General features: G+C 63.7%; 51 protein-coding genes and 3 pseudogenes (2 of these 54 only partly in view). 29 read left to right on the top strand and 25 right to left on the bottom strand.

All coding sequences use genetic code 11. The features are described from left to right. Window positions 1-472, bottom strand: the beginning of a protein-coding gene (locus RR51_RS13355; RefSeq protein WP_039613786.1) for an alkene reductase. The gene continues 578 nt to the left of window position 1, outside the view; only the first 472 of its 1,050 coding nucleotides appear in the window; the start codon lies at window positions 470-472; its stop codon lies beyond the left edge, outside the window. A gap of 17 nt (window positions 473-489) precedes the next feature. Next, window positions 490-792 carry an ArsR/SmtB family transcription factor gene (locus RR51_RS13350; protein WP_003258229.1) on the bottom strand — a complete coding sequence of 101 codons (303 nt, stop codon included), beginning with the start codon at window positions 790-792 and terminating at the stop codon, window positions 490-492. 150 nt (window positions 793-942) lie between these two features. On the opposite strand from RR51_RS13350, the gene RR51_RS13345 reads away from it, so the two are divergent. After that, window positions 943-1,527: an acyl carrier protein phosphodiesterase gene (locus tag RR51_RS13345; protein WP_039613785.1), complete on the top strand. Its 585-nt coding sequence runs from the start codon at window positions 943-945 to the stop codon at window positions 1,525-1,527. A 132-nt stretch (window positions 1,528-1,659) separates the two neighbouring features. Here the strand turns inward: RR51_RS13345 and RR51_RS13340 are convergent, their stop codons facing one another. Together RR51_RS13340 and olsB are read right to left on the bottom strand one after the other, a co-directional pair. Further along, window positions 1,660-2,448, bottom strand: coding sequence for a lysophospholipid acyltransferase family protein (locus RR51_RS13340; RefSeq protein WP_039613784.1), 789 nt, complete (start codon window positions 2,446-2,448; stop codon window positions 1,660-1,662). After that, window positions 2,448-3,203 (bottom strand): L-ornithine N(alpha)-acyltransferase, encoded by a 756-nt coding sequence (olsB, locus tag RR51_RS13335; protein ID WP_013974069.1) that lies wholly within the window; start codon window positions 3,201-3,203, stop codon window positions 2,448-2,450. Before olsB ends, RR51_RS13340 begins: the two co-directional genes overlap by 1 nt. Window positions 3,204-3,363: 160 nt before the next feature. Here olsB and RR51_RS13330 point away from each other — a divergent pair, with 160 nt between their 5' ends. The 6 genes from RR51_RS13330 (at window position 3,364) to RR51_RS13305 (ending at window position 8,218) form a co-directional block, all read left to right on the top strand. Continuing rightward, window positions 3,364-4,251 (top strand): acyl-CoA dehydrogenase, encoded by an 888-nt coding sequence (locus tag RR51_RS13330; protein WP_025340513.1) that lies wholly within the window; start codon window positions 3,364-3,366, stop codon window positions 4,249-4,251. Window positions 4,252-4,457: 206 nt separating this feature from the next. Beyond that, a complete protein-coding gene (locus RR51_RS13325; RefSeq protein ID WP_039613783.1) occupies window positions 4,458-5,510 on the top strand; it encodes a serine hydrolase domain-containing protein in 1,053 nt (350 codons plus the stop codon). Next, window positions 5,507-5,803: a hypothetical protein gene (locus tag RR51_RS13320; RefSeq protein WP_039613782.1), complete on the top strand. Its 297-nt coding sequence runs from the start codon at window positions 5,507-5,509 to the stop codon at window positions 5,801-5,803. The genes RR51_RS13325 and RR51_RS13320 overlap by 4 nt, the downstream gene beginning before the upstream one ends. Before the next feature lie 44 nt (window positions 5,804-5,847). Further along, on the top strand, window positions 5,848-6,429 hold the full coding sequence (locus RR51_RS13315) for a YceI family protein (RefSeq protein WP_039613781.1): 582 nt from the start codon (window positions 5,848-5,850) through the stop codon (window positions 6,427-6,429). A 1-nt stretch (window position 6,430) separates the two neighbouring features. Next, on the top strand, window positions 6,431-7,588 hold the full coding sequence (locus RR51_RS13310; RefSeq protein WP_039613780.1) for a phospholipase D-like domain-containing protein: 1,158 nt from the start codon (window positions 6,431-6,433) through the stop codon (window positions 7,586-7,588). Between the two features lie 51 nt (window positions 7,589-7,639). Then, the gene (locus tag RR51_RS13305) at window positions 7,640-8,218 is read left to right on the top strand and encodes a DJ-1/PfpI family protein (RefSeq protein ID WP_039613779.1); all 579 of its coding nucleotides are present in this window, start codon (window positions 7,640-7,642) and stop codon (window positions 8,216-8,218) included. A gap of 118 nt (window positions 8,219-8,336) precedes the next feature. Here the strand turns inward: RR51_RS13305 and RR51_RS13300 are convergent, their stop codons facing one another. Further along, window positions 8,337-8,735 carry a nuclear transport factor 2 family protein gene (locus tag RR51_RS13300; RefSeq protein WP_003258223.1) on the bottom strand — a complete coding sequence of 133 codons (399 nt, stop codon included), beginning with the start codon at window positions 8,733-8,735 and terminating at the stop codon, window positions 8,337-8,339. Between the two features lie 115 nt (window positions 8,736-8,850). Between RR51_RS13300 and RR51_RS13295 the strand changes: the two genes are divergently transcribed. Next, window positions 8,851-9,441: a GNAT family N-acetyltransferase gene (locus RR51_RS13295; protein WP_013974061.1), complete on the top strand. Its 591-nt coding sequence runs from the start codon at window positions 8,851-8,853 to the stop codon at window positions 9,439-9,441. Continuing rightward, complete coding sequence (locus RR51_RS13290; RefSeq protein ID WP_039613778.1) at window positions 9,438-10,310, top strand: carbon-nitrogen hydrolase family protein; 873 nt, start codon at window positions 9,438-9,440, stop codon at window positions 10,308-10,310. The genes RR51_RS13295 and RR51_RS13290 overlap by 4 nt, the downstream gene beginning before the upstream one ends. A 120-nt stretch (window positions 10,311-10,430) precedes the next feature. Here RR51_RS13290 and RR51_RS13285 read toward each other — a convergent pair whose 3' ends face one another. After that, complete coding sequence (locus RR51_RS13285; RefSeq protein ID WP_013974059.1) at window positions 10,431-11,954, bottom strand: fumarate hydratase; 1,524 nt, start codon at window positions 11,952-11,954, stop codon at window positions 10,431-10,433. A gap of 248 nt (window positions 11,955-12,202) precedes the next feature. Here RR51_RS13285 and RR51_RS13280 point away from each other — a divergent pair, with 248 nt between their 5' ends. Then, entirely contained in the window at window positions 12,203-13,123 is a 921-nt protein-coding gene (locus RR51_RS13280) for an iron-sulfur-binding ferredoxin reductase (protein WP_039613777.1), read from the top strand. A 138-nt stretch (window positions 13,124-13,261) separates the two neighbouring features. Here RR51_RS13280 and pyk read toward each other — a convergent pair whose 3' ends face one another. Further along, on the bottom strand, window positions 13,262-14,716 hold the full coding sequence (gene pyk, locus RR51_RS13275) for a pyruvate kinase (RefSeq protein WP_013974057.1): 1,455 nt from the start codon (window positions 14,714-14,716) through the stop codon (window positions 13,262-13,264). Window positions 14,717-14,895: 179 nt separating this feature from the next. Here pyk and RR51_RS13270 point away from each other — a divergent pair, with 179 nt between their 5' ends. From RR51_RS13270 to sbcB, 3 genes are all read left to right on the top strand, one after another. After that, window positions 14,896-15,282, top strand: a complete 387-nt coding sequence (locus RR51_RS13270) for a hypothetical protein (protein WP_003259593.1) — start codon at window positions 14,896-14,898, stop codon at window positions 15,280-15,282. A 123-nt stretch (window positions 15,283-15,405) separates the two neighbouring features. Beyond that, window positions 15,406-15,765, top strand: a complete 360-nt coding sequence (locus RR51_RS13265; RefSeq protein ID WP_003259592.1) for a PilZ domain-containing protein — start codon at window positions 15,406-15,408, stop codon at window positions 15,763-15,765. Window positions 15,766-15,836: 71 nt separating this feature from the next. After that, window positions 15,837-17,270 carry an exodeoxyribonuclease I gene (gene sbcB, locus RR51_RS13260; protein ID WP_039613776.1) on the top strand — a complete coding sequence of 478 codons (1,434 nt, stop codon included), beginning with the start codon at window positions 15,837-15,839 and terminating at the stop codon, window positions 17,268-17,270. An 85-nt stretch (window positions 17,271-17,355) separates the two neighbouring features. Here sbcB and mvaT read toward each other — a convergent pair whose 3' ends face one another. Further along, on the bottom strand, window positions 17,356-17,733 hold the full coding sequence (gene mvaT / locus RR51_RS13255; RefSeq protein ID WP_003259590.1) for a histone-like nucleoid-structuring protein MvaT: 378 nt from the start codon (window positions 17,731-17,733) through the stop codon (window positions 17,356-17,358). Window positions 17,734-18,018: 285 nt separating this feature from the next. Here mvaT and purU point away from each other — a divergent pair, with 285 nt between their 5' ends. Beyond that, window positions 18,019-18,870 (top strand): formyltetrahydrofolate deformylase, encoded by an 852-nt coding sequence (gene purU, locus RR51_RS13250; RefSeq protein ID WP_023662871.1) that lies wholly within the window; start codon window positions 18,019-18,021, stop codon window positions 18,868-18,870. A 285-nt stretch (window positions 18,871-19,155) separates the two neighbouring features. On the opposite strand, the gene RR51_RS13245 is transcribed toward purU, so the two are convergent. The 5 genes and pseudogenes from RR51_RS13245 to RR51_RS31925 all read right to left on the bottom strand — a co-directional run. Next, complete coding sequence (locus tag RR51_RS13245) at window positions 19,156-20,148, bottom strand: lysylphosphatidylglycerol synthase transmembrane domain-containing protein (RefSeq protein ID WP_039613775.1); 993 nt, start codon at window positions 20,146-20,148, stop codon at window positions 19,156-19,158. Beyond that, complete coding sequence (locus tag RR51_RS13240; protein WP_039613774.1) at window positions 20,145-20,909, bottom strand: DUF2334 domain-containing protein; 765 nt, start codon at window positions 20,907-20,909, stop codon at window positions 20,145-20,147. Before RR51_RS13240 ends, RR51_RS13245 begins: the two co-directional genes overlap by 4 nt. Then, window positions 20,902-22,023 (bottom strand): glycosyltransferase family 4 protein, encoded by a 1,122-nt coding sequence (locus RR51_RS13235; protein WP_039613773.1) that lies wholly within the window; start codon window positions 22,021-22,023, stop codon window positions 20,902-20,904. The genes RR51_RS13240 and RR51_RS13235 overlap by 8 nt, the downstream gene beginning before the upstream one ends. A 233-nt stretch (window positions 22,024-22,256) precedes the next feature. After that, window positions 22,257-22,853: pseudogene (locus RR51_RS31930) on the bottom strand (methyl-accepting chemotaxis protein); the annotation flags it as partial. A gap of 261 nt (window positions 22,854-23,114) precedes the next feature. Next, window positions 23,115-24,131, bottom strand: a pseudogene (locus RR51_RS31925) (HAMP domain-containing protein); the annotation flags it as partial. 169 nt (window positions 24,132-24,300) lie between these two features. On the opposite strand from RR51_RS31925, the gene RR51_RS13225 reads away from it, so the two are divergent. Then, a complete protein-coding gene (locus RR51_RS13225) occupies window positions 24,301-25,776 on the top strand; it encodes a helicase HerA-like domain-containing protein (RefSeq protein WP_039613771.1) in 1,476 nt (491 codons plus the stop codon). A gap of 156 nt (window positions 25,777-25,932) precedes the next feature. Here RR51_RS13225 and RR51_RS13220 read toward each other — a convergent pair whose 3' ends face one another. Both RR51_RS13220 and RR51_RS31210 read right to left on the bottom strand, forming a co-directional pair. Next, window positions 25,933-27,405 carry an inorganic phosphate transporter gene (locus RR51_RS13220; RefSeq protein WP_013974049.1) on the bottom strand — a complete coding sequence of 491 codons (1,473 nt, stop codon included), beginning with the start codon at window positions 27,403-27,405 and terminating at the stop codon, window positions 25,933-25,935. A 311-nt stretch (window positions 27,406-27,716) separates the two neighbouring features. Beyond that, the gene (locus tag RR51_RS31210) at window positions 27,717-27,917 is read right to left on the bottom strand and encodes a hypothetical protein (RefSeq protein WP_003259583.1); all 201 of its coding nucleotides are present in this window, start codon (window positions 27,915-27,917) and stop codon (window positions 27,717-27,719) included. Between the two features lie 488 nt (window positions 27,918-28,405). Here RR51_RS31210 and pcaR point away from each other — a divergent pair, with 488 nt between their 5' ends. From pcaR to pcaC, 9 genes are all read left to right on the top strand, one after another. Next, entirely contained in the window at window positions 28,406-29,296 is an 891-nt protein-coding gene (pcaR, locus tag RR51_RS13210; protein WP_013974048.1) for a pca regulon transcriptional regulator PcaR, read from the top strand. Window positions 29,297-29,623: 327 nt separating this feature from the next. Continuing rightward, the gene (locus RR51_RS13205; RefSeq protein WP_023660978.1) at window positions 29,624-30,970 is read left to right on the top strand and encodes an MFS transporter; all 1,347 of its coding nucleotides are present in this window, start codon (window positions 29,624-29,626) and stop codon (window positions 30,968-30,970) included. Between the two features lie 230 nt (window positions 30,971-31,200). After that, window positions 31,201-32,061 carry a CoA transferase subunit A gene (locus RR51_RS13200; protein WP_015271654.1) on the top strand — a complete coding sequence of 287 codons (861 nt, stop codon included), beginning with the start codon at window positions 31,201-31,203 and terminating at the stop codon, window positions 32,059-32,061. Continuing rightward, window positions 32,058-32,837, top strand: coding sequence for a CoA-transferase subunit beta (locus RR51_RS13195; RefSeq protein WP_015271653.1), 780 nt, complete (start codon window positions 32,058-32,060; stop codon window positions 32,835-32,837). The genes RR51_RS13200 and RR51_RS13195 overlap by 4 nt, the downstream gene beginning before the upstream one ends. Continuing rightward, window positions 32,834-34,039, top strand: coding sequence for a 3-oxoadipyl-CoA thiolase (pcaF, locus tag RR51_RS13190; protein ID WP_169774743.1), 1,206 nt, complete (start codon window positions 32,834-32,836; stop codon window positions 34,037-34,039). Before RR51_RS13195 ends, pcaF begins: the two co-directional genes overlap by 4 nt. A 189-nt stretch (window positions 34,040-34,228) precedes the next feature. Continuing rightward, window positions 34,229-35,518 carry an MFS family transporter gene (locus tag RR51_RS13185; RefSeq protein WP_013974043.1) on the top strand — a complete coding sequence of 430 codons (1,290 nt, stop codon included), beginning with the start codon at window positions 34,229-34,231 and terminating at the stop codon, window positions 35,516-35,518. A gap of 9 nt (window positions 35,519-35,527) precedes the next feature. Next, entirely contained in the window at window positions 35,528-36,880 is a 1,353-nt protein-coding gene (locus RR51_RS13180; RefSeq protein ID WP_039613770.1) for a 3-carboxy-cis,cis-muconate cycloisomerase, read from the top strand. Between the two features lie 11 nt (window positions 36,881-36,891). Continuing rightward, window positions 36,892-37,683, top strand: coding sequence for a 3-oxoadipate enol-lactonase (gene pcaD / locus RR51_RS13175; RefSeq protein ID WP_039613769.1), 792 nt, complete (start codon window positions 36,892-36,894; stop codon window positions 37,681-37,683). Window positions 37,684-37,693: 10 nt separating this feature from the next. Beyond that, window positions 37,694-38,086: a 4-carboxymuconolactone decarboxylase gene (pcaC, locus tag RR51_RS13170; RefSeq protein ID WP_013974040.1), complete on the top strand. Its 393-nt coding sequence runs from the start codon at window positions 37,694-37,696 to the stop codon at window positions 38,084-38,086. 127 nt (window positions 38,087-38,213) lie between these two features. On the opposite strand, the gene RR51_RS13165 is transcribed toward pcaC, so the two are convergent. The 6 genes and pseudogenes from RR51_RS13165 to ttgA form a co-directional block, all read right to left on the bottom strand. Continuing rightward, a complete protein-coding gene (locus RR51_RS13165) occupies window positions 38,214-38,726 on the bottom strand; it encodes an Mpo1 family 2-hydroxy fatty acid dioxygenase (RefSeq protein ID WP_013974039.1) in 513 nt (170 codons plus the stop codon). 226 nt (window positions 38,727-38,952) lie between these two features. Continuing rightward, window positions 38,953-39,099: pseudogene (locus RR51_RS29205) on the bottom strand (LysR family transcriptional regulator); the annotation flags it as partial. 86 nt (window positions 39,100-39,185) lie between these two features. Continuing rightward, entirely contained in the window at window positions 39,186-40,442 is a 1,257-nt protein-coding gene (locus RR51_RS13160) for an OprD family porin (protein WP_024087690.1), read from the bottom strand. 363 nt (window positions 40,443-40,805) lie between these two features. Continuing rightward, window positions 40,806-42,263, bottom strand: a complete 1,458-nt coding sequence (locus RR51_RS13155; RefSeq protein WP_039613768.1) for an AdeC/AdeK/OprM family multidrug efflux complex outer membrane factor — start codon at window positions 42,261-42,263, stop codon at window positions 40,806-40,808. Further along, window positions 42,260-45,412 (bottom strand): multidrug efflux RND transporter permease subunit TtgB, encoded by a 3,153-nt coding sequence (gene ttgB / locus RR51_RS13150; RefSeq protein WP_013974036.1) that lies wholly within the window; start codon window positions 45,410-45,412, stop codon window positions 42,260-42,262. Before ttgB ends, RR51_RS13155 begins: the two co-directional genes overlap by 4 nt. Before the next feature lie 3 nt (window positions 45,413-45,415). Continuing rightward, window positions 45,416-46,570, bottom strand: coding sequence for a toluene efflux RND transporter periplasmic adaptor subunit TtgA (gene ttgA, locus RR51_RS13145; RefSeq protein ID WP_013974035.1), 1,155 nt, complete (start codon window positions 46,568-46,570; stop codon window positions 45,416-45,418). 258 nt (window positions 46,571-46,828) lie between these two features. On the opposite strand from ttgA, the gene ttgR reads away from it, so the two are divergent. Beyond that, window positions 46,829-47,461 (top strand): efflux transport transcriptional regulator TtgR, encoded by a 633-nt coding sequence (ttgR, locus tag RR51_RS13140; protein WP_013974034.1) that lies wholly within the window; start codon window positions 46,829-46,831, stop codon window positions 47,459-47,461. A 253-nt stretch (window positions 47,462-47,714) separates the two neighbouring features. Here ttgR and RR51_RS13135 read toward each other — a convergent pair whose 3' ends face one another. Beyond that, window positions 47,715-49,166, bottom strand: a complete 1,452-nt coding sequence (locus tag RR51_RS13135; RefSeq protein WP_039613767.1) for an MDR family MFS transporter — start codon at window positions 49,164-49,166, stop codon at window positions 47,715-47,717. Window positions 49,167-49,618: 452 nt separating this feature from the next. Between RR51_RS13135 and RR51_RS13130 the strand changes: the two genes are divergently transcribed. Then, a complete protein-coding gene (locus RR51_RS13130) occupies window positions 49,619-50,488 on the top strand; it encodes an isocitrate lyase/PEP mutase family protein (protein WP_003259571.1) in 870 nt (289 codons plus the stop codon). A 25-nt stretch (window positions 50,489-50,513) separates the two neighbouring features. Here the strand turns inward: RR51_RS13130 and RR51_RS13125 are convergent, their stop codons facing one another. Then, complete coding sequence (locus RR51_RS13125) at window positions 50,514-51,419, bottom strand: LysR family transcriptional regulator (RefSeq protein WP_025340479.1); 906 nt, start codon at window positions 51,417-51,419, stop codon at window positions 50,514-50,516. Between the two features lie 103 nt (window positions 51,420-51,522). Here RR51_RS13125 and RR51_RS13120 point away from each other — a divergent pair, with 103 nt between their 5' ends. Continuing rightward, the gene (locus RR51_RS13120; protein WP_039613766.1) at window positions 51,523-52,398 is read left to right on the top strand and encodes an MBL fold metallo-hydrolase; all 876 of its coding nucleotides are present in this window, start codon (window positions 51,523-51,525) and stop codon (window positions 52,396-52,398) included. 27 nt (window positions 52,399-52,425) lie between these two features. After that, window positions 52,426-53,040, top strand: a complete 615-nt coding sequence (locus tag RR51_RS13115; RefSeq protein ID WP_039613765.1) for an NAD(P)-dependent oxidoreductase — start codon at window positions 52,426-52,428, stop codon at window positions 53,038-53,040. 80 nt (window positions 53,041-53,120) lie between these two features. Here RR51_RS13115 and RR51_RS13110 read toward each other — a convergent pair whose 3' ends face one another. Continuing rightward, window positions 53,121-54,014: a LysR substrate-binding domain-containing protein gene (locus RR51_RS13110; RefSeq protein ID WP_039613764.1), complete on the bottom strand. Its 894-nt coding sequence runs from the start codon at window positions 54,012-54,014 to the stop codon at window positions 53,121-53,123. A 114-nt stretch (window positions 54,015-54,128) separates the two neighbouring features. Between RR51_RS13110 and RR51_RS13105 the strand changes: the two genes are divergently transcribed. Next, the gene (locus RR51_RS13105) at window positions 54,129-55,766 is read left to right on the top strand and encodes a 5-guanidino-2-oxopentanoate decarboxylase (RefSeq protein ID WP_039613763.1); all 1,638 of its coding nucleotides are present in this window, start codon (window positions 54,129-54,131) and stop codon (window positions 55,764-55,766) included. Between the two features lie 134 nt (window positions 55,767-55,900). Here the strand turns inward: RR51_RS13105 and RR51_RS13100 are convergent, their stop codons facing one another. After that, window positions 55,901-56,123 carry the 3' end of an AraC family transcriptional regulator gene (locus RR51_RS13100; RefSeq protein ID WP_003258430.1) on the bottom strand. Its footprint extends 698 nt past the window's final position, so the window shows 223 of its 921 coding nt (coding positions 699-921); its start codon lies beyond the right edge, outside the window; it ends in the stop codon at window positions 55,901-55,903.

Genomic DNA, 56,123 nt, shown 5'->3' with positions numbered 1-56,123 from the left:
CGCTGCGGTAGGCCTCGACGATGTCGATGATTTCTTCGGTTTCCAGCGCGCGTGGGGTGGGGTAGTCACTGAGCGGGCGCACCAGGCTTACATGGCCCTTGGGCTGGATCGCGCTGGGGGCCACCGGCAGCTCGCCGTTCAGGTAGCTGGGGTGGGAGATGCGGCCAACATGCCACAGCTGCAGGAAGATGCGCCCGCCGGCGGCATGCACGGCCTTGGTCACGTTGTTCCAGCCACGCACCTGTTCGTCGTTCCAGATACCGGGGGTATCCGGGTAGCCGACGCCCATGGCGCTGACCGAGGTCGCCTCGCTGAGGATTAGCCCGGCGCTGGCGCGCTGCACGTAATACTCGGCCATCAGCGCGTTGGGCACGCGGCCTTCGTCGGCCCGGCAGCGGGTAAGCGGGGCCATGATGATGCGGTTGGGCAGTTGCAGGTCGCCCAGGGTGATCGGATCGAAAAGCGTGGTCATGACGGTTACCTGCCTGTTTAGAGTGCTTGGCGCAGTTGTTCGAGAAACGCCTGGATGGTGGCTTCGTTGCGTTTGAAGAAATGCCATTGGCCGATCTTCTGGCTGCTGATCAGCCCGGCGCGCTGCAAGGTGGCCAGGTGGGCGGAGACGGTCGACTGCGACAGGCCGCAGCGTTGGTCGATCTGCCCGGCACACACACCGTTCTCGGTGCTGTGGTACTGGTCGGGGAATTGCGTAGCCGGGTCCTTCAGCCAGCTGAGGATTTCTCGCCTGACCGGGTGGGCCAGCGCTTTTATGATTTCGTCGAGATCGAGAGGCATGGGTTGAGGCTCGTTGTAGCGGTATATCGCGATAGGACGAAATGTAAATCGTGGTTTTCCGATATACAAATATGAAGAAGTTCTGAGCTGAGCACGAATCGCTATATCGCGTTATAACGATATATGGGCCGGCGGTGCTAGACTGCGCTCATGAACTACCTCGCACACCTGCACCTTGGCGGCCCGGCACCGCAACAACTGCTTGGCAGCCTGTATGGCGACTTCGTCAAAGGCTCGCTGGAAGGGCGCTTCCCACCAGCGCTGGAGGCGGCCATCCGGCTGCACCGGCATATCGATAGCTTCACCGACCAGCACCCGTTGGTGTTGGCGGCACTTGCGCGTTTTCCGCGTGAGCGGCGGCGCTTTGCCGGCATCGTTCTGGATGTGTTTTTCGACCATTGCCTGGCCCGGCATTGGCAGGATTATGCCGAGCAGCCGCTGGAGCAGTTCACCGGGGATTTTTATCGGGTATTGCTTGCGGAGCCCGAGTTGCCGGGGCGGCTGGCGCGGATAGCGCCGTTCATGGCGGCGGATGACTGGCTGGGTGCGTATGGCGACTTTGCCACGCTGGAGCAGGTGTTCAACGGTATTGCCCGGCGCTTGTCGCGGCCGGAGGGGATGGTTGGGGTGATGGGGGAGCTGGAGCGGCTGTATGAGCCATTGCTGGCGGACTTCAGGGAGTTTTATCCACAGTTGCAGGCGTTTGCAGCAGCGGGGCGGATGTCTGACAGTTAGTGCTGGGTTGGCATTGCCGGCCTCTTCGCGGGTAAACCCGCTCCCACAGGTACACCACAGAACTCAGGATGAGTGCCATCCCTGTGGGAGCGGGTTCACCCGCGAAGGGCCAGAACAGGCAGTGCATAAAACTCAGGCAGCCCGCGCTTGCCGCCGTGGCGCCAGTTCAACTTCCTCAACCCCGAACAACGCCAGGTGAATCGCCTGCTGCGCCTGCAACGCCAGCACCGCTCGCTCCTTGCCCACGCTGCCGATCGGCTGCAGCAGGTGAATGCAAACCTCGCCCCGCGGCAGGGCAAACAGGCGCATCAGGTGCGACACCAGGTCATCGTCACCAATGAACGGTGCAATCGGGTCGATCTGGCCATCGCGCAGGTACTGGATGGCGACCGGCTGCACCGCCACGCCACGGTCGATGGCACCTGCCAGCAGGCGACCATGGAAGGTGCGCAGGGTACGGCCACTGGTGGTGGTGCCCTCCGGGAAGATCAGTAGCGGCCGGGAAAGACCCAGTTGCCCGGCGATCTGCTCACGCAGGCGCTGGCTGTCGCCCCCGCCACGGCGGATGAACAAGGTGCCGGCCTTTTCCGCCAGCCAGCCGGCCACCGGCCAGTGCCGCACTTCGGCCTTGGACAGGAACGACAGCGGCAGCAGCATGCCAAGCAACGGGATATCGGTCCAGGACACGTGGTTGCTGACCCACAGCATTGGCCGTTGGGGCAGCTCTCCGATCACCCGCACATCGAAGGGCAGGGCCGCGACCAGGCGCTTCATGAACAGGCAGGTCCAGCGCTGGCGGCGCTCGATGGGCGTCTTGAACCCCAGGCGTTCGCCCAGGGCGATCACGCTGGCCATCAGCATGCCCAGCAGCAGTACCAGCAGCAGTCGAGTCAGGCGGGCCATTACCCGCAGCTTCGGCATCAGACCGCTGCCTTGAAGTGGCGGGCGTAGCGTGGGCACAGTTCGTCGCGCTTGAGCAGGATGAACACGTCGGCCACCTGGAAGTCTTCGTCCCAGCACGGCTCGCCGCAGATCTTCGCGCCCAGGCGCATGTACGCCTTTAGCAGCGGTGGCATCTCGGCGATGACGTTGTTCGGCAGTGCCAGGTTGGGCAATGGGTTCTTCGGCTCGGCGCGCAGGTGCTCGGTGCACAGGTAGCGGTCACGCAGGCGCTGCATCACCGCATGGGCCTGTACCCCGCCATCCTGCATGGGGATGCTGGCGCAGCCCATCAGGTAGCTGTAGCGGCCTTCGTTGAGCACTTCGGCCAGTTCGCCCCAGAGCACGGCGATGGTGCCGCCGTTGCGGTAGTCGGGAGCTACGCAGGTTCGGCCCAGCTCCAGGATCGGGCCCTGCAGCTGCAACAGGCCATGCAGGCTGAATTCTTCTTCGCTATAGAAGCGGCCCAGGCTGCTGGCGGCCTGATGGTCGAGCAGGCGGGTGGTGGCCACCAGCTCGCCGGTGCTCAGGTCGCGTACGCCAATGTGGCGGCAGTGCACGTCGTAGTCGTCCATGTCCAGGCCTTGCTCGGCTCCTTTGAGCTTGGCCTTGAATTCGGCGCTGAACACTTTGTAGCGCAGGGCCTGGGCTTCCTGCAGGGCCGTGGCGCCAACCAGGCGTTCGGCTTGCAGACGGCGTTCGGTGCTGTTGTCGCCAGCGTGAGCGATCCGAGTCATTACGAGTCTCCATAAGCCAGCCATGAAGGGTTGCGGCCGGTCGGCTTTGTTGTGCAAAGTCAGCCTAGGTAGATGGGGTGTCACCCCTGTGAATCTTTGGTGATGCTTGCGTGACACCCCCTGAGCCACAACTGAAAGCCCTTCAGCAAGGAGCCGACCGATGGCCTGGTTGCAACGACTCAACGACCCGCTTCGCCAAGCGCTGGCGGGCACTCTGGGCGAAACCTATGCCGCGCTGCTCGAGCGCCTTGGCCCGGTTGCCCCGTTTGAACTGGCGGTGCTCGGTGGGCGCGCGATGGCCACCCCGGGCCTGGCCTTCCTGGTCGGCTACCAGGCCGCCTTGCGCGTGCTGTGGCCCAGTGCTCCACCCAGCCTCGGCGCCCTGTGCGCCACCGAACGGCGCAGCGTGCGGCCGGCGGACATGCGCACGCGCCTTGACGGCTTGCGGCTGACCGGTAGCAAGGACTTCGTCACTGCCGGCCTGGAGGCGGAATGGCTGCTGGTGGCGGCGCGCTGCGAGGCGACGGGCGCGGCGCCGCAGTTGAACCTGGCGGTGGTCTACCCCGGGGAGCCAGGTGTGACGCTGGAAGCGCTGCCGACGCTGCCGCTGATGCCGGAGGTGGGCCATGGGCGACTGGTGCTGGAGCAGGCGGCGTGCGAGCTACTGGCCGGTGATGGTTGGGATGCGTATGTGAAGCCGTTCCGTTCGCTGGAGGACTTGTATGTGCTTACGGCGTTGACGGCCTGGCTGTATGGCGTGGGGCAGGAGTGCGCCTGGCCGCAGGCCCTGCGCCTACAGTTGCTTGGGCTGCTGGCCGGGTGTGCCGAAGGTAGCCGGCAGTGCGCCGATAGCGTTGGTTGCCATTTGTTGCTGGGGGGATTGTTTGCACAGTTCCAGGCGCTGCGAGGGGAGATCGATGCTGCGTTGGCGGCGGGGCCGGCGCAGTGGGCGCAGATCTGGCAGCGTGACCAGGGGGTGATGGCGCTGGCGGCGGCGGCGCGGGAGAAGCGGCTGAACAAGGCTTGGGCCGCTGCGGGATTGTCATGAATGCCTGATAGGTTTGTGTGATCCGATGAGTCCTGGGGCCGCTTTGCGGCCCTTCGCGGGCTTGCCCGCTCCCACAGGTATATCGCTTACCCCATGAATGGTGCGATCCCTGTGGGAGCGGGCGGGCCCGCGAAGGGCTGCAAGGCAGCCCCATAAAACGCGAGCCTCTACTGGGATGCTGAAAGGTCTGCTGCTGCTTTTTTTGCATGGCCATGGCCCCTGCCAAGGCTGAGGTCTGGCCTGACCCTGACTGGCACAACGACCCTGCCTCCATCGACTGGCAAGCCGTCGACGCCTACGCCTTCCCCGCACGCACAACCCCCGAACGCAGCGGCATCCGCACCGACGCCCTGCTGATCATCCGCGACGGCCGCATCCTCCACGAACGCTACGCCGCCCCCAGTACCGCCGCCACCGCCCACCTCACCTGGTCGATCAGCAAGAGCGTACTCGCCACGCTATTGGGCGTAGCCCAGGGTGAAGGCCGCTTCCAGCTGCAGGACCCGGTGACCCGTTTCTACCCGGCCATGCACGCCCATCCCGGCGTGCGCATGGCCGATCTGCTGCATTGGGCCAGCGGCCTGGACTGGCAGGAAGACTACGAGTACGCCCCGCTCAAGTCCTCGGTGGTGGCCATGCTGTATACCCGTGGCCGCGAGGACATGGCGGCCTATACGGCGGCGCGGGAAGCGGTGGCCAGCCCGGGCCAGCGGTTTCTCTATTCCAGTGGCGACAGCAACCTGCTGGCCGCCGCGCTACGCGGCATGCTCGATGCCGGTCAGTACGCCGACTACCCCTGGCATGCGCTGTTCACCCCGTTGGGGATCGACAGCGCGGTATGGGAACGGGACCGCGCGGGTACCTATGTGGGTTCGTCCTACCTGTACCTCAGCGCTCGCGACCTGGCGCGCATCGGCCTGCTGATGCAGCGCGACGGGCGTTGGCAGGATCGGCAATTGCTGCCCAAGCCCTGGGTGGCTTTCAACCGCACGCCGTTTGCCGATGCCGAAGCACTGCCCGGCGAGGCCAACCCCGGTGGCCACTGGTGGCTCAACCAGCCGCTGCCCGGCGCTGCCCGGCCTTGGCCGAGTGCTCCCGCGGACACCTACGCAGCCCTTGGCCACTGGGGCCAGGCGCTGTACGTGCTGCCCGCGCAAAAGCTGGTGATCGTGCGTTACGCCGATGACCGCGACGGCAGCTATCAGCACGATGAACTGCTCAAGCGGATACTCGCGGCGCTGGCTGGGGAGGGGGCATGAAGCGGGTGCTGCTGGTGGTGCTGCTGGGGGTGGTGTACTGGGCCTGGCACGAGCGCCAGGCCCTGACGGACTTCCCCGGTATCCTTTCGGCCTACTCGGCCAAGGAATATTGCTCGTGCCGCTTCGTCATGGGGTTTGAGCCGGCGTATTGCCAAGGCTACGTGAAGCAATGGCTGCCGCTGAGCCTGCTGGAGGAAGACAGCCAACAGCGGCAGGTCACCGCCGAAGGCCTGGGCCGTCGCAATCAGGCTGCCTGGCAAGGCCCGCGCGAGGGCTGCCGCTTGCTGCCGTGAAGGCGGGCGGGTAAGGTTGGCGGCCTGGTTTCACGAGATCTGTCATGTTCAAGCTGCCCCGCCTGCTGCCCGCCTTGTTGCTGGCTTTTTGCCTGCCCGCCCACGCCAACTGGCACCTCGATGGCGAGTCTTCGCGCCTTTCGTTCATTACCGGCAAGAACGGTAACACCGCCGAAGTGCACCGCTTCCTGGTGCTGCATGGCACGGTCGACCGCAAGGGAGTGGCCGGGTTGAGCATCGAGATGGACTCGGTGAGCAGCGGTATTCCGCTGCGTGATGAACGCATGCGCGAGGACCTGTTCGAGGTCGAGCGCTTTGCCGAAGCCAAGGTGCAGGCGCAACTGGACCTACGGCCGATCAACGACCTGGCCAACGGTGCCCAGATCGAACTGCGCCTGCCATTGACCGTGACCCTGCATGGCCAGTCACACAGCTACAACGTCCTGCTGCTGGCCACCCGCCTGGACGAGCGACGCTTCCAGGTGGTGACCCTGGAGCCCCTGGTGCTGCGCGCCGAGGATTTCGGCCTGCTGCCGGGGCTGCAACGCCTGCGCAAGTTCGCCGGGCTCAAGTCCATCAACCCGTCGGTGCCGGTTAGCGCGGTGCTGATCTTCACCGCCCGCTGACATGCCGGGGCCGGTCTTTCCCTGGCGGGATGGCAACCAGTTCGAACTGCTGATCGACGGCCCCGAGTTTTTTCCGCGCATGCTCCTGGCGATCATGCGCGCCGAATTCCAGGTCGACCTGGAACTGTACCTGGTCGAGGCCGGTGACTGCGCGGATGCGGTGGTCGAAGCGCTGGAGCAGGCTGCCCGACGTGGCGTGCGGGTGCGCTGCCTGTTCGACGACTATGGCTCGCTGGCCTTCAACAGCAAGTTGCGTCAGCGCCTGCTGGACGCAGGTGTGTACCTGCGCTGGTACAACCGCCTGCGCTGGAAGCGTGGCTTGCGCAATCTGTACCGCGATCACCGCAAGTTGCTGCTGGTGGACGAACGCTGGGCGGTGGTGGGCGGCACGGGCGTCACCGACGAGTTCTGGACGCCCGGCGGGGCGACCAGTGAATGGCACGAGGTGATGGTGCAGATGCAGGGGCCGGTGGTAAGCGACTGGCAGTTACTGTTCGACCGCCAGTGGCACGCCAACAACCGTCGCACCGCCTGGCGCCCCGCCGAGGGCTTTGGCCTGCCGCGCCTGCCCAAGGTGCCTGCACAGGGGCAGGGCATGGGCCGGGTGGCCTATGCCGACGCCCGCCAGCACCAGGACATCCTGCATTCGCTGGTGCGCGCGATCAACAGCGGCAAGCAGCGAGTGTGGCTGGCCACGCCTTACTTCCTGCCGACCTGGAGCGTGCGCCGGTCGCTGCGCCGGGCTGCCGGGAAGGGGGTCGATGTGCGGCTGCTGCTGACCGGGCCGCGCACCGATCACCCCTCGGTACGTTACGCCGGGCACCGCTATTACCCGCGTCTGCTGCGCGCCGGGGTGCGTATCTACGAGTACCAGCCGTGTTTCCTGCACCTGAAGATGGTGTTGATCGACGACTGGGTCAGTATCGGCTCATGCAACTTCGATCACTGGAACCTGCGCTTCAACCTCGAGGCCAATATCGAGGCACTCGACCCGCCGCTGACGGCTGCCGTGCAGGCCAGTTTCGAGCGTGATTTCGCCTTGAGCGAGGTGGTCGACCTGGGCCACTGGAATGCCCGGCCGCTGTGGCGCCGGGTGAAGCAGCGGTTGTGGGGGTGGCTGGACCGGTTGGTGGTCAACTTGCTCGACCGTCGCGACTGAGACCAGCTATCGTGCAGTGATTGGCTCAAGGCAATCGAAGGAGTGGGTGCGATGACGGCAAAGAAAATTCTCATGTTGGTCGGCGACTACGTCGAAGATTACGAAGTCATGGTGCCGTTCCAGGCGCTGAGCATGGTCGGGCACACGGTACATGCGGTATGCCCGGAAAAGGTCGCGGGGCAGACGGTGCGTACCGCGATTCATGATTTCGAGGGCGAACAGACCTACAGCGAAAAGCCGGGGCACAACTTTGCCTTGAATTATGACTTCGTGCGTGTACGGCCCGAGAGCTACGACGCGCTGCTGATCCCGGGTGGTCGTGCGCCAGAGTACCTGCGCCTGGATGAAAAGGTGCTGGAGCTGGTACGCGCATTCAACCAGGCCGGCAAGCCGATCGCGGCGGTATGCCATGGTGCCCAGTTGCTGGCGGCGGCCGGCGTGCTGGAAGGGCGCGAATGCAGTGCGTACCCGGCGTGTGCCCCGGAAGTGCGCTTGGCGGGCGGGACGTTCATCGATATCGCGGTGGACCAGGCGCATGTGGAGGGCAACCTGGTGACGGCACCGGCATGGCCGGCGCATCCAGCGTGGTTGGCGGCATTCCTCAAGGTGCTTGGTACCCGTATTGCCTGAGAGGGCCTCTTCGCGGGCATGCCCGCTCCCACCTGTACCTCACTGCTCTCAAGTCGTGCGGGATCCCTGTGGGAGCGGGCGAGCCCGCGAATAGGCCAGTACAAGCAATACACCCTAATCAGGCCACCTGCTCGACCCAGTCATTGAGGTTGTAGTAGTTGGTCACCCGGGCAATCTTTCCGCAGTGGATATAGAAGAACGCCCCTGCCGGCAGCACATAGGTCTGCCCGTTGGCCGCCGGCAACCCTTCGTCATCGACCAGATATTCCCCATGCACGGTAAACTCCGCCGCCGCGCGGCTGCCGTCGGCGTTCTGCATCACCACGATATCGGCCAGGCGCTCGCGGTAGCAGCGGTTCATCTTGTCCATGAACGCTGCAAACCGGGCCTTGCCCATCTGCCGCTCGCCCTGGTTGATGTCGTGGATCACATCCTCGCTGAGCAGGGCGAGAAAGGCCGGCATGTCGCCCGCATTGAAGGCGGCGTAGTAAGCATTTACCAGTTCGGTAGCGGTCATGGAACAATACCTGTCGTGGAGGGAAAAGGCGGGTCGTCGCTCCGGATGATAGGGTTTCCCCTCAAGCCCGGCTTAGCCGAGCGCGTCATCCACATCGACAAAACGACCGCCAAGCATGGAAATACGCCTGTTGCACGGCGCCGCTATCGCGCCTTACATCGATGACCTCGCTCGCCTGCGCCTTACCGTGTTTCGCGAGTTTCCCTACCTTTATGACGGCACCCCGGAGTACGAGGCCGACTACCTGGCCACTTATGCCCGCTCCGGGCGCAGCCTGGTGGTGCTGGCGCTGGACGACGGCAAGGTGGTCGGTGCCTCCACCGGCCTGCCGCTGGTGGATGTCGCCCCCGAGTTCCAGCAGCCGTTCCTGGCCCAGGGGCGCGACCCGGCCAGCGTGTATTACTTCGGTGAATCGGTGGTACTGCCCGAGTACCGTGGCCAGGGCCTGGGGGTGCGCTTTTTCATCGAGCGCGAGTCCTACGCACACAAGCTGGCCGAGTTCGACTATTGCGCGTTCTGTGCGGTCGAGCGGCCAGGTGTGCATCCGCGGCGGCCTGCGGACTACAAGCCGTTGCATGGCTTCTGGCGTAACCGCGGCTTCCTGCACGACCCGTCGCTGCGCACCAGCTACGCCTGGCGCGACCTGGACGAGCAGGAAAGCTCCGACAAGCTGATGTCGTTCTGGCTCAAGGAACTGCCGATATGATCCGCCTGGCGGCCTGCCAGTACGCCATCGAGCTGCATGAAACCTGGGAGGCCTACGCCGATCATCTGCAAGCCCTGTGCGCCGAGGCGGTGGACGCGGGGGCCCGCTTGCTGCTTTTGCCGGAGTACGCCGGCCTGGTGCTCAGCGGGCAGCTGAGTGCCGAGCAGCGGGGTGACCTGAAGGCTTCCATCGCCGGTATCCAGCCGCTGATCGAACCCTGGAGGGCCTTGTGCGAGAGCCTTGCCCGGCGCTGGGGTATCTACCTGCAACCGGGTAGCGTACCGGTGCTGGACAGCGATGGGCGCTACCGCAACCGTGCCTGGCTGTTCGGTCCCCAAGGTGTGCTGGGGTACCAGGACAAACTGATGATGACCCGTTTCGAACGGGAGCAGTGGGACATAGCTGCGGGCCAGGGGCTGCAGGTGTTCGACACTGAACTGGGGCGCCTGGGCATCCTGATCTGCTACGACAACGAATTCCCGATGCTGGCGCGGCGCCTGGCGGAGGGTGGTGCCGACCTGATCCTGGCGCCGAGCTGTACCGACACCGAGGCGGGTTACCACCGGGTGCGTATCGGCGCCCAGGCGCGGGCGCTGGAGAACCAGATTGCGGTAATGCAGAGCCCCACGGTCGGGCTGGCGCCCTGGTCGCCGGCGCTGGACGAGAATATCGGCCGGGCAGGGCTGTTCGTGCCGCCGGATCATGGGATGCCGGGGGATGGGGTGGTGGCCTTGAGTGAAGAATCGAGCCCTGCCACTAGTCAGTGGCTGGTCTGTGAGGTGGACCTTGAGGAAGTACGGCGGGTGAGGCGGGAAGGGCAGGTGTTTACCCGCAGGGACTGGCCGGAGCAGTTTGACAGAGTCCTGTGAAAACAGCGGCGGCCTCTTCGCGGGTGAACCCGCTCCCACAGGTAGCGCGTAGCCCCAGGCTTGCGCTGTCCCTGTGGGAGCGGGTTTACCCGCGAAGAAGGCGACACTACTACATCAGGCTTACTTCACTTCAACTGCCAGGCTCTGGGCAATCTTGCTCTGCCACAGGGCAGGGCCAGTGATGTGTACCGACTCACCGTTGCTGTCCACGGCGACGGTCACCGGCATGTCCTTGACCTCGAACTCGTAGATCGCTTCCATGCCCAGCTCGGCGAAGGCCAGGACCTTCGACTTGCGGATGGCCTGGGCCACCAGGTAGGCAGCACCGCCGACGGCCATCAGGTACACGGCCTTGTTGTCCTTGATCGCTTCGATGGCGGCAGGGCCGCGCTCGGACTTGCCGATCATGCCGAGCAGGCCGGTCTGCTCGAGGATCTGGCGGGTGAACTTGTCCATGCGGGTGGCGGTGGTCGGGCCGGCTGGGCCTACCACTTCGTCACCGACCGGGTCGACCGGGCCAACGTAGTAGATGAAGCGGCCTTTCAGGTCCACCGGCAGCTCTTCGCCACGGTTGAGCATTTCGACCATGCGCTTGTGCGCGGCATCGCGGCCGGTCAGCATCTTGCCGTTGAGCAGGATGGTTTCGCCCGGCTTCCAGCTCGCGACTTCTTCCGGGGTGATGGCGTCGAGGTTGACGCGACGGGCGCTCGGGCCGGCTTCCCAGACGATTTCCGGGTAGGCGTCCAGCGACGGCGCTTCCAGCTCGGCCGGGCCGGAGCCATCGAGCACGAAGTGGGCGTGGCGGGTGGCGGCGCAGTTGGGGATCATGCACACCGGCAGCGAAGCGGCGTGGGTCGGGTAGTCCATGATCTTGACGTCGAGCACGGTGGTCAGGCCACCCAGGCCCTGGGCGCCGATGCCCAGCTGGTTGACCTTCTCGAACAGCTCCAGGCGGATTTCTTCCAGGCGGTTCTGCGGGCCACGGGCTTTCAGTTCGTGGATGTCGATGGACTCCATCAACACTTCCTTGGCCATGACGGCGGCCTTCTCGGCGGTACCGCCGATGCCGATGCCGAGCATGCCAGGCGGGCACCAGCCAGCGCCCATGGTCGGGACGGTCTTCAGTACCCAGTCGACGATCGAGTCGGACGGGTTGAGCATGGCCATCTTCGACTTGTTCTCCGAGCCGCCGCCTTTGGCTGCGACATCGACCTCGACCTTGTCGCCGGGGACGATGGAGTAGTGGATCACTGCCGGGGTGTTGTCCTTGGTGTTCTTGCGGGCACCGGCCGGGTCGGCCAGGATCGAAGCGCGCAGGACGTTTTCAGGCAGATTGTAGGCGCGACGCACACCTTCGTTGATCATGTCGTCGACGCTCATGGTGGCGCCGTCCCAGCGCACGTCCATGCCCACGCGGATGAACACGGTGACGATACCGGTGTCTTGGCAGATCGGGCGATGGCCAGTGGCGCACATGCGCGAGTTGATCAGGATCTGGGCGATGGAATCGCGCGCAGCAGGCGATTCTTCACGCAGATAGGCCTCGTGCATGGCCTGGATGAAATCGACGGGGTGGTAGTACGAGATGAATTGCAGGGCGTCGGCGACGCTCTGAATCAGGTCGTCTTGCTTGATCACGGTCATGCAGCGCGCTCCTCTTAAAGACGGGAACATTCATTACGGCGCTCGACGGTGCCGACCAGCGTGTCGAAGCGCCTTGCAAGGCGCCGGCAGGTCAGGCCGACGGAAAAAGGCGCGGCAGTATAGCGCGCATCCGTGCCGGGCACACCTGCGGTCGGTCTGGACCATGGTCGGCAGTGGTTGGGCATCCTTTTTGCTGCCGTTGCGTGCTTGGCTTAAAGTGCACTGTGATATGTGGAGAAAGACCGACCATGCCCGTACTTTGCGTGGGCGAGCGCCGCTGGGCGGTGCCGACCGGCAGCAACCTGCTCGATGCCTTGAACGAGGCCGGGCTGAACGTACCCTACAGTTGCCGCGCCGGCAGTTGCCATGCCTGCCTGGTGCACTGCCTGGGCGGGCAACCGCTGGATGCCATGCCCGAGGCCCTGGCGCCGGACAAGCATGCCCAGGGCTGGCGGCTGGCCTGTCAGTGTCGGGTAGTCGAAGATCTGCGCGTGGCGCTGTTCGACCCGCAGCAGGATGGCCTGCCGGCGCAGGTCTGTGCCCTGGACTGGTTCGGCGATGTGCTGCGCGTGCGGCTGCGGCCCGAACGGGCAATGCGTTACCAGGCGGGGCAGCATGTGGTGCTGTGGAATGGCGCGGTGGCGCGGCCTTACTCCTTGGCCAGCCTGCCGGGCGAAGATGATTTCCTCGAGTTTCATATCGACTGCCAGCACCCCGGCGCCTTTTGTGACAAGGCCCGTGGCTTGCAACTGGGTGATGTGCTGCGCCTGGGCGAGCTCAGGGGTGGGGCCTTGCACTACGACCCGGACTGGCAGCAGCGGCCGCTGTGGTTGCTGGCGGCGGGGACCGGGCTGGCGCCGTTGTGGGGCATCTTGCGCGAGGCTCTGCGGCAGGGGCACCAAGGGGAAATCAGGGTCATGCATGTGGCGCGCGAGGGCGTTGGGCATTATCTGGCCGAGCCGTTGCGCCAGATGGCGGATGTGAATGTCGAGTTGGTACTGGCAGAGCAGCTGGATGAAGCGTTGGCCGGGTTGCGGCCGTCATCGCGGCAGACGGTGGCGCTGGTGTGCGGGGCCCCGGGGAGTGTCGAGCGGTTTGCCCGGCGGCTGTTCATTGCCGGGGTGCCACGGGGGCAGGTGTTTGCCGATGTGTTTGTCGAGCATGCCTGAGGCATTTGTGTTGATCGTGCCGGCCCATTCGCCGGCACGCCCGCTCCCACAGGTACAGCGCTAGCCTCAGGCTTGTTGCTAACCCTGTGGGAGCGGGCGTGCCCGCGAACGGGGCCATGGCGCGGCCCCTTGGCGGGATCAACCGACCAGCGGATCACCGACATGCAGGATCTTCATGCCATTGGTGCCACCGATGGTGTGGTAGCTGTCACCCTTGGTCAGGATTACCCAGTCACCTTGCTCCACCAGGCCACGCTTGAGCAGTTCGTCGACCGCTGCCTGACTCACCTTGTCGGCCGGCAGCGAGGCCGGATCGAAGGCGATCGGGTACACGCCGCGGAACATGTTGGCACGGGCCTGGGTAGCGCGGTGCGGCGACAGGGCGAAGATCGGCACGTGCGAACGCAGGCGCGACATGATCAGCGGGGTGTAGCCACTCTCGGTCAGGGCGATGATCGCCTTCACGCCCGGGAAGTGGTTGGCGGTGTACATGGCCGCCAGGGCGATGCTCTCGTCGCAGCGCTCGAAGGTAGTGTGCAGGCGGTGGCTGGACTTCTGGCTGGTCGGGTGCTTTTCGGCACCCAGGCAGATACGGGCCATGGCCTGGACGGCTTCGATCGGGTAGGCACCGGCGGCGCTCTCGGCCGACAGCATCACCGCGTCGGTGTTGTCCAGCACGGCGTTGGCCACGTCGGACACTTCGGCACGGGTCGGCATCGGGTTCTGGATCATCGACTCCATCATCTGGGTCGCCACGATCACTGCCTTGTTGTTGCGGCGGGCGTGCTGGATGATCTTCTTCTGGATGGCGATCAGCTCGGCGTCGCCGATTTCCACGCCCAGGTCGCCACGGGCGACCATGACGGCGTCGGAGGCGAGGATCAGCTTGTCGAGGGTCTCGTCGTCGGCCACCGCTTCGGCGCGTTCGATCTTGGCAACCAGCCAGGCGCTGCCGCCAGCTTCGTCACGCAGCTTGCGCGCGTATTCCATGTCGCTGGCGTCACGCGGGAAGGACACGGCCAGGTAGTCCAGGTCCATTTCCGCGGCCAGCTTGATGTCGGCCTTGTCCTTCTCGGTCAGGGCCGGTGCGGTAAGGCCGCCACCTTTACGGTTGATGCCTTTGTGGTCGGACAGCGGGCCACCGATGATCACCACGCAGTGCAGGGCATCTGCGGTGGCGGTCTCGACGCGCATCACCACGCGGCCATCGTCGAGCAGCAGTTCGTCACCAACGCCGCAGTCCTTGACCAGGTCGGGGTAGTCGATACCGACGATGTCCTGGTTGCCTTCGGTCAGCGGGTGGGCGGTGGAGAAGGTGAACTTGTCACCGATCTTCAATTCGATACGCTTGTTGGCGAACTTGGCGATGCGGATCTTCGGACCCTGCAGGTCGCCCAGCAGTGCAACATGGCGGCCGTTCTTGGCGGCGATGTCACGGATCAGGCGCGCGCGGGCCTTGTGCTCGTCCGGAGTGCCGTGGGAGAAGTTCAGGCGTGCCACGTCCAGGCCGGCGAGGATCAGCTGTTCGATCACTTCCGGCGAGTTGCTGGCGGGGCCAAGGGTGGCGACGATTTTGGTACGGCGGATGCTCATGCACAGACTCCTATAGTGAAGCGCAGCGAAAGGCTACTCCTGAATCTCGCTGTAGTCATTGTTCCGTTGCACTACCTGCGACCGAGGCAGGGTGGCATTTGAACGGGCAGGGCATCCTTGCAAAAGGATGTGAAGATTTGCCGGCAAAGGCCGATACACTGGCATCAAAGGAGACCCCCATGCGAGCCCTGATCGTTTTAGCCCTGGCGGCCAGCGCCGTCGGTTGCACCCGCTGGTCCATGGACCACCACCTGAACAATGCCTACCGTGCCTACGACCGTGGCGATTGCGCACGGGTCATGCTCGAGCTGTCGCAGGTCGACCGCACCAGCCGTGCACGACCGTTCATCCACCCCGAGGTGTCGCTGCTGCGCGGCCAGTGCCTGGAGCGCCAGGCCTTGTACGTGGATGCGGCGCAGACCTACCAGTACCTGATCCAGCAGTACCCGGGCAATGAATACGCCTATCGTGCCCAGGCACGCCTGCAGACCCTGGAGAAACTCGGCCATTTGCGCGGCACCGAAGCCGCCGTGGCGAACCCGGTGACCGCCGCACCTTGGCGTTAACACCAAGGTGTGATTTATTTCACGGGATTTGCCGCGCGCGCTGCGCTAATCTGTAACTCAGTTGTTACAACAACCGCCAGTTCCACGTATTCCTGGCATCGGATACGGACTGCACTTGCGATCATGTTCAACAAGCGCCACATCGAACGCCATCAGCTGCCTTGTGTTCTCAAGGTGTTCAATCGCATTACCGGCCAGGCCATCGGCCAGCTGGGTAACGCCTCTGAAGACGGGCTGATGCTGATAAGCCAGCTACCTGTGCTGGTCGGGCCCGACTACGATCTGCAATTACGCCTGCCGCTGCTTGGTGGCGGGCATCAATTCGTCAACCTTACCGCCAGCTGCCTGTGGTGCCGTGAAGACCAGACGCCCGGGCACTACGATTCCGGTTTCATGCTGCTGCAGGCCCCCCGCGAGTACGATGAATTCGTCCGTTCGTTGCGCGACTATTTCAGTTTCCGCCCCGCCAACGCATCTGCCTGAGCCTGCTGAGCCCCGGGCCCAGCTACTGGAATCGCGCTAGAATCGGGTCGACCTCGATACAGGACGACCCCGTGACCTCCAGCATTTTCTGGCACGACTACGAAACCACCGGCATCAACCCGCGCTGCGACCGGCCGCTGCAGGTGGCCGGCGTGCGCACCGACTTCGACCTCAACGAAATCGACGAGCCGATCAGCCTTTATTGCCGGCCCTCCGACGATATCCTGCCGCACCCGGCGGCTTGCCTGGTGACCGGCATCACCCCGCAACTGCTGGCCGAGCAGGGTTTGTGCGAAGCGGAGTTCATGACCCGGGTGCATGCGCAACTCGCGCACCCTGGTACCTGCGGTGCCGGCTACAACACCCTGCGCTTCGACGACGAAGTGACCCGTTACAGCCTGTACCGCAACTTTTTCGACCCTTATGCCCGAGAGTGGCAGGGCGGCAACAGCCGCTGGGACCTGATCGACATCGTGCGCACGGCCTATGCACTGCGCCCGGACGGCATCGAGTGGCCGCAACAGGACGGGCGCACCAGCCTGCGTCTGGAACTGCTGAGCAAGGCCAATGGCATCGACCACGGGCATGCCCACGAAGCGCTTTCCGACGTGCGGGCAACCATCGCCCTGGCCCGCCTGATCCGTCAGAAACAGCCCAAGTTGTATGACTGGCTGTTTCAGTTGCGCAGCAAGCATAAAGTGATGGAGCAGATCAGTTTGTTGCAGCCACTGGTGCATATATCCGGGCGCTTCTCGGCGGCACGCAATTACCTTGGTGTCGTATTGCCACTGGCCTGGCACCCGCGTAATCGCAATGCACTGATTGTGTGCGACCTGCATCAGGAAACCCTACCGTTACTACGGGAAAGTGCTGAAGTTCTACGCCAGCGTTTGTATACCCGCCATGAAGAACTGGCCGAAGGCGAATTACCCGTGCCGCTCAAATTGGTGCAGATCAATCGCTGCCCGGTACTGGCGCCACTTTCGGTATTGCGCCCGGCCGATCAACAACGGTTGGGCCTGGACTTGACGTTGTTACAATTGCGCGGCGAAGAATTGGCCGAGCAACAGGCGCAATGGCAAGACAAGCTGGAACACATCTACGGCAAGGAAGACTTTGCCCCGAGTGAAGACCCGGAACAACAGTTGTATGACGGTTTTCTGGGGGACCGTGACCGCCGCTTATGCGAGCAAGTTCGTGCACTGGAACCGGCGCAGTTGAGCCGTGGGCAGTGGATGTTCGATGACCCGCGCCTGCCTGAACTGTTGTTCCGCTATCGGGCGCGCAACTTCCCCGAGACCCTGACCGGCGAAGAGCGGCAACGCTGGTTCAGCTTCTGCCAGCAGCGCCTGAGCGACCCGCAGTGGGGCGCGCCGAATACGCTGGGCGACTTCGAACAGGCGCGGCAGCAAGCCTGGGAGGGCGCTGACGATGCCGGGCGGCGTGTGCTGGATGCCTGGCAGGTACATGCCAGGCAATTGCAGGCACAGTATGCAGTTGGCTGAGCGCTGGCACAAAACGCGAACAAACAAAAACGCCGGCAATATGCCGGCGTTCTTGTTGCGATAAGCAGCAGGCGTGTGCGGACAATCAGTCCAGCAGGGTCGCCCAGCTTTCAACCACATCGCCACCCCACTTGGCTTTCCATTCTTTCAGGGTCTTGTGGTTGCCGCCTTTGGTTTCGATCACTTCATTGTTGTGCGGGTTCTTGTATTGCTTGACCTTGCGTGCACGCTTGGTGGCGGTAGTCTTGACCGCACCACGAGGTGCCTTGCTCAGTTTCGACTCTGGGTCGAGCAGGGCAATCACGTCGCGCAGCGACTTGGAGTATTCGCCCATCAGTGTGCGCAGTTTGCCTTCGAACTCCAGTTCTTTCTTCAGCTTGTCATCCTGCGACAGGTTGGCCAGGCGGGCCTGAAGTTCCTTGATGGCTTCTTCGGTAGCGCGGTACTCGTTGATCAGGGACATGGAGTGTTCCTTAATGCGTGTTCAGAAATGTGTGGGGCAATAATAGACAGGCAATACTCGCAAGTAAACATATTGTTGGGCAATTAACTGTTAACTAAGCTGTGACAACCATTTCTCTAGGTGAACAAAAATTTACAATTAACCCTGCATTTCGTCATGTCTGTCAGAGAAAGCCGGCAGTGCATCTCGTCAGGGAACACAGGCCACGGCCGCTGCGATCATTACTGCGTTTTTCCTGGCGGGCCGCTAGAATGAGCGCCTTTGCGAAGTTCTGGAGTCTCATTCATGCGCACCTATCGTCTGGTGATCGCCTGCCCCGACCGTGTTGGCATCGTGGCGAAAGTCAGTAATTTCCTGGCCTTGTACAATGGCTGGATCAACGAAGCCAGCCACCACTCTGATGAGCAGAGCGGTTGGTTCTTCATGCGCCATGAAATCCGCGCCGAATCGCTGCCGTTCGGTATCGAAGCCTTCCGTGAGGCGTTTGCGCCGATCGCCGAAGAGTTCTCCATGACCTGGCGCATTACCGACTCGGCGCAGAAAAAGCGCGTGGTACTGATGGCCAGCCGCGAGTCGCACTGCCTGGCCGACCTGCTGCACCGCTGGCACACCGATGAACTGGACTGCGAGATCCCTTGCGTGATCTCCAACCACAACGACCTGCGCAGCATGGTCGAGTGGCACGGTATTCCGTTCTTCCATGTACCGGTCGACCCCAAGGACAAGGCACCGGCCTTTGCCGAAGTTTCGCGCCTGGTGCAGGAGCATGCCGCCGACGTGGTGGTGCTGGCCCGCTACATGCAGATCCTGCCGCCGCAGCTGTGCCAGGACTATGCTGAAAAGGTGATCAACATCCACCACAGCTTCCTGCCGTCGTTCGTCGGCGCCAAGCCGTATCACCAGGCCGCCCTTCGCGGTGTGAAACTGATCGGCGCGACCTGCCACTACGTTACCGAAGAGCTGGACGCCGGCCCGATCATCGAGCAGGACGTGGTACGTGTCAGCCATGCCGACAGCATCGATGACATGGTCCGCTTTGGCCGTGATGTGGAGAAGATGGTGTTGGCCCGTGGCCTGCGTTATCACCTGGAAGACCGGGTGCTGGTGCATGGCAACAAGACTGTAGTTTTTGATTGACGGCCTTGGGGCTGCTTTGCAGCCCATCGCCGGCAGGCCAGCTCCCACAGGTTTGCACATGGCTTGAGGTCGATGCGGTCGGTGTGGGAGCTGGCTTGCCGGCGAAAGGGGCGCAAGGCGCCCCCGGCAATCTTGAGGGATACGCAATGGCCAAGACCCGCAACAACCCCACTGCCTCACCCCCACCCACCCTCGGTGAAGGCTGCCTGGCCCGCTACGATCCCGAAGCCCTGGCCGATACCGATGGCACCGATTTCCCTGGCGCCGCGGAACTCTGGCAGCAGCTCAACCCGCCTGACGCCGCCAGCGATCCAGCAGCGGGCGCGCCAGCAGACACACAAACACCGGCCCACCCGCCAGCAGATAAAAGTAGTAAGTGACCGCCCGCCATATCAGGATCGCCGCAGCCGCGGTCGAACTGCCCACCAGTGGCGTCAGCAGGCTGGCCGAAGTCAGCTCGGCGGCGCCGGCACCACCCGGCAACAGGCTGAACTGGCCAGCACTGAGCGACAGCATCTGCACCAGGAAGCTGGGGATCCACGCCAAGTCTACCCCCAACCCCCTCAATACCAGATACAACACGCTGTAGCGCAGGCCCCAGTGGGCGCAGGTCAGGGTGAACACCAAGGTCAGCGTACGCTTGGGCAGGCGCCAGGTCTGCGCCAGTGCATCGATGAAGCGTAGCAGTTTGCGTGCCCAGCGCCGCTTGCGCTGGCGGCTCATGCCCAGGCGGCGCAGCAACCTGCCGTTCACGCGCATCACCGTGCGCCGGTAGCGCAGCAGGCCGATCACCCCGGCCAGTGCCGTGCACAGCAGCAACGCGCTGCCCAGCAACATGCTCTCCTGGCTGCGGCCCAGGCTGTGGAACAGCGCATAGCCGGCAATAGCCAGCATCGCGCAGAAAAAGAACACCAGGTCGTTCAGCTGATCCATTGCAAACACCGCGCCGCTGCGCGCCGGGCCGATCCGGTCACGTGCCAGCAGGGCCATCAGGGTCAAGGGGCCGCCGCTGCCGCCGGGGGTGGTACAGATGGCGAACTCGGTAGCCATCACCACACCCAGGCTGCGCAGACGTCCAAGCCTTGCTCCTTGCTGGCCGAGCAACAGGCGCAAGCGGATGGCGTTGATGACCCAGCAAAGCAGGATCATGCCCAGCAGGGTCAGCATGAGGCTGGGGGCGAAGCGCTGCAGCCTCGGTAAAAGCTCGCTGCCACCGAGCAGGGCCGGCACCAGCACGGCACCCAGCAGTGCCAGGGCCAGCCAGGCCAGGCGGTTCATACGCTGGCCTGGCGGTCGAGCCAGGTGGACTTGGTCAGCGGCTCGCGGCCCTGTGCCAGTAGCGTGTGCAAGGTGTTCAGCCAATAGTCGCGGGACGCGCGATGGCGCATGTCCACCGGGTGCAGGCCCAGGCGCAGGGTCTGGGCGTCGCGCCAGCGCCGGCATTGCCAGTCGCACAGCACCCGTGACAGGCCACGGCGCCAGGCACTGCGTGCACTCCAGACAAGCCCTGGGGCCTTGATCGCGGTGAAGTCCGGTAAACGATACAGGTGCTGTGGCGTGCTGGTGTAGCGCAGCGGCAGACGGCGCAGTGCCTGGCGGGTGCCTTCGCTCATCAGCCAGGCAGGCGCGACGAAGCCTGACACTGGCCAGCCCTGCTGGGCGAACAGTGCCAGGCCATGCTCCAGGCGTTGCAGGGCCTGCTGCTGGTCAAGGGCGTAGAATTCCCCTTCGTGGGTATAGATGCGGCGCATGAAGTATTCGCCGGGTGTGCGCGGTGGTGGCCCGCTGTCGGCATGGTAGAAGCCGTGCAGGGCAAGCTCGTCGCCCTGGGCCAGGCGCCGTTCCAGCAAGCGGCAGAAGGTAGGCGAGCGTTGCAGCGGGTTGCGGTGGTGAAAGTCCGGCACCACCAGCCAGGTCATTGGGATGCCGCCGATGGCGTCGACGGCCTGGACGAAAGGCTGGTAGTCCGGCCACGTTTCGGGCGCGACATCGTGCAGCACCAGCATCAGGCTGCGCGATGCCGGTAGCGGCTCAGCCATGGGCACGTACCTGTGGCTGGTGGCCGAGCACAGCCTGGTAGTGCTGCAGCAGGCCGGTGACCACGTTGTCCCACGAATAGTGCTGCTCGGCATGGCGACGGGCCTGTACCCCAAGCGTGCGCACACCGGCTTCGAACGCCTCTTGCACGGCCGTCGCCATGGCTTGGCTATCGTTGGGGCGGCACAAGCGCCCGCACTGTTCGTTGACGATTTCGCCGAAAGCACCTGCGCGCACGGCCACTACCGGCGTGGCGCTGGCCATCGCTTCGAGAATGACCAGGCCGAAGGTTTCCTGGTCGCCGGCATGCACCAGCAGGTCGGCGCTGGCCATCAGCCGGGCGACTTCCGGTGCCGGGCAGAAGTGACCGATCACACTGACGTTCCGCGGTACGTTGGCCGGCATGTTCGAACCCACCAACAGCAAGTGGTAGGGGTGGCCCAGGTGCTGCATGCAGTCGAGCAGCACTGGCAGGTTCTTTTCTCGCGAGCCACGGCCGGCGTAGATCAGCAGGCGACTGGTGTCTGCAATGCCCAGTTCGGCACGCAGTTGCGGGTCGCGCTGGTTGGGGTGGAAGGTGGCCAGGTCGACGCCCAGGCGCTGCACGTGCACATCGCGCACCCCCAGGCGGCGCAACTTGTCGGCCATGACCTGGCTGGGGGCCAGGACCCGGTCGAAATTGCCGTACAGCTTGCTGACATAGGCCTCTACATTGGGGGTAAACCAGTTGCCCATGCGGTTGCTGACCAGCAGCGGCAGATCGGAATGGTAGAAGCCGATTACCGGCACATCGAGCTTGCGCCGCGCTTCCAGCGCAGCCCAGGCGGTCAGGTAGGGGTCGCCGACTTCGATCAGGTCGGGCTTGAGCCTGCGTAGCACATTGCACCAAGGAGCCAGGCGTACCGGGAAGCGGTAGCCATTGCCGAACGGCAGCGGCGGTGCGGGCACCTGGTATATGCCATCGGCGTGCTGGGCGCTGGCACCAGGTATCAGCAAGCTGTGGCGGACGCCCTGGATGGCGTCGAGGCGGTGGTGTTTGGCATCAAGATAGGTACGTACGCCACCACTGGCGGGGGCGTAGAACATGGTGATGTCGGCGATGTGCACGATCAGCATCCCTCCGGGATCGTCTTCGGGTCTGTCATCCGGCGTTAACGGGCCGGCGATGACGCGCCTAAAGGTTGACCTATCAGAAGGATAGTTTGTTCGATCGGGGTTGGGTGGGGCGGGGGATCGGTGTGGGCTTGTTCGCGGGCTTGCCCGCTCCCACAGGGATTACACAGGCTTCAGGGTCTGTGCAGTTCCTGTGGGAGCGGGCGCGCCCGCGAAGCAGGCGACGCGGATTGAGATCAGATGCGGAAGCTGCCCACCAGGTGCTTCAGGCGGCCGGCCTGCTGCTCCAGGTCGGAGCAGGCACGCAGGGTGGCCTGCAAGTTTTCCACGCCCTCCTGGTTGAGCATGTTGATCTCGTTGATGTCCATGTTGATCGCCTCGACCACGGCGGTCTGCTCTTCGGTGGCGGTGGCTACCGACTGGTTCATGCCGTCGATCTCGCCGATCCGCACGGTAACGCTGTCCAGCCGCTCACCGGCCTGGTTGGCGATCTGCATGCTGTCCTGGCTGTGGCGCTGGCTCTGGTCCATGGTCTCGACCGATTCGCGCGCGCCGATCTGCAGTTCTTCGATCATGGTCTGCACCTGTTGCGCCGACTCCTGGGTGCGGTGCGCCAGGTTGCGTACTTCATCGGCGACCACGGCAAAACCACGCCCGGCTTCACCGGCACGGGCCGCTTCGATGGCCGCGTTCAGCGCCAGCAGGTTGGTCTGCTGGGAAATGCTGGTGATCACCTCAAGGATCTGACCGATGTTGACGGTCTTGCTGTTCAGCGTCTCGATGTGCGCGCTGGAAGTGACGATCAGGTCGGACAGGCGGTTCATTGCTGCAATGTTGCGTTCCACCACTTGCTGTCCTTCTTCGGCCAGCAACCGCGCCGAACTGGCGTGCTGCGAGGCCTGGGCGGCGTTGCCGGCAATCTCCTGGGCGGCGGCGCCCAGTTCGTTGATGGCGGCGGCCACGCTGTTGGTACGGTTGGACTGTTCGTCGGAGTTGGTCATCGACGAGTTCGAGGCACTGATGACCCGCAGGGCTACTTCGTTGACCTGCTCGGTGGCCGAGGACACTTCGCGGATCGAACTGTGAATACGTTCGACAAAACGGTTGAAGGCGCTGCCCAAAATGCCGAATTCGTCATGGTTGTGGATACGCAGGCGCTTGGTCAGGTCGCCTTCACCTTCGGCGATGTCTTCCATGGCGCGGGTCATGGTGTGCAGCGGCTGCATCAGCACACGGATCAGCAGGCCGAGCAGGCCGATGATGATCACCACCGCCACCAGCGTGGCGATCACCGCCGAGGTGCGGAAGGTGCTGAGCATCGAGAAGGCCTTGTCCTTGTCCACCGACAGGCCGATGTACCAGTTGGCCGACGGCAGGCCGGTGATCGGGGTGAAGGTCAGCAGGCGGGCCTGGCCGTCGCTCTGCACTTCGGTCAGCTCACCGCTCAGTTTCGGCGTGTGCTGCGGGAACAGGTCCGATAGCGACTTCATCACCAGGTCTTTGTCCGGGTGCACCAGGATCTTGCCTTGATCGTTGACCAGGAAGGCATAGCCCATGCCGCCGAAGTTCAGCGAGTTGATGATCTGCACCAGGCCGTCCAGGGCCAGGTCGCCACCGACCACACCGACACTGGCGGAAACCTTGCTGAGGATGCCGATGACCATCTTGTTGGTGGTCATGTCGATGTACGGCTCGGTCAGGGTCGCGCCGGCGGCATTCATGCCGTCCTTGTACCAGGGGCGGGTGCGCGGGTCGTAACCGTCGGGCATTTTCGAATCAGGGCGCACGCTGAAGCCACCGTCGACCTTGCCCAGGTAGACGGTGAGGAAGCTGGAAACCAGCGCATTCTGGCCCATCAGGGTTTCGGCGTTGGTCGGGTCCTGGGCTATGTTCTGTGCCAGGTTTTCCACCAGCTTGATACGGCCTTCGAACAGGTTGCGGATATTGGTCGAAGTGGAAGCGCCCATTTCAGCCAGATAGTTCTCGAGGTCCTCGCGGATCGCATTACGCTGGAGGTAATCGTTGTAGAGCGTGAAAAGGCTGAAGGCGAGTATCACGATCAGTGATGCTGCCAAAAGAATCTTGTGGCTGAAACGAAGGCTTTTGTTCATGGCGTAATCGGTTCCGCTAAGGTTTCATATCAGGCGTTTGCACGCGTGGAGTCGCAAAGCAGTGCAATATCCCGAAAAGTCCCTTTTCGGTTGTTCCTCTCTATTAAGGCGAATATCACCCACAGGTATCGGCCGAATTACGGTAAAGCTTGAGCAGAGGATTTAAGAGATGTCGGAAATTTCGACCATCGTTGTAGGTGCTGGCCCGGATGGCCAGCCGGTTGGGCAAGCCATGAGGTTGGCCAACCGCCATGGCCTGGTAGCGGGCGCTACGGGTACTGGCAAGACCGTCACCTTGCAGCATCTGGCGGAAGCGTTCAGTGACGCGGGGGTTGCGGTGTTCGCCGCCGATGTCAAAGGCGACCTGTGCGGCCTGGGCGCTGCTGGTGCGCCGCAGGGCAAGGTGGCCGAGCGCATCGCCGGCATGCCCTGGCTGGGGCACAGGCCCCAGGCTTACCCGGTGAGCCTGTGGGACATTGCCGGGCAGTCCGGCCACCCGCTGCGTACCACCCTCAGTGAAATGGGGCCGCTGCTGCTGGGCAACCTGCTGGAACTGACCGACAGCCAACAGGCGGCGCTGTATGCGGCGTTCAAGGTAGCCGACCGTGAAGGCCTGCTGCTGCTCGACCTCAAGGACCTCAAGGCGCTGCTCGCGCACCTGAAGGACAACCCGCAACTGCTGGGCGAAGACAGCGCGCTGATGACCACGGCCTCCACTCAGGCGCTTTTGCGCCGGTTGGCGACCCTGGAGCAGCAGGGCGCCGAGGCATTGTTCGGTGAACCGGGGTTGCAGCTCGAGGACCTCCTGCGGCCAGACCCGGATGGCCGTGGGCGTATCCACCTGCTGGACGCCAGCCGGTTGGTTCACGATGCACCGAAGGTGTACGCGACCTTCCTGTTGTGGCTGCTGGCCGAGTTGTTCGAGCAACTGCCCGAGCGCGGTGATGCCGACAAGCCGGTGCTGGCGTTGTTCTTCGATGAAGCGCACTTGTTGTTCAACGATACACCCAAGGCATTGCAGGATCGTCTGGAGCAGGTGGTGCGGCTGATTCGTTCCAAGGGCGTGGGTGTGTACTTCGTCACCCAGTCGCCGGGGGACTTGCCAGATGCGGTGCTGGCCCAGTTGGGCTTGCGCATTCAGCATGGCTTGCGGGCGTTCACTGCCAAGGAGCAGAAGTCGCTGCGGGCGGTGGCTGATGGCTTCCGCCCCAACCCGGCGTTCGACACCTTGGCGGTGCTGACCGAACTGGGTATTGGCGAGGCGCTGGTTGGGACACTGGAAGAGAAGGGCACGCCAGCGATGGTGCAGCGTGTGCTGATTGCACCGCCGCAGTCGCGTATCGGGCCGTTGAGCGCGGCTGAGCGCAGTGCGCTGATTGCCAATTCGCCGCTGGCGGGGCGTTACGACAAGCCGGTGGACCGTGAGTCTGCCTATGAGATGCTGACCCAGCGCAAGGGAGAGCCGGTGGAGCCCGTGCCGCAACCCAAGGCGGATGAAGAAAGCTTTGCCGACAAGGCTGGTGAGTTCTTGCAAAGTGCGGCAGGGCAGGCCATCAAGTCGGCGGTGCGCCAGGCGGCCAACCAGTTGGGGCGGCAGTTGGTGCGAGGGTTGATGGGGTCGTTGCTGGGGGGCAAAAAAAGGTAGGTTGCCTGTACCGGCCCCTTCGCGGGTAAACCCGCTCCCACAGGTTCATCACAGATATCAAGAGCTGTGCATTACCTGTGGGAGCGGGTTTACCCGCGAAGAGGCCGGTACAGAAAAAAGGCGACCCGAAGGCCGCCTCTTTCAGAACCGTATCACTTAGCCAATGGCTTTGGACGCCAGCCAGAACAGGCCGGCCGCCAGGCCCATCGATGCAGGCAGGGTCAGTACCCAGGCCAGCAGGATGGTCTTCACGGTGCCGCCTTGCAGGCCGCTCTTGTTGGCGACCATGGTGCCGGCCACACCGGACGACAGCACGTGGGTGGTCGATACCGGCAGGGCGAAGATGTTGGCCATGCCGATGGCGCAAGCCGCGGTGATCTGTGCCGACATGCCCTGGGCATAGGTCATGCCCTGCTTGCCGATCTTCTCGCCAACGGTCAGTACCACGCGCTTCCAGCCGACCATGGTACCCAGGCCCAGGGCCAGGGCGACAGCCACGATCACCCAGAACGGGGCGTACTCGGTAGTGGCGGTCAGGTCTTTGCGCAGTTTTTCCAGATCGGCCTTTTCACGGGCTTCCAGACCTGGCAGCTTGCCGACCTTCTTCGCCGTGTCGTCCAGGCACAGCAGGTAGCGGCGCACTTCGACACGCTTGTCGGCACTCAGGCTGTGGTAGTCGGTCACGCCCTGCAGCGAGGACTGCAGCGCGGCAATGGTCGGCTCGGTCTGCTGCGGGTTGCAGCTGAACTGCTCCGGCAGGTCGCTGGACTTGGCCTTGCCCAGTGCCAGGAACTCGCCCAGGGTGGCGGCGTTGCGCTGGTAGAACTGGCTCATGTGCAAGGTGGCGTCGCGGGTACGCTCGATCTGGTAGGTGGTGCTGTTCAGGTCGAGAACGAACTTGGCCGGGACGATACCGATCAGCACCAGCATGATCAGGCCGATGCCTTTCTGGCCGTCGTTGGAGCCGTGCACGAAGCTCACACCCATGGCCGAAACCACCAGTACCAGGCGGTTCCAGAACGGTGGGTGTTTTTTGTCGTCGAGCTTGCGGCGCTGCTCGGGGGTCTTGTGCATCTTCGACAGCGGACGCCACCACTTGAGGCCGATCAGCACCATAGCGGCAACGGCGAAGCCGGCCATCGGCGAGACCACCAGCGACATGGCGATGTCGATAGCCTTCTGCCAGTTGACACCGTCGCCCAGCGGGATGTCGTTGATCAGGGCGTTGGCCAGGCCGACGCCGAGGATGGAGCCGATCAGCGTGTGCGAGCTGGAGGCGGGGATACCGAAGTACCAGGTGCCCAGGTTCCAGGTGATGGCCGCAGCCAGCAGCGAGAAGACCATGGCCAGGCCGTGTCCGGTGTTCACATTGATCAGCAGCTCTACTGGCAGCAGGTGCACGATGGCATAGGCCACCCCGACACCGCCGAGCAGAACGCCAAGGAAGTTGAACACGCCGGAGAAGAACACGGCGAGGTGCGGCGGCATGGCTTTGGTATAGATGACGGTAGCTACCGCGTTGGCGGTGTCATGAAAGCCATTGATGAACTCGAAGGCGAGCACGAAGGTCAAGGCGAGCAGCAGGCTCACCAACACCCAGGCATCCAGTCCGCTGAATAATTCGATCATGAAGGTTGTCTGGCGGTCTTAGGGGGGCGGGATTATGCCAGAAAACGTTGGCAATCGATGCATTTGCGACAGACCGACGGCAATCTTCCTGGCGCGAGCGTGATGTGCACGGTGCGACGTGCCGGCAGGGAAATATCCGCTAAAGCGCGTAAAAGCTGGCGAAAACCGGCAAAAAGCTGGATAAAAAGCCGCTTCGCTTCTTTTCAAACGGGCGTATGAAATTTGTGTAATTCCATTTCACCATCGGCCGGACAGTAAAGATCGACCGCGCCCGGGCTGGCCGGGCGACGACGCGCTGGCGTGGTCCCGGGTCAGGGAGTGTCGCTGCGCAGTTCCTTTTCCATACGTTCCAGTTCCTGGCTGAAGGCCTGGTCGCGCACGCTGGCGCGCTTGCGCCAAGGTTTGCGTTCCGGATCCGGTTGTGCGGCGTAAGTGGTGACTTCGCCACCATAAACATCCTTGTAACGTTCAGCCTGGCGCTCGAGTTCCGCGCGCAGTTCATCTTTCGTCACAGTAGTACCTGAATTAAGTTTGATGACAGTTGTTATGCGTTGTGCAGCGTGCACATGCCTTGCTGGCCGCAACGGCTTGATACAGCGGAGGGTTCCATTACCACGGCATCGTCGAGGCCTGCGCAATCGATTATAGCAATCGATATTCGCCGAACATCGTAATTTACCCAACCCTGACATCACAAGACGCAAGTAAGGGAATGCATTCGATGACAGTTCGGGCCTTTCGTACAAGTTTGAAAGGCAATACGGACAAAAGTTCGTTGCAGTGCAGCAGCGGGACCGTCGACCGGGAGGGTAATGAAAAACGGCCTCGCCAAAAGGCGAGGCCGTTGCCTGGGGACTTCTACGGTGGGTACCTGACCAGTCTCTCCAAAGAAGCCACAAGTGGCATGAGAAAGGTATAAGTAAAAGTGTCAGCGGTCAATTGCGATTATCGGCCGTTTGTTCGATAATCGCACGAGTGGGCGTTTTTTTTGAGGTGTGCGATGAGTGACGAAACCTTGGCCAGCGATTCCGTCAATCCAGAGTCGGTCAACCTGGAGCAGGGGCGACCTGCCTCGGCAGCCCTGGCACCGCCGATCGTGGCGTCACCGGCCAAGCGCATCCAGGCCTTTACCGGCGACCCGGACTTCATGACCTCCCTGGCGCGAGGCCTGGCAGTCATCCAGGCCTTTCAGGAACGCAAGCGCCACCTGACCATCGCCCAGATCAGCCACCGCACCGAAATCCCCCGTGCGGCGGTACGGCGTTGCCTGCACACGTTGATCAAGCTGGGTTACGCCACCACCGACGGGCGTACCTATTCGCTGCTGCCCAAGGTGCTGACGCTGGGGCATGCGTACCTGTCGTCGACGCCGCTGGCGATTTCTGCCCAGCCTTACCTGGACCGCATCAGCGACCAGCTGCACGAGGCGGCCAACATGGCCACGCTCGAAGGTGACGACATCCTTTATATAGCCCGTTCGGCGACCGTGGAGCGGTTGATTTCGGTCGATCTGTCGGTGGGCGGGCGCCTGCCGGCCTATTGCACATCGATGGGGCGTATTCTGTTGGCGGCCATGGATGACACCAGCCTGCGTGAATACCTGGAGCGTGCCGACCTGAAGGCGCGTACCAGCCGTACCTTGCACGACCCCGAGTCGCTGTTCGCCTGTATCCAGCAGGTGCGTGCCCAGGGCTGGTGCGTGGTAGACCAGGAGCTGGAGCAGGGGCTGCGTTCGATTGCGGTGCCGGTGTATGACGCCTCGGGGCAGGTGCTGGCGGCGTTGAATGTGAGTACCCATGTCGGGCGGGTGACGCGCAGTGAGCTGGAGCAGCGGTTCTTGCCGATCCTGCTCGCAGCCAGCCGGGACCTTTGCCATCAGTTGTTTGGCTGAGCCCCGCAGGGCGCACAGCGCGCCACTTTCAAATTTAGAACAGGAAAAACCCTTTCCTGTGCGATAAACGCACAGTGTCGTTCGCGGTGAATTGCGCCGCCTCCGCCCTCTGATTAATGTCTCTCGCAACGGTCGGCTGTGCCGACCGAACAAGAAAAACATAAGAGGCACTTAACATGAATACTGTCCCCTCGCTGCCGCGGCCGCACCCGCGCGCAGTACCGTTATATCCAGGCTGACGCCGGCCGCGTTCCCCAAATCATCGTCCTCTGTACCGTTTGATCGCGTGCAGTGGGCTGGCTGTGCCCCTCATTCTGGAAAACAATAATGAATCAAGCGCAAACCAACGTCGGCAATAGCCTCGACGTCCAGTCGTTCATCAATCAGCAGCCGCTGTCCCGCTACCAATGGCGGGTGGTGTTGCTGTGCTTCCTGATCGTCTTCCTCGATGGCCTGGACACCGCCGCCATGGGCTTCATCGCCCCGGCCCTTTCGCAGGAGTGGGGGATAGATCGCGCCAGCCTCGGCCCGGTCATGAGTGCTGCATTGATCGGTATGGTTTTCGGTGCCCTCGGCTCCGGCCCGCTGGCGGACCGTTTTGGCCGCAAGGGCGTGCTGGTGGGCGCAGTGCTGGTATTCGGTGGCTTCAGCCTGGCCTCGGCCTACGCCACCAACGTCGATCAGTTGCTGGTGTTGCGCTTCCTGACTGGCCTGGGCCTTGGTGCAGGTATGCCCAACGCCACCACGCTATTGTCTGAATATACCCCCGAGCGCCTCAAGTCGCTGTTGGTGACCAGCATGTTCTGCGGCTTCAACCTGGGCATGGCCGGTGGTGGTTTCATTTCCGCCAAGATGATCCCGGCCTACGGCTGGCACAGCCTGCTGGTGATCGGTGGCGTGCTGCCGTTGCTGCTGGCGCTTGTGCTGATGGTGTGGCTGCCGGAGTCAGCGCGGTTCCTGGTGGTGCGCAACCGGGGGACCGACAAGGTGCGCAAGACCTTGTCGCCCATCGCGCCACAGGTGGTGGCCGAGGCGGGCAGCTTCAGCGTGCCGGAGCAAAAGGCAGTGGCTGCGCGCAACGTGTTTGCGCTGATCTTCTCCGGTACCTACGGCATGGGCACCATGCTGTTGTGGCTGACCTATTTCATGGGCCTTGTGATCGTCTACCTGCTGACTAGCTGGTTGCCAACCTTGATGCGCGACAGCGGCGCGAGCATGGAACAGGCTGCCTTCATCGGCGCACTGTTCCAGTTCGGTGGCGTGCTTAGCGCCGTCGGTGTGGGTTGGGCCATGGACCGCTTCAATCCGCACAAGGTGATCGGCATTTTCTACCTGCTGGCCGGGGTGTTCGCCTACGCCGTGGGGCAGAGCCTGGGCAACATCACCGTATTGGCCACGCTGGTGCTGGTTGCCGGCATGTGCGTGAACGGTGCCCAATCGGCGATGCCTTCGCTGGCGGCGCGCTTCTATCCGACACAGGGCCGCGCCACAGGGGTATCGTGGATGCTGGGTATCGGCCGCTTCGGTGCGATTCTCGGGGCCTGGAGTGGTGCGACGCTGCTGGGGCTGGGCTGGAACTTCGAACAGGTGCTGACGGCATTGCTGGTGCCGGCGGGGCTGGCGACCGTGGGTGTGATCGTGAAAGGGCTGGTGAGCCACGCTGACGCGACCTGAAGCCCGAGGGCCGCTTTGCGGCCCTTCGCAGCACAAGGCTGCTCCTACAAAGGCGACGCCGCCCGCTGTAGGAGCAGCCTTGTGCTGCGAAGAATTCGACACGTTAGTGAATGAGTAGCAGGACAACAAATGGTTCGATAATCGCACAAATAGTCGATTATCGGATTGTAAGCCACCCACCAGTCTCCTTAATCTGAGCTCACCGAAGCACCCTGACCAGGAGTCTCCAAATGGCTGCAATTCTCCCGCTTCACGAAGCCGTGAAGCAGTTCATCCAGGATGGCGATACCGTCGCCCTCGAAGGTTTCACCCACCTGATCCCGACTGCCGCCGGCCACGAGATCATCCGTCAGGGCAAGCGCGACCTGACCCTGGTGCGCATGACTCCGGACCTGATCTACGACCAGCTGATCGGCGCCGGCTGCGCCAGCAAGCTGATCTTCTCCTGGGGTGGTAACCCAGGTGTCGGTTCGCTGCACCGCCTGCGTGATGCCGTCGAGAAGCAGTGGCCACACGCCATCGAAATTGAAGAACACAGCCATGCCGACCTGGCAAACGCCTATGTCGCCGGTGCTTCTGGCCTGCCGTTCGCCGTGCTGCGTGCCTACGCCGGCTCCGACCTGCCGAAGGTCAACCCGCTGATCAAGAGCGTCACCTGCCCGTTCACCGGTGAAGTGCTGGCAGCCGTGCCGTCGGTGCGCCCGGATGTGACCGTGATCCATGCGCAAAAGGCCGACCGCAAAGGCAATGTGCTGCTGTGGGGCATCCTCGGCGTGCAGAAGGAAGCCGCCCTGGCCGCCAAGCGCTGCATCGTCACCGTCGAGGAAATCGTCGACGACCTGCAGGCCCCGATGAACGCCTGTGTGCTGCCGACCTGGGCCCTGAGCGCGGTATGCCTGGTACCTGGCGGTGCGCACCCGTCCTATGCCCACGGCTACTACGAGCGTGACAACCGCTTCTACCAGGCCTGGGACCCGATCGCGCGTAGCCGCGAATCGTTCACCGCCTGGATCGACACCTACATCCGTGGCACTGCCGATTTCAACGAATTCAAGGCCAAGCTGGCCAGCACTGCGGAGGCCGCACAATGAGCTACTCCACTTCCGAAATGATGACCGTCGCTGCAGCCCGTCGCCTGCGCAACGGTGCTGTGTGCTTCGTCGGCATCGGCCTGCCATCCAAGGCTGCCAACCTGGCGCGCCTGACATCGTCGCCAGACGTGGTGCTGATCTACGAATCCGGCCCGATCGGCGCCAAGCCAAGCGTGCTGCCGCTGTCTATCGGCGACGGCGAGCTGGCCGAAACCGCTGACACCGTGGTGCCGACCGGCGAGATCTTCCGCTACTGGCTGCAAGGTGGGCGCATCGACGTCGGCTTCCTCGGCGCCGCCCAGGTCGACCGCTTCGGCAATATCAACACTACCGTCGTCGGTGATTACCACGCCCCGAAAACCCGCCTGCCAGGTGCTGGTGGCGCACCGGAAATCGCTGGTTCCGCCAAGCAGGTGCTGATCATCCTCAAGCAGTCGCCGCGTGCCTTTGTCGACAAGCTGGACTTCATCACCTCGGTTGGCCACGGTGAAGGCGGCGACTCGCGCAAACGCCTTGGCCTGCCAGGCGACGGCCCGGTCGGCATTATCACCGACCTGTGCATCATGGAGCCGGAAGCCGGCACCCACGAATTCGTCGTCACTGCGATCCACCCGGGTGTGACCCGCGAGCAGATTATCGCCGCCACTGGCTGGGCGATCCGCTTTGCCGACGATGTGCAGACCACCGCCGAACCGACCGAAGTCGAGCTGTCCGCCCTGCGTGACCTCGAAGCCCGTACCGCCGCGGCCCATGGCCAGGTCGCAGGAGAAGCCTGATGCGCGACGTATTCATCTGTGACGCCATTCGCACCCCGATCGGCCGCTTCGGTGGCGCCCTGGCCGGCGTGCGGGCCGACGACCTGGCCGCCGTGCCACTGAAGGCGCTGATCGAGCGCAACCCGACCGTGCAGTGGGATCAGGTTGACGAAGTGTTCTTCGGCTGCGCCAACCAGGCTGGTGAAGACAACCGCAACGTGGCACGCATGGCGCTGCTGCTGGCCGGCCTGCCGGAGAGCATTCCGGGTGTCACCTTGAACCGCCTGTGCGCGTCGGGCATGGATGCCATTGGCACTGCCTTCCGCGCCATTGCCAGCGGCGAAATGGAGCTGGCGATTGCCGGCGGCGTCGAGTCGATGTCGCGTGCCCCGTTCGTCATGGGCAAGGCCGAAAGCGGCTATTCGCGCAACATGAAGCTCGAAGACACCACCATCGGCTGGCGTTTCATCAACCCGCTGATGAAGAGCCAGTACGGTGTGGATTCCATGCCGGAAACCGCCGACAACGTGGCCGACGATTACCAGGTTTCGCGTGCCGACCAGGACGCCTTCGCCCTGCGCAGCCAGCAGAAGGCTGCTGCGGCCCAGGCCGCCGGCTTCTTCGCCGAAGAGATCGTGCCGGTGCGTATCGCGCACAAGAAGGGCGAGACCATCGTCGAGCGAGACGAACACCTGCGCCCGGAAACCACGCTGGAAGCCTTGACCAAGCTCAAGCCGGTCAACGGCCCGGACAAGACCGTCACCGCCGGCAATGCCTCGGGCGTGAACGACGGTGCCGCGGCGTTGATCCTGGCTTCGGCCGAGGCTGTGAAGAAACACGGCCTGACCCCACGTGCCCGCGTACTGGGCATGGCCAGCGCCGGTGTTGCACCGCGAGTGATGGGCATTGGTCCGGTGCCGGCAGTGCGCAAGCTGACCGAGCGCCTGGGTGTGGCGGTGAATGATTTCGATGTGATCGAGCTCAACGAAGCCTTTGCCAGCCAAGGTCTGGCGGTGCTGCGTGAGCTGGGTGTGGCCGACGATGCACCGCAGGTGAACCCCAACGGCGGTGCCATCGCCCTGGGCCACCCGCTGGGCATGAGCGGTGCGCGGCTGGTGTTGACTGCGCTTCACCAGCTGGAGAAGAGCGGTGGGCGTAAGGGCCTGGCGACCATGTGTGTGGGCGTAGGCCAAGGTTTGGCGCTGGCCATCGAGCGGGTTTGACCTGTACCGGCCTCTTCGCGGGTAAACCCGCTCCCACAGGGGGAACCACGCCTCCCACTGTGGGAGCGGGCTTGCCCGCGAAGAGGCCGGTCCTGCCAGACTCAAGGCCAGATGCCAGCCAGATAGCGGAACGAGTGTGTTACCAGGTGTGTCTAGAATTACCTGCGACCCTCCAGGAGTAAACTCACCATGACCTCAACCTATTACACCGGCGAAGAACGCAGCAAACGCATCTTCGCTATCGTTGGTGCCTCTTCGGGCAACCTGGTGGAATGGTTCGACTTCTACGTCTATGCCTTCTGCGCGATCTACTTTGCCCCGGCTTTCTTCCCCTCCGACGACCCCACCGTGCAGTTGTTGAACACGGCAGGCGTGTTCGCCGCGGGCTTTCTGATGCGCCCCATCGGTGGCTGGATCTTCGGCCGCCTCGCTGACCGCCATGGTCGCAAGAATTCCCTGATGATCTCGGTGCTGATGATGTGCTTCGGCTCCCTGATGATCGCCTGCCTGCCTACCTATGCCAGCATCGGCACCTGGGCCCCGGCGCTGCTATTGCTGGCCCGGTTGATCCAGGGCCTGTCGGTAGGCGGCGAGTACGGCACCACTGCCACTTACATGAGTGAAGTAGCCCTGCGCGGCCAGCGCGGTTTCTTCGCCTCGTTCCAGTACGTGACCCTGATCGGCGGCCAGTTGCTGGCGGTGCTGGTGGTGGTGATCCTGCAGCAGCTGCTCACCGAAGAAGAGTTGCGCGCCTGGGGCTGGCGCATTCCGTTCGTGGTTGGTGCCATTGCCGCACTGATCTCGCTGATGCTGCGCCGCTCGCTGCATGAGACCAGCAGCGCCGAAACCCGCCAGGACAAGGATGCAGGCACCATCAAGGGCCTGTTCCGCGACCACGCGGCGGCCTTCATCACCGTGCTCGGCTATACCGCGGGCGGTTCGCTGATCTTCTACACCTTCACCACCTACATGCAGAAGTACCTGGTCAACACCGCTGGCATGACCGCAAAAAACGCCAGCTACGTGATGACCGGCGCGCTGTTCCTGTTCATGGTGCTGCAGCCGTTCTTCGGCATGCTCTCCGACCGCATCGGCCGGCGTAACTCGATGATGCTGTTCGGTGCCCTGGGTACGCTGTTCACCGTGCCGTTGCTGATGGCGCTGAAGACCGTGAGCAGCCCTTTCATGGCCTTCGTGCTGATTTCCCTGGCGTTGTGTATCGTCAGTTTCTACACCTCGATCAGCGGCCTGGTGAAGGCCGAGATGTTCCCGCCGCAGGTGCGCGCACTGGGTGTGGGCCTGGCCTATGCGGTGGCAAACGCGGCGTTCGGCGGTTCGGCCGAGTACGTGGCCCTGGGCCTGAAGACCTTGGGCATGGAAAACACTTTCTACTGGTACGTGACGGCGATGATGGCGATTGCCTTCCTGTTCAGCCTGCGCCTGCCGAAGCAGGCCGCGTACCTGCACCACGATAATTAAGGACGTGGCATGACCAACCAACTGTTCGACGCCTACTTCACCGCACCGGCCATGCGCGAGATCTTCTCCGACCGTGGCCGCCTGCAGGGCATGCTCGATTTCGAGGCGGCGCTGGCGCGGGCCGAGGCTGCTGCCGGGCTGGTCCCGCATAGCGCTGTAGCGGCCATCGAGGCGGCGTGCCACGCCGAGCGCTATGACGTTGGCGCGCTGGCCAATGCCATCGCCACTGCTGGCAACTCGGCGATCCCGCTGGTGAAGGCGTTGGGCAAGGTGATTGCCAGTGGCGTGCCCGAAGCCGAGCGCTATGTGCACCTTGGCGCCACCAGCCAGGACGCGATGGACACTGGCCTGGTCCTGCAGCTGCGTGCTGCCCTCGACCTGATCGAAGCCGACCTCGGCAAGCTGGCCGATACCCTGTCCCGTCAGGCCTTGCAGCACGCCGACACGCCGCTGGTGGGGCGCACCTGGCTGCAGCACGCCACCCCGGTGACCCTTGGCATGAAACTGGCCGGTGTGCTGGGCGCCTTGACCCGTCATCGCCAGCGCTTGCAGGAGCTGCGCCCACGCTTGCTGGTGCTGCAGTTCGGCGGCGCCTCGGGCAGCCTGGCGGCTTTGGGCAGCAAGGCGATGCCGGTGGCCGAAGCCCTGGCCGAGCAGCTCAAGTTGACCCTGCCCGAGCAGCCTTGGCACACCCAGCGCGACCGCCTGGTGGAGTTTGCCTCGGTGCTGGGCCTGGTCGCTGGTAGCCTGGGCAAGTTCGGCCGCGATGTCAGCTTGCTGATGCAGACCGAGGCGGGCGAACTGTTCGAGCCTTCCGCGCCGGGCAAGGGTGGGTCTTCGACCATGCCGCACAAGCGCAACCCTGTCGGCGCCGCGGTGCTGATCGGCGCCGCGACCCGCGTGCCGGGGCTGGTCTCTACGCTGCTCGCCGCCATGCCCCAGGAGCATGAGCGCAGCCTCGGCCTGTGGCATGCCGAATGGGAAACCCTGCCGGACATCTGCTGCCTGGTCTCTGGTGCGCTGCGCCAGGCCCAGGTGATTGCCGAGGGCATGGAAGTGGATGCCGCGCGCATGCGCCGTAACCTCGACCTGACCCAGGGCCTGGTGCTGGCCGAAGCGGTGAGCATCGTCCTCGCCCAGCGCCTGGGCCGCGACCACGCCCATCACCTGCTGGAGCAGTGCTGCCAGCGCGCTGTGGCCGAACAGCGCCACCTGCGCACCGTGCTGGGTGAAGAACCGCAGGTCAGTGCCGAACTGTCCGCCGAAGAACTCGATCGCTTGCTCGACCCTGCCCATTACCTGGGCCAGGCCCGCGTCTGGGTGGCGCGCGCCGTGTCCGAACATCAACGCTTCACTGCCTGAAGGAGACCGCTGTGGCGCACTTGCAACTGGCCGATGGCGTTTTGAATTACCAGATCGATGGCCCGGAAAACGCTCCGGTGCTGGTCCTGTCCAACTCGCTGGGCACCGACCTGGGCATGTGGGACACGCAGATTCCACTGTGGAGCCAGCACTTGCGTGTGCTGCGCTACGACACCCGTGGCCACGGTGGGTCGTTGGTCACTGAAGGCCCCTACAGCATCGATCAGCTGGGCCGTGACGTGCTGGCCCTGCTCGATGGCCTGGATATCGCCAAGGCGCACTTCGTCGGCCTGTCGATGGGCGGCTTGATCGGCCAGTGGCTGGGCATCAACGCAGGCGAGCGCCTGCACAGCCTGACCCTGTGCAATACCGCCGCCAAGATCGCCAACGACGAGGTGTGGAACACACGTATCGACACCGTGCTCAAGGGCGGCCAGCAGGCCATGGTCGACCTACGCGATGCCTCCATCGCCCGCTGGTTCACCCCGGGCTTCGCCCAGGCCCAGCCAGCGCAGGCCCAGCGCATCTGCCAGATGCTGGCGCAAACCAGCCCGCAAGGTTATGCCGGCAACTGCGCGGCGGTGCGTGATGCCGATTACCGCGAGCAACTGGGCCGTATACAGGTGCCGGCGCTGATCGTTGCCGGTACCGAGGACGTGGTGACCACTCCGGAGCACGGCCGCTTCATGCAGGCCGGTATCGCGGGTGCCGAGTACGTCGACTTCCCGGCGGCGCACCTGTCCAACGTCGAGATCGGCGAGGCGTTCAGCCGCCGCGTGCTCGACTTCCTGCTGGCTCACTGAGGATACCGCCATGGACGAGAAACAACGTTACGACGCCGGCATGCAAGTACGCCGCGCAGTGCTTGGCGATGCCCACGTGGACCGCAGCCTGGAGAAGCTCAACGACTTCAACGGCGAGTTCCAGGAGATGATCACCCGCCACGCCTGGGGTGACATCTGGACTCGCCCTGGCCTGCCGCGCCATACCCGTAGCCTGATCACCATCGCCATGCTGATTGGCATGAACCGCAACGACGAGCTGAAGCTGCACCTGCGCGCGGCGGCCAACAACGGCGTGACCCGCGACGAGATCAAGGAAGTGCTGATGCAGAGCGCGATCTATTGCGGCATTCCGGCGGCCAATGCCACCTTCCACATGGCTGAGTCGGTGTGGGATGAGCTGGGTGTGGAGTCGCGTACCTGACCACTACGCGGTCCCTTGTAGGAGCGGCCTTGCGTCGCGATGGGCCGCGCAGCGGCCCCTAGGCTTCAGCTTCGCAGCCAATATTGCCGGGGCCGCTTCGCAGCCCTATCGCGACACAAGGCCGCTCCTACATAGAGCGCGCCACCACGGGCCCGGCGTTGGCCTCGACGGCGCGTTTCAGGGCCGGGCACAGGCCGAGCATGAATGCCGCTTCTGCCACCACGAACAACGGCCCGATGATCAATCCGCTGACATCGTCTACAAACGCCGGTTTGCGGCCTTCGTAGTAATGGCCGACGAACTGGATGATCCAGCCCACCACGAACGCCCCCAGCCCGGTGCCGAGCCACAGCGCTGTCGTCTGCATCGCCAGCACCTGGCCGACCCACAGGCATAGCCCAAGCAACAACCCCATCACCAGGCCGAAGCGCAGATCCAGGCGCAGGTAGAACCAGACCGAGGCCGCCGCCGCCGGCAGGGCAGGGGACAGCCACATGCCGGCTACCTCCCAGCCAGGGCGCGACAGCAGGATAGTGACCGCCAGCACGATCATCGGGATGCCGACGAAGTGGGTGGCGATGTTGCGTGGGTCGCGGTGGTAGCTGGCGTATTGGCTCAGGTGGTCGACGAGGGTTTTCATTGTTGTGCCTCCCTGGTTGCCTGATCGAGGTGTATTGCCTGTTCCGGCCTCTTCGCGGGTAAACCCGCTCCCACAGGGTCACCACAACTCCTGAGGGCTGCGCTGGACCTGTGGGAGCGGGTTTACCCGCGAAAGGGCCGGTACAGGCGACCGATATAGCTCAGGATAGCCCGCCCCTGCCACCATCATCAGCTCAGCGAATGGCAGCAGCCCGCACTGGTATATCCAGCCGCCGGGCATGTTGCAGCACCACCAGGCCTTCTGGGGTGGGCGGCTGGGCTTTGCTGGCGCGGTCGACCAGTGGGCAGCCGAAGCTGTGCTCCAGGCTCTGGATGGCACGGCTGAAGGCGGGTTGGGTGATGCCCATGGCCTCTTCGCGGGCACGCCCGCTCCCACAGGGACCGCACAGGTTTCAAGGCTGGTGTGGTCCTTGTGGGAGCGGGCGTGCCCGCGAAGAATTCAAAGCAGATTCAGCGGGTAACTCACGATCAACCGGTTCTCATCGAACGAGTTGGTGCTGAAGTCCCGGCGCATGGTGGAGTTGCGCCACTTCACCGACAGGTCCTTGAAGCTGCCCGACTGCACCACATAGGCCAACTCGGTTTCCCGCGCCCATTCCTTGCCATCGTCCACACCGCCTGCGGTCACGTTGTCACCCTTGATGTAGCGGTTCATCAGGGTCAGGCCTGGCACGCCGACGGTGGCGAAGTTGAAGTCATGGCGCACCTGCCAGGAGCGCTCCTTGGCGTTGTCGAAGCTGGAGTTGTAGCTGTCGTTTGCCAGGGTGCCGCCACTGGTGCCGTTCACCCGCATCCAGGCGTCGTCGCCGCTGACTTTCTGCAGGCCGACGTAGAAGGTGTGGCCCTGATAGCGTGCCGAGAGCATGGCCGAGGCGGTGCGGTTGTCCAGTTCGCCAGCGCGTTCGGCGCCGTCTTCCTTGCCGATGAAGTAGCCCAGGTTGGCGCCCAGGGTCCAGTCGCCCAGGGGTTGGCTGTGCACCAGGTTGAGGTACTGCTGGCGGTAGATATCCTTGAGCTGGGCATTCCACAGGCCGATCATGGTGCGCTTGTCGTTGAAGGTGTATTCGCCGCCGCCAAAGTTGAAACGGTCGGAGGTGAACGCTGCCTTGCCGTTCATCGACATGTCTTCCATGCTGGCGTCGTTGCGCGGGCTGTTGCCGCGGAACTGGCCGGCGTACAGGGTCAGGCCGGCGATTTCCTTCGAGGTCAGCTGGCCGCCGCGGAAGGTCTGCGGCAGCGAGCGGCCATCGTCCGAGCGCAGGATCGGCAGTACCGGCATCCACTCGCCCACTTTCAGCTCGGTTTCGGACAGCTTGGCTTTCAGTGCCACGCCCAGGCGGCCGAAGTCATCGGCGGGGCGGCCATCGTCGTGCACCGGCAGCAGGTGGGTATTGGTGGTGCCTTTGCCGCCATCGAGCTTGACCGAATATAGGCCCAGTACGTCCACGCCGAAACCGACGGTGCCCTGGGTAAAGCCGGAGCGGGCGTCGAGGATGAAGCTCTGCGTCCACTCTTCGGCCTTGGCCTGCGGGTGGGCCGGGTCGACGAAGTTGCGGTTGATGTAGAAGTTGCGCAGGTTGAGGGTGGCCTTGGCGTCCTCCAGGAAACCACCTTGGTCGGCGGCGAATACGGGGAGTGCGCAGGACATGGCCAACAGGCCGGGAAGCAGCTGGCGTGCGGGTTGCAAAGTGCTCATCTGTCGTGGATCTCTTGTTTTTATGGGCGAGCCGGTACGCTGCAGGATGCGGCCTGCAGGTGCGGGTCTTTTGGGATGAACCGGGGCAACGTTGCGTGGGGAGGATGGTGCGGGGTAGGGCTGGGGTGAGGCAATTCGCCACAAACGGAAACGGGCGATAATCGAACGGAATGTTCTGGTTGGTTAATTGTTCTCCTGCACTGGCCTCTTCGCGGGTAAACCCGCTCCCACAGGTACTGCACAGCCTTCAGCATTCATGCAAAACATTGTGGGAGCGGGTTCACCCGCGAAGAGGCCTGCACAGGCAACTGACAAACAAAAAGCCCACCGCTACAGGTGGGCTCTTTGCTATCACAGGGCTGATCAGCCTTTCGGTGCTTCCACCGCTGCCTGCTGGTTGTTGGCCTGCCCGGTCTGCTCGTACCAGCCACCGCCAAGTGCCTTGTACAGGTTGACCTCGCTGGTCAGCTGCGACAAGCGGTCACCGATCAGTGCCTGCTGGGCGCTGAACAGGTTGCGCTGGGCGTCGAGGAAGGTCAGGTTGCTGTCTATACCGATGCGATAGCGGCGCTCAGCCAGGCGGTAGTAGTCCTGGTTCGCCTGCACCAGGTCACGTTGCGCCTGCAGTTGCTCTTCGAAGGTCTTGCGCGCCGCCAGGCCATCGGAGACTTCCTGGAACGCGGTCTGGATGGTCTTTTCGTACTTGGCGACGTTGATGTCCTTCTGGATCTTCGAGTAGTCCAGGCTGGCCTTCAGGCTGCCGGCGTTGAAGATCGGCAGGTTGATCTGCGGCTGGAACAGCCAGGTGCCCTGGCCGCCCGAGAACAGGTGGCCCATGTCGGGGCTCAGGCTGCCGGCATTGGCGGTCAGGCTGATGCTCGGGAAGAACGCTGCGCGGGCCGCGCCAATGTTGGCATTGGCGGCCTTGAGCAGGTGCTCGGCTTCCTGGATGTCCGGGCGACGCTGGAGGATGTCCGACGGCAGGCCGGCCGGTACTTCGGCCAGTTGGTCGGCATTGAGCTCCAGCGGCTTGGCCAGGTCGGCGGGAATGCCGGTGCCCAGCAGCACGGTCAGGCTGTTGACGTCCTGGGCGACCAGGCGCTGGTACTGCGAGTACTTGACCCGGGCGCCTTCCACGGCGGTACGCGCCTGGCTGACGTCGAGTGCCGAGGCTACGCCGACTTCGTTGCTGCGACGGGTGAGGTTGTAGCTTTCCTCGTAGGTCTTCAGCGTTTCTTCGGTCAGCTTGAACAGCGCCTGGTCGGCCTGCCAGGTGTAGTAGGCGTTGGCCACGCTGGCCACCAGGCTGATCTGCGTGGAGCGACGCGCCTGCTCGCTGGACAGGTAGGTTTCCAGGGCCTGCTCGGTCAGGCTGCGCACGCGGCCGAACAGGTCCAGCTCATAGGCGCTGACGCCCAGGGTGGCCGAGTACTGGCTGGTGATGCCTGCCTCGCCCGTCTGCGACATGTTCGCCGGTACGCGCTGGCGGCTGCCGCTACCGTTGGCCGAAACCGCAGGGAACAGGTCGGCACGCTGGATGCGGTACTGCGCACGGTAGGCGTCGATGTTCAACGCGGCAACGCGCAGGTCGCGGTTGTTCACCAGCGCGGTCTGGATCAGCTGCTGCAAGGCCGGGTCGTGGAAGAACTGACGCCAGCCCTGTTCGGCGGCGGCAACCTCCGCCGACTGCGTCGGCGAGTAAGCCGGGCCTTGCGGCCACTGCGCAGCCACCGGCGATTCCGGGGTCTGGTAGTCAGGGATCAGCGAGCAGCCGCCAAGAATGAAAGCGGTTACTGCCAGGGACAACAAAGACTTGGTCATTGCCCAGCCTCATAACGTGGAGTTTCAGGGGTGACGTCTTTTTCCGGCTCTTTGCTGCCGAACAGTGACGACACTGCGACGAAGAACAGTGGTACCCAGAAGATAGCCAGCACGGTCGCACTGATCATGCCGCCGATCACGCCAGTACCGATGGCGTGCTGGCTGCCGGCGCCGGCGCCGCTGGCGATAGTCAACGGTACCACGCCGAGGATGAACGCCAGCGAGGTCATGATGATCGGGCGCAGACGCATGCGGCACGCCTCGATCGCCGCGTCGTACAGGCTGCGGCCTTGTTCGTGCAGTTCCTTGGCGAACTCGACGATCAGAATGGCGTTTTTCGCCGCCAGGCCGATGGTGGTCAACAGGCCGACCAGGAAGTACACGTCGTTGGACAACCCACGCATGCTGGTGGCGATCAGGGCACCGATGATACCCAGCGGTACTACCAGTACCACGGCGATCGGGATCGACCAGCTTTCGTACAGGGCTGCCAGGCACAGGAACACGAACAGTACCGAGAGGGCGAACAGTGCCGGCATCTGCGAACCGGAGAGTTTTTCCTCGTAGGACATGCCGGTCCAGGAGAAGCCGATGCCGCTTGGCAGTTCGCCAGCAATGCGCTCGACCTCGGCCATGGCTTCACCGGTACTGTAGCCCGGGGCCGGCGCACCGAGGATTTCCATTGCCTCGACGCCGTTGTAACGCGACAGCTTCGGCGAACCGTAGGTCCATTCGCCCTTGGCGAAGGAGGAGAACGGCACCATTTCGCCGGCGCCATTGCGCACGTACCACTTCTGCAGGTCTTCCGGGCTCATCCGCGCGTTCGGCTCGCCCTGGATGTACACCTTCTTGACCCGGCCACGGTCGATGAAGTCGTTGACGTAGCTGGCACCCAGGGCAATCGACAGGGTGTTGTTGATGTCGGCGATGGTCACGCCCAGGGCGCTGGCACGCTCGTCATCGATGGTCAGCTGGTACTGCGGCTCGTCGTTCAGGCCGTTCGGGCGCACGGCGCTGAGGATCTTGCTCTGCGCGGCCTTGGCCAAGAACTGGTTGCGCGCTTCCATCAGCTTGGCATGGCCGACACCGCCGCGGTCCTGCAGGAACACGTCGAAGCCGGTGGCGTTACCCAGTTCGAGCACCGCAGGCGGGGCAAAGGCGAACACCATCGCATCGCGGAAGGTGAAGAAGTGTTGCTGGGCGCGCTGGGCAAGGGCGAACACGCTGTTTTCCTTGGAGCGTTCATCCCACGGCTTGAGCATGATGAATGCCATACCCGAGCTCTGGCCACGGCCGGCGAAGTTGAAGCCGTTGACGGTGAAAACCGAAGCCACGGTGTCGGCCTCTTCGCTGAGCAGGTACTCACGCATCTGGTCGACCACCACCTGGGTGCGCTCGGCACTGGAGCCGGCCGGGGTCTGTACCTGGGCGAACAATACGCCCTGGTCTTCTTCCGGCAGGAACGCGGTAGGGATGCGGGCGAACAGCCAGATCATGCCGACCACGATCAGCGCGTAGGCCAGCAGGAACGGTACCTTGTTGCGCAGGATGGTGCCCACGCTGCGCTCGTAGCCGGTTACGCTGCGGTCGAAGTTGCGGTTGAACCAGCCAAAGAAGCCGCGCTTGGCCACATGGTGCTCGCCCTTCTTCAGCGGCTTGAGCATGGTGGCGCACAGGGCCGGGGTGAAGATGAGCGCCACCAGCACCGACAGGCCCATGGCCGAAACGATGGTGATGGAGAACTGCCGGTAGATCACACCCGTGGAGCCGCCGAAGAACGCCATGGGCAGCAGTACCGCCGACAGCACCAGGGCGATACCCACCAGGGCACCCTGGATCTGCTCCATCGAGCGCTTGGTCGCTTCCTTGGGCGGCAAGCCTTCCTCGGACATCACCCGCTCGACGTTCTCCACCACGACGATGGCGTCGTCCACCAGCAAACCGATGGCCAGGACCATGGCGAACATGGTCAGGGTGTTGATGCTGAAGCCGGCAGCGGCAAGGATGCCGAAGGTACCCAGCAACACAACCGGTACGGTCATGGTGGTGATGATGGTGGCGCGGAAGTTCTGCAGGAACAGGTACATCACCAGGAACACCAGGACCACGGCTTCGATCAGGGTGTGGATAACGCCACTGATCGATTCGGTGACCACCGGGGTGGTGTCATACGGGAATACCGCTTTCACCCCAGGCGGGAAGAACGGTTCCAGGTCAGCGATGGTCTGGCGCAGGGCCTTGGCGGTGTCCAGGGCGTTGGCACCGGTAGCCAGTTTAACTGCCAGGCCGGAGGCCGGCTTGCCGTTGAACTGGGCGCTGACGGCATAGTTTTCACCACCGAGGCCAACCTGGGCGACATCACCCAGACGCACCTGCGAACCGTCGCTGTTGACCTTGAGCAGGATCTTTTCGAACTGCTCGGCAGTCTGCAGGCGGGTCTTGCCGATGATGGTGGCGTTCAGCTGGGTACCCGGCATGGCCGGCAGGCCGCCGAGCTGGCCGGAGGATACCTGCACGTTCTGCGCGGCCACGGCGGTCTTGACGTCGACCGGGGTCAGCTGGAACTTGTTCAGCTTGGCCGGATCGAGCCAGATACGCATGGCGTACTGCGCACCGAACACCTGGAAGTCACCCACACCCGCGGTACGCGAGATCGGGTCCTGCATGTTGGAGACGATGTAGTTGGCCAGGTCGTCCTTGGTCATGCTGCCGTCTTCGGACACCAGGCCGATCACCAGCAGGAAGTTCTTCACTGCCTTGGTGACGCGGATACCTTGCTGCTGCACTTCCTGCGGCAGCAGCGGGGTGGCCAGGTTCAGCTTGTTCTGCACCTGCACCTGCGCGGTGTCTGGGTTGGTGCCCTGCTCGAAGGTGGCGGTAATGGTCATGCTGCCGTCGGAGTTACTTTCCGACGACACATAACGCAGGTTGTCGATACCGTTGAGCTGCTGCTCGATCACCTGTACCACGGTGTCCTGCACGGTTTGCGCCGAGGCGCCCGGGTAGGTCACGGCGATGGCGATGGCCGGCGGCGCGATGCTGGGGTACTGGTTGATCGGCAGCTTCAGGATCGACAAGGCGCCGACCAGCATGATCACCAAGGCGATCACCCAGGCGAAGATCGGGCGATCGATAAAGAACTTCGACATGGTTTACTCCGCTTTGGCGTCTGCTTTCGCCGCGTTGGCCTGAACAGGGCTGGCCGGCTTCTTGACGTTGGTGGCTTCGCTGACCTTGACCTCGACGCCCGGGCGCACGTACTGCAGCCCTTCGGTGATCAGGCGGTCACCCGGGTTCAGGCCTTCCTCGATCAGCCAGTCGCTGCCCAAGGTACGGTTGGCCTTGAGCTGGCGCAGTTCGACCTTGTTCTCCTGGTTGACCACCAGCGCGGTCGGCGCGCCTTTCAGGTCGCGGGTCACGCCCTGTTGCGGGGCCAGGATGGCGTTGGCGTTGACCCCGGCCTTGAGCCGCGCATGCACGAACATGCCTGGCAGCAGGGTGTGATCGGGGTTGGGGAAGAGGGCGCGCAGGGTGACCGAGCCGGTGGTCTCGTCGACCGCGACTTCGGAGAACTCCAGGCGGCCTTCCTGCTTGAACAGGCTGCCGTCTTCCAGCACCAGCTGCACCGAGGCGGCGTTGTCGCCGGCTTTCTGCAGCTGGCCGCTTTCCAGGTCACGGCGCAGCTTGAGGAGTTCGGCGGTGGACTGGGTGACGTCGACGTAGATCGGGTCGAGTTGCTGGATGGTAGCCATGGCGTTGGCCTGGCCATTGCTCACCAGTGCACCTTCGGTGAACGAAGAACGGCCGATACGGCCGCTGATCGGTGCCAGGACCTTGGTGTAGCGCAGGTCGATCTGCGCGCTTTTGAGCGAAGCCTCGGCCTGCAATCGTTTGGCATTGGCGTCGTCGTATTCCTGCTTGGAGACAGCCTGTTCGTCGATCAGCTGCTTGTAGCGCTCGGCCAGCGAGCGGGTGGCCTGCAGGTTGGCCTGGGCATTGGCCAGGTTGGCTTCGTACACGGCAGGGTCGATCTGGTACAGCTGCTGGCCTTCCTTGACCTCACTGCCTTCCTTGAACAGGCGCTTGAGGATGATGCCGTTGACCTGCGGGCGCACTTCGGCGACGCGGTAGGCAGTAGTACGCCCCGGCAATTCCGAGGTCAGGGTGAAGGCTTGGGGCTGGATGGTCACGACGCCGACCTGAGGAGCCTGCGCCGCTGGCGCTGCTTCTTCTTTCTTACAGCCACTGAGCAGGGTTGCCAGGGCGACGGCGGAAACCAGAGCGGTAACGGCTGGCTTGAATTGCATGAGGATCCTCGGGTCGCTGGAGCTGGGAGACGCTCAAGAGTAATGGAAGAGTCTTGATCTGGAAAAATTGCTATCCGGTGGATAAATAGCTTGCTAAGGAATATACTTACATTCATGGTTGTTTGTAAATACCGCTGGGTTGTACTCGGGTACTGCCACAGCTCTTGATTAGCTCCCCCGCGAGGCACCCTGCAGAGGTGCCCCCGGAGTGTTCCCCGCACGCGCCGCGCGTTCGGGGCAGATGAGGTTTGTACTGCCATGGTCCGTCGAACCAAAGAAGAAGCCCAGGAAACCCGCGCCCAGATCATCGAGGCGGCGGAAAAGGCCTTCTACAAGCGCGGGGTTGCGCGAACCACCCTGGCCGACATCGCCGAACTGGCGGGTGTGACGCGAGGAGCGATCTACTGGCACTTCAACAACAAGGCCGAGTTGGTGCAGGCGTTGCTCGACAGCCTGCATGAAACCCATGACCACCTGGCGCGGGCGAGCGAAAGCGAGGACGAAGTGGACCCGCTTGGCTGCATGCGCAAGCTGTTGCTGCAAGTGTTCAACGAGCTGGTGCTCGATGCCCGAACCAGGCGTATCAACGAAATCCTGCATCACAAGTGCGAGTTCACCGATGACATGTGTGAAATTCGCCAGCAGCGCCAGGCTGCTGTGCTGGATTGCCACAAGGGCATCACCCTGGCGTTGGCCAATGCCGTGCGTCGGGGCCAGTTGCCAGGCGAGCTTGATGTCGAGCGCGCGGCGGTGGCCATGTTCGCCTATGTCGATGGCCTGATCGGGCGCTGGCTGTTGCTGCCTGACAGTGTCGATTTGTTGAAAGATGTCGAAAAATGGGTCGACACCGGGCTGGATATGCTGCGCTTGAGCCCGGCTCTGCGCAAATGACACTTTGTTAAGGATTGTGAGGGAGTGTTACCCCTTTGTGTTAATGGGGGATTAATGCATTTCGGAAATGCTCAGCTGTGCAGGTTCTGCCGGCGCGCCGAGATCTCTGTGGGAGCGGGTTTACCCGCGAACACCGGCGAAGCCGGTGCCATTCACCGCGCTGCCTTCTTCGCGGGTGAACCCGCTCCCACAGGGATCGCACAAGATGCAGGTTTGCAGCAAGGCAGCAGCCCACACAACGGTGCGGCCGACTTCAGCGTCCGCGCAGTTGCCGGTCGGGCAATGCAAGCGCTGCAAACAGTCCCAGCACAGCTACCCCGGCACTCCCCATCAGCAAATGCTGGAACGTTTCCAGCAACCGCCCCTGTGTCACCAGGTTCACTTCACCGGCCTTCAGGCTCCCCAGCAACGGATTACCCAGCGACTCGAACCCGCCCTGGTGCAGCAGCGCCAGCAGCAGGCTGGACATGCAGGCCACCCCCATGGCCCCACCTAGCGAGCGGAACAGGTTGGTGGTGCTGGTGGCCACGCCGATGTCCTTGCTGTCCACCGCGCTTTGCGTGCCTACCAGCGAGGTCGGGAACTGCAGCCCGCAAGCGATGCCGGTCAGCAGCATGAACAGTGCACTGAGCAAGACCGACTGCGGCGGGGTCAGCGCCATGGCGAAAATGGCCAGTGGCATCAGCAGTGCGCCGGCCAGGATCTGCGGCTTGTAGCGCCCGGTCAGGCTGGTCATGCGCCCGCCGGTGAAGGCGCCCATGGGCAGCCCCATCACCAGCGGCAGGAGGTGCAAGGCAGCGCTGTCGGCGCCGGCACCGGTGATGCCCTGGTAGCGCAACGGCATGAGCATGGTCAGGGAGATCGACTGGAAGCTTGCGAAGAAGATCACGCCCCAGCACAGCACCGCCACGCGATTGCCGAACAGACCGAGCGGCAGCAGCGGCTCCGGGCAGCGGCGCTCATGGGCGATGAACAGCATCAAGCCCAGCGCGGCGCAGGCGAACAAGGCCAGCACGGCCGGGTCGACCCAGGCGTGGCCCTGGCCGACCAGGGTAATGCCCAGCAACAGGCTACCCAGGCCGAGAATCAGCAACACGGCGCCCAGGTAGTCCACCTGCGCCTCGCGGCGCTGCGCCGGCATGCCGCCGAGGGCGCGGCGGATCGCCCACAGTGCAACCAGCCCCAGAGGCAGGTTGATCCAGAACACCCAGCGCCATGACAGGTATTCGGTCAACCAGCCGCCCAGCACCGGGCCGGCGACACTGGCCACCGCGTACATGCTGCTGAAGTATCCCTGGTAGCGGCCGCGCTCCCGTGGGGGTACGAAGTCGCCGATGATCGCCTGGCTCACCGAGACCATGCCACCGGCACCAATGCCCTGCAGTACCCGGGCCAGCACCAGTTGCTGCATGTCCTGGGCCAGGGCGCAGGCGATCGAGGCCAGGGTGAACAGGCTGATGCCGGTGAGGATCATCCTGCGCCGCCCGTACAGGTCGCCCAGCTTGCCGTAGATCGGCACTGCGACGGTCATCGCCACCATGTAGCCGGAGATGACCCAGGCCAGCAGGCCGACATCGTTGAACTGCGCCGAGATCGCCGGCAGCGAGACGGCAACGATGGTCTGGTCCAGGGCGCCGAGGAAGATCGCCAGCATCAGGGCGGTGAGCACGTTGCGCAGGGTGGTGGGGGGCAGGGCGGCGGTCACGGGGATACCTTGTATGACGGTGGCGGCCTTCTTCGCGGGTAAACCCGCTCCCACAGGTCCGGTGTCGCTCCTGAGGACGGCGCGGTCCCTGTGGGAGCGGGTTTACCCGCGAAGAGGCCAGCATGAAGTCCCCGAATTGTAACCTGAGTTAGGTAGCTTCCTATCCACTATCTGCATCCCCTATGCAAGATCGGCATTGGCGCATTCATTCAGTGCTGCATGGCTGCGTGATATCGTTGGTATGCCACAGAGGCTGAAAATCGGGGCTTTGCACCAGCTTGGTGCAACATTATGCCGCAGGTTTTTGCGCCGCTGTCTCCCACACCTTTTATTCCTCTGCCTGCATGTCGAGCATGACCGCCCAGATGGCGACGGTTGGAACAGGCCAGGTAGACCCGATTACAGGGGTCGGTAGTTACCGTTCTAATTTCAACTTATTTTGCGGAGTGATCATGCCCAAGGCTTCCCATCAAGATCTGCGTTTTGCCTTCCGCGAGCTGCTCGCTTCAGGTTCCTGTTATCACACCGCATCGGTATTCGACCCGATGTCGGCACGCATTGCCGCAGACCTGGGCTTCGAGGTCGGCATCCTCGGTGGCTCCGTCGCTTCGCTTCAGGTACTGGCTGCACCGGACTTCGCCCTGATCACCCTCAGCGAGTTCGTCGAGCAGGCCACCCGTATTGGTCGCGTGGCACAACTGCCGGTGCTGGCTGACGCCGACCACGGCTATGGCAACGCGCTGAACGTCATGCGCACGGTCATCGAACTGGAGCGCGCCGGCGTGGCTGCGCTGACCATCGAGGACACCCTGCTACCTGCCCAGTTCGGGCGCAAGTCCACCGACCTGATCCCGGTTGAAGAGGGCGTCGGCAAGATCCGTGCGGCGCTGGAGGCGCGGGTCGATTCGTCGCTGTCGATCATTGCCCGGACCAACGCTGGCGTGCTCACCACCGAAGAAATCATCGTGCGTACCCAGAGCTACCAGAAGGCCGGGGCCGACGGCATCTGCATGGTGGGAGTGAAGGACTTCGAACAACTCGAGCAGATTGCCGAGCACCTGACGGTGCCACTGATGCTGGTGACCTACGGCAACCCGAACCTGCGTGACGACGAGCGCCTGGCACGCCTGGGCGTGCGCATCGTCGTCGATGGTCACGCGGCCTACTTTGCCGCCATCAAGGCCACCTACGATTGCCTGCGGCTGCAGCGCGGCCAGCAGAACAAGTCGGAAAACCTCAGCGCCACCGAACTCTCGCACACCTACACCCAGCCAGAGGACTACATCCGCTGGGCGAAGGAGTACATGAGCGTCGAGGAGTGACAGTGCCATTCCTGCAGGAGCGGCATTACAAGTCCTGATCCCACTCCGGTTCGTCCTTGAACCGCTGCACCAGAAAATCCAGCATGCTGCGCAAGGTCGCCGGCATGTGCTTGCGTGAGGTGTACACCGCATTCAGGTTCAGCTCGCGTGGCCTGGCTTCGGGCAGCAGGCGCACCAGTTCACCCCGGCGCAGGGCCTCTGCGGCCTGGTAGGTCGGCAGCATGGCGATACCTGCGCCGGCCAGCGCCGCTTTCTGCAGTGTCATCGCCTCGTTGGCACTGATGTTCCCCGCCACTGGCACGGCGACTTGCTGGCCGGCTACCTCGAAATGCCACAGGCTGTGGCCGAAGTAGGCATGTGTCAGGCAGTTGTGCCGGCTCAGTTCCTCGACCCGTTGCGGCGTGCCGTGCTCGCGCAGGTAGGCCGGTGCCGCACACACTGCCGAGCGGCATACGCTCAGGCGCCGGGCGATCAGGTTAGGGTCCAGGTCATTGCTGGTGCGGATGGCCAGGTCGATGCGCTCGTCCACCAGGTTGACCGTGCGATCGAGCATCTGCAGTTCCACCTTCACCCCGGGGTAGCGCCGGACGTAGGCGGCCACTGCATCCACCAGCTGGGCCTGGCCGAACGAGGTGCTGACGCTGATGCGCAGCGCGCCCTTGGGCGCGTCATCCGGCTGCTGCACCGCGGCCTGCAGGTCGCCAGCCAGTTCCAGCAATTGCCGGCAGCGGGGCAGGGTTTCCTGGCCGGCGGCGGTGAGGCTGAGCTTGCGTGTGGTGCGCTGCATCAACCGTGCGCCAACCCAGTCCTCCAGCTCTGCCAGGTAGCGCGAAACCACCGGCCGGGACAGTTGCAGATGATCCGCCGCCGCCGACTGGCTACCCAGGTCGACGACGGTGACGAAAACGCGCATGGCGTTGAGACGGTCCATGATTTGCCCGGTTTCAGAAACAAACTATGTTCGAGCATCGCATTTTTTGTCACGGATTGGGCAACTAAGCTGTTGGGCATTGTTCATCTGACGGGCGTTTGCGATGTCTCTTTTCACTCCTCTGCGTGGCCTGCTGCTGGCCTGTGTGACCCTGGCCGGCCCGGCGCTGGCTGCCGACCCCTTGCGGCTGGAGGTTTACAACCCCGGGCATGAGGCGATCTTCCCGGTCAGTTCGGTGATCGTCAGCGGCGAGCACGACGCCATCCTCGTCGATGCCCAGTTCGGCAAGGCGCAGGCCGAGCAGCTGGTGCAGCGCCTGCGGGCAGGCGGCAAGCAGCTGACCACTATCTACATCAGCCATGGCGACCCGGACTACTACTTCGGCCTGGATACCCTGACCCAGGCCTTCCCGGACGCCAAGGTGCTGGCGTCGGCCGCCACGGTTGCCCATATCCGCCAGACCATGGATGCCAAGCTGGCCTACTGGGGCCCGCAGATGGGCACGGACAAGCCAGCGCGACTGGTGCTGCCGCAGGTGCTCGAAGGCAACCGCCTGACGCTGGAAGGGCAGGCCCTCGAGGTGGTCGGCCTGGACGGCCCGCAACCTGACCGCAGTTTTGTGTGGATCCCGTCGATCAAGGCGGTGGTCGGTGGCGTGGTGGTGTCGGAGAACATTCATGTATGGATGGCCGACACGCAAACGGCCAAGTCCCACGCCGACTGGCTCGGCACCCTGGCGCACATCGAAGCGCTGGCGCCGCGCACGGTCATACCCGGGCATTACCTGGGGGACAGCAGCCGATCGCTGCAGGCCGTGCGTTTCACGGCGAACTACATTCGTGATTTCGATGCCGAGACCGCCAAGGCGAAAGACGCCGGTGCGTTGATCGCGGCGATGAAGCGACGTTACCCGAGCCTGGCCGATGAAAGCTCGCTGGAGCTGGGGGCCAAGGTCGCCAAGGGCGAGATGAAGTGGTAATTCCGTTCAACTGATGGAGAGTATCCCATGAGCAAGATTGCAATCATCGGTGCCACTGGCCGCGCTGGCAGCCAGTTGCTGGAAGAGGCCCTGCGCCGTGGCCACAGTGTGCTGGCCATCGCCCGCGACCCATCGCGGTTGCAGGGGCGGGAGGGGGTGACCGTCAAGGCGCTGGATGCCAAGGACAGCGCAGCCCTGCAAGCGGCGGTCGCGGGTGTGGATGCGGTGCTGAGTGCGGCGCATTTCTCGACCATCGAGCCACACGCCATCATCGAGCCAGTCAAACGGGCCGGGGTCAGGCGCCTGCTGGTGGTGGGGGGGGCCGGCAGCCTGTTGCTGCCGTCTGGGCATCGGGTGATCGACAGCCCGGACTTCCCCGAGGCATACAAGGCCGAGGCCACTGCCGGAGTGCGTTTCCTGGAAGCGTTGCAACGGCAGCCGAACCTGGACTGGACCTTCCTGTCGCCGTCGGCGGAGTTCGTTGAAGGTGAGCGCAGCGGGCATTACAAGCTGGGCAAGGATCATCTGTTGATCGGCGCGGATGGCAAGAGCTGGATCACCTTTGCCGATTACGCGATTGCCATGCTCGACGAACTGGAAAAGCCGGCGCATTCGCGGCAGCGTTTCACTGTCGGCTATTGAGTCGCCTGCTTCGCGGGCACGCCCGCTCCCACAGGTACTGCACCGATTTCGATGCCGGTGTATTACTTGTGGGAGCGGGTTTACCCGCGAAGGGGCCCTTGCAGACTGGCCCGATCCTCCAGCCAATCCAGCAACTCCCCCAACCCCGCCGGCAAGCTCTTGGCCTGGCTCACCAGGTAATACCCCTTGCCGGTCATCACCTTCAGCGCAAACGGCATGCACAACCGCCCCCCGCGCAAGTCATCGCCGATCAGCGACCAGTCGCCGATGGCCACGCCGGTGCCCTGCGAGGCCATGGCCATCGCCATGTCCAGCGTCTCGAAATGCTGCTTCGGACCTTGAATGGCCAGCGTTGCCCCGGCTGCCTGCAGCCACAGCTGCCAGTCATGCTCATTCCGCGAGGGGTGCAGCAGCATGTGTCGCGCCAGGTCCTCGACCTGCTGCAACGGCACCGGCCCCTCGCGCAGTGACGGCGCGCACACCGGCGTCAACTGCTCATCGAACAGCTTGCGCACGCGCAGCCCGTGGTTCGGCGCATCGCCATACACCACCGCCGCATCGAAACCCTCGCGGCGAAAGTCCACTCCATGTTGCACCGTGGTGGTCAGCTCCACCGGTACATCCGGGCGTAGCGCCTGCCATTCCATCAGGCGTGGCAGCAGCCAGCGCATCACGCAGGTCGGTGCCTTGAGCTGTAACGTAGCGCTGCGCCCACCCACCTCGCGCACCCCTTGTTCAATCAGCGCAAATACCTGTTGCACCCTTGGCAGCCAGTCCTGGCCTTCACGGGTCAGGCTCAACCCACGGGCCTGGCGCTGGAACAAGGCATAGCCCAGATGCTCTTCGAGGGCCGCGATCTGTCGGCTGACGGCGCCCTGGGTGATATGCAACTGCTGCCCGGCACGGGTGAAATTGCAGTGCTGGGCGGTGACCAGGAAGGTATGCAGGGCGGGCAGGGGCGGGAGGCGTTTCATTGTGCTGAGCCATGATTGCAGAACATGGCTAGTATGTGTTTTTTTGCATTGTGGCGATAGCCGTGGCTGGGTCCAATAGGGGCATAACCCAACCAAGATTCACGGTGAAACCCAATGGCGACCTGCGGCGAAGTACTGGTAAAACTCCTTGAAGGCTATGGCGTTGACCATGTCTTCGGCATTCCTGGTGTACATACCGTGGAGCTCTACCGCGGCCTGGCCGGCTCGTCCATCCGCCATGTCACCCCGCGCCACGAGCAGGGGGCCGGGTTCATGGCCGACGGCTATGCGCGGACCCGCGGCAAACCGGGGGTGTGCTTCATCATCACCGGCCCGGGCATGACCAACATCACCACCGCCATGGGCCAGGCCTATGCCGACTCGATCCCGATGCTGGTGATTTCCAGCGTGCAATCCCGCGACCAGCTGGGCGGTGGCCGTGGCAAGCTGCATGAGTTGCCCAACCAGGCCGCGCTGGTGTCGGGTGTGGCGGCGTTTTCCCACACCCTGATGAGTGCCGATGACCTGCCGCAGGTGCTGGCTCGGGCATTCGCCGTGTTCGAAGGCGCCCGACCGCGCCCGGTGCATATCGAGATACCGCTCGACGTGCTGGTCGAACCGGCCGATCACCTGCTGCCGGGGCGCGTGGTGCGCAGTAGCCGGGCAGGGGCAGCGCCGCAGGCCGTGGCGCAGATGGCCGAGCGCCTGGCCAATGCAAGGCGGCCATTGATCCTGGCCGGGGGCGGCGCATTGGCCGCGGGCGCTGCGCTGGCGCGCCTGGCCGAACACCTGCAGGCGCCGGTGGCGCTGACTATCAATGCCAAGGGGCTGCTGCCGGCCAGCCACCCGCTGCAGATTGGCTCGACCCAGTCACTGCCTGCCACGAGGGCGCTGGTGGCCGAGGCCGATGTGGTGCTGGCGATCGGTACCGAACTGGCCGAAACCGACTATGACGTCACCTTCAAAGGTGGCTTCGAGATCCCGGGCAGCCTGTTGCGCATTGACATCGACCCGGACCAGACCGTGCGCAATTACCTGCCGACGCTGTCGCTGGTGGCCGATGCCGAACTGGCCGCCGAGGCGCTGCTCGGTGCCTTGCAGGCGCTGCCGCAACCCGTGCGTGAAAGCACGTGGGGCGCGGCCCGTGTGGCCAAGCTGCGCCAGGCACTGGCGGCGGGTTGGGACCAGCCGATCCTGAGCCAGACGCGTTTGCTGAATGCAATTATCGAGCGCCTGCCCAATGCCATTCTGGTTGGCGATTCGACTCAGCCGGTATACACCGGCAACCTGACCCTGGACATGGACCAGCCACGCCGTTGGTTCAACGCCTCGACCGGCTACGGCACCTTGGGTTACGCATTGCCGGCTGCCATGGGCGCCTGGCTGGGCAGCGCGGAGCAGGTCGCTGAGCGTGCCCCTGCGGTGTGCCTGATTGGTGATGGCGGTCTGCAGTTCACCTTGCCGGAGCTGGCCAGCGCGGTGGAAGCGCAGGTGCCGTTGATCGTGCTGCTGTGGAACAACCAGGGGTACGAGGAAATAAAGAAGTACATGCTCAACCGGGCCATCGAGCCGGTCGGGGTGGATATCCATACGCCGGACTTCATCGGTGTGGCGCGGGCCCTGGGCGCGGCGGCGGAGCAGGTGGCAGATGTGGCGCAGCTGCAGGTGGCGTTGGGGCAGGCAGTGGAGCGCAAGGGGCCGACCTTGATCCAGGTTGACCAGAATCAGTGGCAGAGGGCTGTGTTGGGTTGAAGTGAAGCTGTTGTCTGTACCGGCCCTTTCGCGGGTAAACCCGCTCCCACAGGTAGTGCACAGTTTTCAGTATCTGTGCAAATCCTGTGGGAGCGGGTTTACCCGCGAAGAGGCCGGCACAGGCAAAGCCAAACTCAGCCAGCAGTCGCCCGCAACCTGGCCACATCACGAATCGGCGGCGCGCCATACAGCCGGCTGTATTCACGGCTGAACTGTGACGGGCTTTCATACCCCACCCGGTAGGCCGCCACCGCCGCCTCGAGCCCGTCATTCAGCATCAAGCGCCGCGCCTCCTGCAGGCGCAGTTGCTTTTGGTACTGCAGCGGGCTCATCGACGTCACGGCCTTGAACCGGTGG

Source organism: Pseudomonas sp. C5pp, assembly GCF_000814065.1.
GTDB classification, from domain to species: domain Bacteria; phylum Pseudomonadota; class Gammaproteobacteria; order Pseudomonadales; family Pseudomonadaceae; genus Aquipseudomonas; species Aquipseudomonas asiatica.
The sequence above is the reverse complement of the archived record's forward strand: the minus strand, read 5'-3'. Positions and strand labels throughout refer to the sequence as shown.

Coding starts and splice junctions, on each gene's coding strand:
- ttgR (WP_013974034.1), top strand. CDS start 46,829: ATGGTCCGTCGAACCAAAGAAGAAGCCCAGGAAACCCGCGCCCAGATC.
- RR51_RS13315 (WP_039613781.1), top strand. CDS start 5,848: ATGTTCAAGCTGCCCCGCCTGCTGCCCGCCTTGTTGCTGGCTTTTTGC.
- RR51_RS13155 (WP_039613768.1), bottom strand. CDS start 42,263: ATGACCAAGTCTTTGTTGTCCCTGGCAGTAACCGCTTTCATTCTTGGC.
- RR51_RS13240 (WP_039613774.1), bottom strand. CDS start 20,909: ATGGCTGAGCCGCTACCGGCATCGCGCAGCCTGATGCTGGTGCTGCAC.
- RR51_RS13225 (WP_039613771.1), top strand. CDS start 24,301: ATGTCGGAAATTTCGACCATCGTTGTAGGTGCTGGCCCGGATGGCCAG.
- olsB (WP_013974069.1), bottom strand. CDS start 3,203: ATGACTCGGATCGCTCACGCTGGCGACAACAGCACCGAACGCCGTCTG.
- RR51_RS13130 (WP_003259571.1), top strand. CDS start 49,619: ATGCCCAAGGCTTCCCATCAAGATCTGCGTTTTGCCTTCCGCGAGCTG.
- RR51_RS13115 (WP_039613765.1), top strand. CDS start 52,426: ATGAGCAAGATTGCAATCATCGGTGCCACTGGCCGCGCTGGCAGCCAG.
- RR51_RS13305 (WP_039613779.1), top strand. CDS start 7,640: ATGACGGCAAAGAAAATTCTCATGTTGGTCGGCGACTACGTCGAAGAT.
- RR51_RS13165 (WP_013974039.1), bottom strand. CDS start 38,726: ATGAAAACCCTCGTCGACCACCTGAGCCAATACGCCAGCTACCACCGC.
- RR51_RS13270 (WP_003259593.1), top strand. CDS start 14,896: ATGCGAGCCCTGATCGTTTTAGCCCTGGCGGCCAGCGCCGTCGGTTGC.
- RR51_RS13105 (WP_039613763.1), top strand. CDS start 54,129: ATGGCGACCTGCGGCGAAGTACTGGTAAAACTCCTTGAAGGCTATGGC.
- RR51_RS13310 (WP_039613780.1), top strand. CDS start 6,431: ATGCCGGGGCCGGTCTTTCCCTGGCGGGATGGCAACCAGTTCGAACTG.
- RR51_RS13300 (WP_003258223.1), bottom strand. CDS start 8,735: ATGACCGCTACCGAACTGGTAAATGCTTACTACGCCGCCTTCAATGCG.
- RR51_RS13110 (WP_039613764.1), bottom strand. CDS start 54,014: ATGAAACGCCTCCCGCCCCTGCCCGCCCTGCATACCTTCCTGGTCACC.
- RR51_RS13160 (WP_024087690.1), bottom strand. CDS start 40,442: ATGAGCACTTTGCAACCCGCACGCCAGCTGCTTCCCGGCCTGTTGGCC.
- mvaT (WP_003259590.1), bottom strand. CDS start 17,733: ATGTCCCTGATCAACGAGTACCGCGCTACCGAAGAAGCCATCAAGGAA.
- RR51_RS13280 (WP_039613777.1), top strand. CDS start 12,203: ATGCCCGTACTTTGCGTGGGCGAGCGCCGCTGGGCGGTGCCGACCGGC.
- purU (WP_023662871.1), top strand. CDS start 18,019: ATGCGCACCTATCGTCTGGTGATCGCCTGCCCCGACCGTGTTGGCATC.
- RR51_RS13340 (WP_039613784.1), bottom strand. CDS start 2,448: ATGCCGAAGCTGCGGGTAATGGCCCGCCTGACTCGACTGCTGCTGGTA.
- RR51_RS13295 (WP_013974061.1), top strand. CDS start 8,851: ATGGAAATACGCCTGTTGCACGGCGCCGCTATCGCGCCTTACATCGAT.
- RR51_RS13205 (WP_023660978.1), top strand. CDS start 29,624: ATGAATCAAGCGCAAACCAACGTCGGCAATAGCCTCGACGTCCAGTCG.
- RR51_RS13200 (WP_015271654.1), top strand. CDS start 31,201: ATGGCTGCAATTCTCCCGCTTCACGAAGCCGTGAAGCAGTTCATCCAG.
- RR51_RS13185 (WP_013974043.1), top strand. CDS start 34,229: ATGACCTCAACCTATTACACCGGCGAAGAACGCAGCAAACGCATCTTC.
- RR51_RS13120 (WP_039613766.1), top strand. CDS start 51,523: ATGTCTCTTTTCACTCCTCTGCGTGGCCTGCTGCTGGCCTGTGTGACC.
- RR51_RS13235 (WP_039613773.1), bottom strand. CDS start 22,023: ATGCTGATCGTGCACATCGCCGACATCACCATGTTCTACGCCCCCGCC.
- RR51_RS13245 (WP_039613775.1), bottom strand. CDS start 20,148: ATGAACCGCCTGGCCTGGCTGGCCCTGGCACTGCTGGGTGCCGTGCTG.
- ttgA (WP_013974035.1), bottom strand. CDS start 46,570: ATGCAATTCAAGCCAGCCGTTACCGCTCTGGTTTCCGCCGTCGCCCTG.
- RR51_RS13350 (WP_003258229.1), bottom strand. CDS start 792: ATGCCTCTCGATCTCGACGAAATCATAAAAGCGCTGGCCCACCCGGTC.
- RR51_RS13325 (WP_039613783.1), top strand. CDS start 4,458: ATGGCCATGGCCCCTGCCAAGGCTGAGGTCTGGCCTGACCCTGACTGG.
- RR51_RS13345 (WP_039613785.1), top strand. CDS start 943: ATGAACTACCTCGCACACCTGCACCTTGGCGGCCCGGCACCGCAACAA.
- RR51_RS13285 (WP_013974059.1), bottom strand. CDS start 11,954: ATGACCGTGATCAAGCAAGACGACCTGATTCAGAGCGTCGCCGACGCC.
- pyk (WP_013974057.1), bottom strand. CDS start 14,716: ATGAGCATCCGCCGTACCAAAATCGTCGCCACCCTTGGCCCCGCCAGC.
- pcaC (WP_013974040.1), top strand. CDS start 37,694: ATGGACGAGAAACAACGTTACGACGCCGGCATGCAAGTACGCCGCGCA.
- RR51_RS13320 (WP_039613782.1), top strand. CDS start 5,507: ATGAAGCGGGTGCTGCTGGTGGTGCTGCTGGGGGTGGTGTACTGGGCC.
- RR51_RS13290 (WP_039613778.1), top strand. CDS start 9,438: ATGATCCGCCTGGCGGCCTGCCAGTACGCCATCGAGCTGCATGAAACC.
- RR51_RS13330 (WP_025340513.1), top strand. CDS start 3,364: ATGGCCTGGTTGCAACGACTCAACGACCCGCTTCGCCAAGCGCTGGCG.
- ttgB (WP_013974036.1), bottom strand. CDS start 45,412: ATGTCGAAGTTCTTTATCGATCGCCCGATCTTCGCCTGGGTGATCGCC.
- pcaR (WP_013974048.1), top strand. CDS start 28,406: ATGAGTGACGAAACCTTGGCCAGCGATTCCGTCAATCCAGAGTCGGTC.
- RR51_RS13180 (WP_039613770.1), top strand. CDS start 35,528: ATGACCAACCAACTGTTCGACGCCTACTTCACCGCACCGGCCATGCGC.
- RR51_RS13195 (WP_015271653.1), top strand. CDS start 32,058: ATGAGCTACTCCACTTCCGAAATGATGACCGTCGCTGCAGCCCGTCGC.
- RR51_RS13125 (WP_025340479.1), bottom strand. CDS start 51,419: ATGGACCGTCTCAACGCCATGCGCGTTTTCGTCACCGTCGTCGACCTG.
- RR51_RS13265 (WP_003259592.1), top strand. CDS start 15,406: ATGTTCAACAAGCGCCACATCGAACGCCATCAGCTGCCTTGTGTTCTC.
- RR51_RS13220 (WP_013974049.1), bottom strand. CDS start 27,405: ATGATCGAATTATTCAGCGGACTGGATGCCTGGGTGTTGGTGAGCCTG.